Annotated in this window: 51 protein-coding genes (2 of these 51 cut by a window edge); 18 read left to right on the top strand and 33 right to left on the bottom strand. The window is 52.3% G+C overall.

The window, feature by feature from the left end; genetic code table 11:
• Window positions 1–2,744: the 3' portion of a T9SS type A sorting domain-containing protein gene (locus tag H6585_02495; GenBank protein MCB9447198.1), read on the top strand. Its footprint begins 19 nt before the window's first position; only the last 2,744 of its 2,763 coding nucleotides appear in the window; its start codon lies off the left edge, out of view; the stop codon is at window positions 2,742–2,744.
• Window positions 2,745–3,113: 369 nt separating this feature from the next.
• Here H6585_02495 and H6585_02490 read toward each other — a convergent pair whose 3' ends face one another.
• The 3 genes from H6585_02490 to H6585_02480 all read right to left on the bottom strand — a co-directional run bounded on the left by H6585_02490 (window position 3,114) and on the right by H6585_02480 (window position 6,946).
• Window positions 3,114–4,688, bottom strand: coding sequence for an FAD-binding protein (locus H6585_02490; protein ID MCB9447197.1), 1,575 nt, complete (start codon window positions 4,686–4,688; stop codon window positions 3,114–3,116).
• A gap of 25 nt (window positions 4,689–4,713) precedes the next feature.
• Complete coding sequence (locus H6585_02485; protein ID MCB9447196.1) at window positions 4,714–5,412, bottom strand: hypothetical protein; 699 nt, start codon at window positions 5,410–5,412, stop codon at window positions 4,714–4,716.
• 61 nt (window positions 5,413–5,473) lie between these two features.
• The gene (locus H6585_02480; GenBank protein MCB9447195.1) at window positions 5,474–6,946 is read right to left on the bottom strand and encodes a proline--tRNA ligase; all 1,473 of its coding nucleotides are present in this window, start codon (window positions 6,944–6,946) and stop codon (window positions 5,474–5,476) included.
• A 141-nt stretch (window positions 6,947–7,087) separates the two neighbouring features.
• On the opposite strand from H6585_02480, the gene H6585_02475 reads away from it, so the two are divergent.
• Together H6585_02475 and H6585_02470 are read left to right on the top strand one after the other, a co-directional pair.
• Window positions 7,088–8,614 (top strand): hypothetical protein, encoded by a 1,527-nt coding sequence (locus H6585_02475; GenBank protein ID MCB9447194.1) that lies wholly within the window; start codon window positions 7,088–7,090, stop codon window positions 8,612–8,614.
• A 127-nt stretch (window positions 8,615–8,741) separates the two neighbouring features.
• Window positions 8,742–10,199 carry a hypothetical protein gene (locus H6585_02470; GenBank protein MCB9447193.1) on the top strand — a complete coding sequence of 486 codons (1,458 nt, stop codon included), beginning with the start codon at window positions 8,742–8,744 and terminating at the stop codon, window positions 10,197–10,199.
• Window position 10,200: 1 nt separating this feature from the next.
• Here the strand turns inward: H6585_02470 and H6585_02465 are convergent, their stop codons facing one another.
• The 3 genes from H6585_02465 to H6585_02455 all read right to left on the bottom strand — a co-directional run bounded on the left by H6585_02465 (window position 10,201) and on the right by H6585_02455 (window position 13,567).
• Entirely contained in the window at window positions 10,201–11,682 is a 1,482-nt protein-coding gene (locus tag H6585_02465) for a tetratricopeptide repeat protein (protein ID MCB9447192.1), read from the bottom strand.
• Window positions 11,683–11,818: 136 nt separating this feature from the next.
• Window positions 11,819–12,769, bottom strand: a complete 951-nt coding sequence (locus tag H6585_02460) for a hypothetical protein (protein MCB9447191.1) — start codon at window positions 12,767–12,769, stop codon at window positions 11,819–11,821.
• Between the two features lie 3 nt (window positions 12,770–12,772).
• A complete protein-coding gene (locus H6585_02455; GenBank protein ID MCB9447190.1) occupies window positions 12,773–13,567 on the bottom strand; it encodes a Nif3-like dinuclear metal center hexameric protein in 795 nt (264 codons plus the stop codon).
• 73 nt (window positions 13,568–13,640) lie between these two features.
• On the opposite strand from H6585_02455, the gene lpxK reads away from it, so the two are divergent.
• From lpxK to H6585_02425, 6 genes are all read left to right on the top strand, one after another.
• Entirely contained in the window at window positions 13,641–14,708 is a 1,068-nt protein-coding gene (gene lpxK / locus H6585_02450; GenBank protein MCB9447189.1) for a tetraacyldisaccharide 4'-kinase, read from the top strand.
• Complete coding sequence (locus H6585_02445; GenBank protein MCB9447188.1) at window positions 14,680–15,495, top strand: purine-nucleoside phosphorylase; 816 nt, start codon at window positions 14,680–14,682, stop codon at window positions 15,493–15,495. Before lpxK ends, H6585_02445 begins: the two co-directional genes overlap by 29 nt.
• A gap of 34 nt (window positions 15,496–15,529) precedes the next feature.
• Window positions 15,530–16,906 carry a choice-of-anchor B family protein gene (locus tag H6585_02440; GenBank protein ID MCB9447187.1) on the top strand — a complete coding sequence of 459 codons (1,377 nt, stop codon included), beginning with the start codon at window positions 15,530–15,532 and terminating at the stop codon, window positions 16,904–16,906.
• Between the two features lie 103 nt (window positions 16,907–17,009).
• On the top strand, window positions 17,010–18,200 hold the full coding sequence (locus tag H6585_02435) for an AhpC/TSA family protein (protein MCB9447186.1): 1,191 nt from the start codon (window positions 17,010–17,012) through the stop codon (window positions 18,198–18,200).
• A 62-nt stretch (window positions 18,201–18,262) separates the two neighbouring features.
• Window positions 18,263–21,223 (top strand): M1 family metallopeptidase, encoded by a 2,961-nt coding sequence (locus H6585_02430; protein MCB9447185.1) that lies wholly within the window; start codon window positions 18,263–18,265, stop codon window positions 21,221–21,223.
• Window positions 21,223–21,966: a UDP-2,3-diacylglucosamine diphosphatase gene (locus tag H6585_02425; protein ID MCB9447184.1), complete on the top strand. Its 744-nt coding sequence runs from the start codon at window positions 21,223–21,225 to the stop codon at window positions 21,964–21,966. Before H6585_02430 ends, H6585_02425 begins: the two co-directional genes overlap by 1 nt.
• Here H6585_02425 and gap read toward each other — a convergent pair whose 3' ends face one another.
• From gap to H6585_02405, 4 genes are all read right to left on the bottom strand, one after another.
• Entirely contained in the window at window positions 21,967–22,971 is a 1,005-nt protein-coding gene (gap, locus tag H6585_02420) for a type I glyceraldehyde-3-phosphate dehydrogenase (protein MCB9447183.1), read from the bottom strand.
• A 95-nt stretch (window positions 22,972–23,066) separates the two neighbouring features.
• Entirely contained in the window at window positions 23,067–25,811 is a 2,745-nt protein-coding gene (locus H6585_02415; protein ID MCB9447182.1) for a T9SS type A sorting domain-containing protein, read from the bottom strand.
• 258 nt (window positions 25,812–26,069) lie between these two features.
• Window positions 26,070–26,978 (bottom strand): lipoyl synthase, encoded by a 909-nt coding sequence (gene lipA, locus H6585_02410; protein ID MCB9447181.1) that lies wholly within the window; start codon window positions 26,976–26,978, stop codon window positions 26,070–26,072.
• Window positions 26,962–27,708: a hypothetical protein gene (locus tag H6585_02405; protein MCB9447180.1), complete on the bottom strand. Its 747-nt coding sequence runs from the start codon at window positions 27,706–27,708 to the stop codon at window positions 26,962–26,964. The genes lipA and H6585_02405 overlap by 17 nt, the downstream gene beginning before the upstream one ends.
• A gap of 150 nt (window positions 27,709–27,858) precedes the next feature.
• On the opposite strand from H6585_02405, the gene H6585_02400 reads away from it, so the two are divergent.
• Window positions 27,859–28,269, top strand: a complete 411-nt coding sequence (locus tag H6585_02400; GenBank protein MCB9447179.1) for an OsmC family protein — start codon at window positions 27,859–27,861, stop codon at window positions 28,267–28,269.
• A gap of 39 nt (window positions 28,270–28,308) precedes the next feature.
• Here the strand turns inward: H6585_02400 and H6585_02395 are convergent, their stop codons facing one another.
• Window positions 28,309–28,560, bottom strand: coding sequence for a hypothetical protein (locus tag H6585_02395; protein ID MCB9447178.1), 252 nt, complete (start codon window positions 28,558–28,560; stop codon window positions 28,309–28,311).
• A gap of 59 nt (window positions 28,561–28,619) precedes the next feature.
• On the opposite strand from H6585_02395, the gene ung reads away from it, so the two are divergent.
• From ung to rlmB, 6 genes are all read left to right on the top strand, one after another.
• A complete protein-coding gene (ung, locus tag H6585_02390; GenBank protein MCB9447177.1) occupies window positions 28,620–29,333 on the top strand; it encodes a uracil-DNA glycosylase in 714 nt (237 codons plus the stop codon).
• 4 nt (window positions 29,334–29,337) lie between these two features.
• Window positions 29,338–31,065 carry a hypothetical protein gene (locus H6585_02385; GenBank protein MCB9447176.1) on the top strand — a complete coding sequence of 576 codons (1,728 nt, stop codon included), beginning with the start codon at window positions 29,338–29,340 and terminating at the stop codon, window positions 31,063–31,065.
• 2 nt (window positions 31,066–31,067) lie between these two features.
• Entirely contained in the window at window positions 31,068–31,691 is a 624-nt protein-coding gene (locus tag H6585_02380) for a L,D-transpeptidase (GenBank protein ID MCB9447175.1), read from the top strand.
• 68 nt (window positions 31,692–31,759) lie between these two features.
• Window positions 31,760–33,070: a DNA recombination protein RmuC gene (rmuC, locus tag H6585_02375; protein ID MCB9447174.1), complete on the top strand. Its 1,311-nt coding sequence runs from the start codon at window positions 31,760–31,762 to the stop codon at window positions 33,068–33,070.
• Window positions 33,067–34,332: a GWxTD domain-containing protein gene (locus H6585_02370; protein MCB9447173.1), complete on the top strand. Its 1,266-nt coding sequence runs from the start codon at window positions 33,067–33,069 to the stop codon at window positions 34,330–34,332. Before rmuC ends, H6585_02370 begins: the two co-directional genes overlap by 4 nt.
• 12 nt (window positions 34,333–34,344) lie before the next feature.
• A complete protein-coding gene (gene rlmB, locus H6585_02365) occupies window positions 34,345–35,124 on the top strand; it encodes a 23S rRNA (guanosine(2251)-2'-O)-methyltransferase RlmB (GenBank protein ID MCB9447172.1) in 780 nt (259 codons plus the stop codon).
• Here rlmB and H6585_02360 read toward each other — a convergent pair.
• Both H6585_02360 and H6585_02355 read right to left on the bottom strand, forming a co-directional pair.
• Window positions 35,121–35,459, bottom strand: coding sequence for a cupin domain-containing protein (locus tag H6585_02360; GenBank protein MCB9447171.1), 339 nt, complete (start codon window positions 35,457–35,459; stop codon window positions 35,121–35,123). The two genes, rlmB and H6585_02360, sit on opposite strands and share 4 nt — an antisense overlap.
• Before the next feature lie 12 nt (window positions 35,460–35,471).
• Window positions 35,472–36,065, bottom strand: coding sequence for a DUF4202 domain-containing protein (locus H6585_02355; protein MCB9447170.1), 594 nt, complete (start codon window positions 36,063–36,065; stop codon window positions 35,472–35,474).
• 53 nt (window positions 36,066–36,118) lie between these two features.
• Between H6585_02355 and H6585_02350 the strand changes: the two genes are divergently transcribed.
• Window positions 36,119–36,814: an alpha/beta hydrolase gene (locus tag H6585_02350; GenBank protein MCB9447169.1), complete on the top strand. Its 696-nt coding sequence runs from the start codon at window positions 36,119–36,121 to the stop codon at window positions 36,812–36,814.
• A gap of 11 nt (window positions 36,815–36,825) precedes the next feature.
• Here H6585_02350 and ggt read toward each other — a convergent pair whose 3' ends face one another.
• The gene (gene ggt, locus H6585_02345; GenBank protein MCB9447168.1) at window positions 36,826–38,409 is read right to left on the bottom strand and encodes a gamma-glutamyltransferase; all 1,584 of its coding nucleotides are present in this window, start codon (window positions 38,407–38,409) and stop codon (window positions 36,826–36,828) included.
• A gap of 187 nt (window positions 38,410–38,596) precedes the next feature.
• On the opposite strand from ggt, the gene H6585_02340 reads away from it, so the two are divergent.
• Window positions 38,597–40,498, top strand: a complete 1,902-nt coding sequence (locus tag H6585_02340; protein MCB9447167.1) for a CocE/NonD family hydrolase — start codon at window positions 38,597–38,599, stop codon at window positions 40,496–40,498.
• A 62-nt stretch (window positions 40,499–40,560) separates the two neighbouring features.
• Here H6585_02340 and H6585_02335 read toward each other — a convergent pair whose 3' ends face one another.
• The 19 genes from H6585_02335 to H6585_02245 all read right to left on the bottom strand — a co-directional run.
• Window positions 40,561–40,752 carry a cold shock domain-containing protein gene (locus H6585_02335; protein ID MCB9447166.1) on the bottom strand — a complete coding sequence of 64 codons (192 nt, stop codon included), beginning with the start codon at window positions 40,750–40,752 and terminating at the stop codon, window positions 40,561–40,563.
• A gap of 864 nt (window positions 40,753–41,616) precedes the next feature.
• Window positions 41,617–43,047, bottom strand: coding sequence for a glycosyltransferase family 39 protein (locus H6585_02330; protein ID MCB9447165.1), 1,431 nt, complete (start codon window positions 43,045–43,047; stop codon window positions 41,617–41,619).
• A gap of 1 nt (window position 43,048) precedes the next feature.
• A complete protein-coding gene (locus tag H6585_02325; GenBank protein ID MCB9447164.1) occupies window positions 43,049–43,336 on the bottom strand; it encodes a DUF1272 domain-containing protein in 288 nt (95 codons plus the stop codon).
• A 474-nt stretch (window positions 43,337–43,810) separates the two neighbouring features.
• Window positions 43,811–44,692, bottom strand: a complete 882-nt coding sequence (locus H6585_02320; GenBank protein MCB9447163.1) for a diacylglycerol kinase family lipid kinase — start codon at window positions 44,690–44,692, stop codon at window positions 43,811–43,813.
• A gap of 31 nt (window positions 44,693–44,723) precedes the next feature.
• Window positions 44,724–45,860, bottom strand: a complete 1,137-nt coding sequence (locus tag H6585_02315) for a glycosyltransferase (protein ID MCB9447162.1) — start codon at window positions 45,858–45,860, stop codon at window positions 44,724–44,726.
• Complete coding sequence (locus H6585_02310) at window positions 45,841–46,683, bottom strand: UDP-2,3-diacylglucosamine diphosphatase (GenBank protein MCB9447161.1); 843 nt, start codon at window positions 46,681–46,683, stop codon at window positions 45,841–45,843. The genes H6585_02315 and H6585_02310 overlap by 20 nt, the downstream gene beginning before the upstream one ends.
• Window positions 46,684–46,908: 225 nt before the next feature.
• Window positions 46,909–48,282, bottom strand: coding sequence for a hypothetical protein (locus H6585_02305; protein MCB9447160.1), 1,374 nt, complete (start codon window positions 48,280–48,282; stop codon window positions 46,909–46,911).
• 74 nt (window positions 48,283–48,356) lie between these two features.
• The gene (gene arsS / locus H6585_02300) at window positions 48,357–49,391 is read right to left on the bottom strand and encodes an arsenosugar biosynthesis radical SAM protein ArsS (GenBank protein ID MCB9447159.1); all 1,035 of its coding nucleotides are present in this window, start codon (window positions 49,389–49,391) and stop codon (window positions 48,357–48,359) included.
• 1 nt (window position 49,392) lies between these two features.
• Window positions 49,393–49,725, bottom strand: a complete 333-nt coding sequence (locus tag H6585_02295; GenBank protein ID MCB9447158.1) for a carboxymuconolactone decarboxylase family protein — start codon at window positions 49,723–49,725, stop codon at window positions 49,393–49,395.
• Between the two features lie 52 nt (window positions 49,726–49,777).
• Window positions 49,778–50,167 carry an STAS/SEC14 domain-containing protein gene (locus H6585_02290; protein ID MCB9447157.1) on the bottom strand — a complete coding sequence of 130 codons (390 nt, stop codon included), beginning with the start codon at window positions 50,165–50,167 and terminating at the stop codon, window positions 49,778–49,780.
• Window positions 50,168–50,205: 38 nt separating this feature from the next.
• Entirely contained in the window at window positions 50,206–50,616 is a 411-nt protein-coding gene (locus H6585_02285) for a DUF1801 domain-containing protein (GenBank protein MCB9447156.1), read from the bottom strand.
• Window positions 50,617–50,623: 7 nt separating this feature from the next.
• Window positions 50,624–52,090, bottom strand: a complete 1,467-nt coding sequence (locus H6585_02280; protein ID MCB9447155.1) for a peptidase S41 — start codon at window positions 52,088–52,090, stop codon at window positions 50,624–50,626.
• Entirely contained in the window at window positions 52,080–52,508 is a 429-nt protein-coding gene (locus H6585_02275; protein ID MCB9447154.1) for a hypothetical protein, read from the bottom strand. Before H6585_02275 ends, H6585_02280 begins: the two co-directional genes overlap by 11 nt.
• Window positions 52,509–52,644: 136 nt before the next feature.
• Window positions 52,645–53,091, bottom strand: a complete 447-nt coding sequence (locus H6585_02270; GenBank protein ID MCB9447153.1) for a VOC family protein — start codon at window positions 53,089–53,091, stop codon at window positions 52,645–52,647.
• A 131-nt stretch (window positions 53,092–53,222) separates the two neighbouring features.
• On the bottom strand, window positions 53,223–53,744 hold the full coding sequence (locus H6585_02265; GenBank protein ID MCB9447152.1) for a DUF1572 family protein: 522 nt from the start codon (window positions 53,742–53,744) through the stop codon (window positions 53,223–53,225).
• 463 nt (window positions 53,745–54,207) lie between these two features.
• The gene (locus H6585_02260; GenBank protein MCB9447151.1) at window positions 54,208–55,629 is read right to left on the bottom strand and encodes a B12-binding domain-containing radical SAM protein; all 1,422 of its coding nucleotides are present in this window, start codon (window positions 55,627–55,629) and stop codon (window positions 54,208–54,210) included.
• Window positions 55,630–55,898: 269 nt separating this feature from the next.
• Window positions 55,899–56,453, bottom strand: a complete 555-nt coding sequence (locus H6585_02255) for a hypothetical protein (protein ID MCB9447150.1) — start codon at window positions 56,451–56,453, stop codon at window positions 55,899–55,901.
• A gap of 176 nt (window positions 56,454–56,629) precedes the next feature.
• Entirely contained in the window at window positions 56,630–57,364 is a 735-nt protein-coding gene (locus H6585_02250) for an SDR family oxidoreductase (protein MCB9447149.1), read from the bottom strand.
• Between the two features lie 160 nt (window positions 57,365–57,524).
• A protein-coding gene (locus H6585_02245) for a hypothetical protein (GenBank protein ID MCB9447148.1) crosses the window boundary here: on the bottom strand, window positions 57,525–57,671 show its 3' portion. Its footprint extends 321 nt past the window's final position; the window shows 147 of its 468 coding nt (coding positions 322–468); the start codon falls outside the window, past its right edge — the gene reads right to left on this strand; it ends in the stop codon at window positions 57,525–57,527.

The raw sequence follows: 57,671 nt of genomic DNA, 5'->3' as shown, positions 1-57,671 counted from the left end.
CTGTTTACAGGATTTGCACATGGATCCTCACCGGACTCATCATCACCCCAGGCATCAGCCCCGCACAAAACTGGAAAGAACTTAATAAGATCGTTGCATCCGACCGCGCCGCTTCCGATTACTTCGGTGTCTCAGTGGCCATTTCCGGCAACCACGCCATCGTAGGCGCCTACCAGGAAGACCATGACACCACCGGCGCCAATTACCTGGGTGACGCCGGATCCGCCTACATCTACGAACGCGACAGCAGCAACGGCAACTGGGGACAAGCGCAAAAACTCGTTCCCGACGACAGAAGAGCAACCGATTACTTCGGCTATACCGTGGCCATCTCAGGAGATTATGCCATCGTAGGCGCCTATCAGAACGACTACGACACGGCCAACGCCAACTTCATCAGCAACGCCGGCGCCGCCTATATCTTTGAGCGCGACAGCAACGGCGTATGGCAGCAAGCCCAGAAACTCGTTTCATCTGACCGCGCATCCAGCGATCTCTTCGGACATGCAGTGGCCATCTCAGGCAACTACGCCGTCGTAGCCACCCATGCAGAAGACGAAGATGAAAACGGCGCAAACACCCTGAGCTTCGCCGGCTCCGCTTATGTGTTCGAACGCGACGGAAGCGGCGTGTGGAACGAGGTGCAGAAAATCGTGGCATCCGACCGCGCCGTCAACGATTTCTTTGGATGGTCGGTAGGCATCTCCGACGACCACATCATCGTAGGCGCCTACCAGGAAGATGAAGATGCGTCCGGCAGCAACACCCTCCTGAGCGCCGGTTCTGCCTATATCTTCGAACGCGACACAAGCAACACATGGAATGAGGTAAAAAAACTCGTGGCGTCCGATCGACATGCAAGCGACTCTTATGGATATGTTGTGTCCATCTCAGGAAACTATGCCGTGATCGGCGCCTACGCCCAGGCGTTTGATGCGAACGGTGCGGATTCCCTGGTGGCAGCCGGCTCGGCCTACATCGTGGAACGCGATGGCGGGGGCAACTGGAATGAAGTGCAGAAAATAGTAGCTTCCGACCGCGGACCCACCGACTTCTTCGGAATTGCCGTGGCCATCGACAGCAACTACATCGTGAGCAGCGCCTACCAGGAAGATGAAGATGCAAACGGTGCCAACACCCTCAACAATGCCGGATCCGCATATGTGTTCGAACGCGACGCAGGCGGCACATGGAATGAAGTCTCCAAGATCGTAGCTTCCGATCGCAACAGCTCAGATAACTTCGGCTCATGGGTGGGCATCTCCGGTGACTACATCATCTCCGGCGCCTATTATGAAGACGAAGATGAAAACGGCGCCAATTACGCCAGCGCCGCCGGATCCGCATACATCTTCAAACCGTGCATGGCCACGTCACTGGCTTATGCGGAAAGCGCTTGCGACAGCTTTACCGTTCCCAGCGGGAATGAGACCTATACTTCCAGTGGTGTGTATATGGATACCATTCCCAACATGGCAGGCTGCGACAGCATCCTCACCATCACACTCACCATCCTCAACACCACCACATACGCTTTCTCCGATACCGCGTGCGACAGCTACACCGTCCCCAGTGGTGACGAAATGTACACTTCCAGCGGCGTATACATGGATACCATCCCGAACATGGCAGGCTGCGACAGCGTCCTCACCATCACACTCACCATCCTTAACAGCACCACGTACGCTTTCTCTGATACCGCGTGCGACAGCTACGTGGTTCCCAGCGGCGATGAAATGTATACTTCCAGTGGGGTATACATGGATACCATCCCGAACATGGCAGGCTGCGACAGCATCCTTACCATCACACTCACCATCCTCAACAGCACCACATACGCTTTCCCGGATACCGCGTGCGACAGCTACGTGGTTCCCAGCGGCGATGAAATGTATACTTCCAGTGGGGTATACATGGACACCATTCCCAACATGGCAGGCTGCGACAGCATCCTCACCATCACACTCACAATTCTTAAAAGCACGGCTGCGGTGTTCAACGAAACTGCGTGCGACAGCTTTGCATGGCAGGGAGTCACGTATACAACCAGCGGCACCTACATGGATACCATCACCAACGTGGCAGGGTGCGACAGTGTGATGACGCTCAACCTGGTCATCAACAACACCACTTCCGCCACGGTCACGGACACGGCCTGCTATCGCTATATGTGGCTCGGACAAGTGCTCACCACCAGCGGCACCTATATAGATACCATTCCGAACGCAGCCAACTGCGACAGCATCATCACCCTGAACCTGACCATCAACACGGTGGATACATCCGTTACGGCGAACGACCCCACACTCACCAGCAACGACACCACCGCCACCGCATGGCAGTGGATCGATTGCAACAACGGCAACACACCGGTCGGCGGCGCCACATCGGCCTCGTTCACCCCGTCGGTCAATGGCTCATATGCCGTCATCGTTACCTCAAACGGCTGCACCGACACCTCGGGTTGTTACAACATCTACACCGTAGGAACACCCGGATGGTTTGGCTCGGATTTCCGACTGTTCCCGAACCCCACCACAGGGAATGTGACACTGACGCTGGGACAAAAGTATGGCCGGCTGACCCTGACGATCCGCAATGTGCTCGGCCAGGTTGTTGCATCAGAAACCCATGCAAAAACATCCGACATCGAATTCACCCTGGATGGAAAACCCGGACTGTACATCATCCAGGTGATGGATGACCAGGGCAACAAATCCTCCTTCAAGGTATTCAAGGAATAACAACCATTCATTCATAAAAAAAGCCACGGGAATTTCCTGTGGCTTTTTTTATTTACTGCTGATGAAAGATTTTTTTTGAAGCGATGCGTTGATCGTTCTTTCCAACTGCCGTCGCGCTTTCCGCTTTTACGCGCCTGGCTATGTCAACAAAAAGCGATGTTGTGTGTAGTTGCAGTCCTCGCCTGCCTGAGTCGCCCGCCGATGAACCCGGCGGGTAACCGCTTCAATCGCGGCTGGGTTGCAATGGTTCCGTCTTCGTCGCGGAAATGTACGACCCCTATGGGGTCGCACCTCACATGTCATGCACATTTATCTATAAACGTTCAATGCCTCCGGCATTGTTCCTGTCATCACCCCGCCTTCGCTTCGCTACTGACGGGCTGGCGAACCACAAACTTCAAACCCGATCCGTTCCGCACACCTCATCCCGTCCATCGCCGCCGACACGATGCCTCCCGCATAGCCCGCTCCCTCGCCGCAGGGGTACAGTCCTTCCATGGATACGTGCTGCAATGTTTCCGGATCGCGCGGTATGCGCACCGGCGATGAGGTACGTGATTCAGGCGCGTGCACGATCGCATCGGCCGTTACAAAACCCTTCATCATGTTCCCGAACTGGGCGAATCCTGCCTGCAGCGAACGATGCACCACCGGCGGCAACACGTCGCCCAACTCAACAGGCACAATGCCCGGTTGATAGGACGTCTTCGGTAAATCCGAGGAAGTCTTTCCCTTCAAAAAATCCGTCAGCCGCTGCGCCGGAACCGTTTGCCTTCGACCACCGACCACCCATGCGGTATGCTCCACGGATGCCTGGAAATTCATGGCTGCAAGCGGGCCTTCCTTTTCAAATTCCCGGAAGTCGGGCATCTGTAGTTCCACAACAATGCCGGAATTCGCGGTGGCATGATCTCGTTTGGAAGGCGACCATCCATTGGTGACCACCTCTTCCTGCTCCGTTGCACACGGTGCGATGATGCCACCCGGGCACATGCAAAACGAATACACGCCCCGGCCGCCGGCCTGCCTCACCAGGCTGTACGATGCGGGTGGCAAATACGGCCCCCGTAAATCACAATGGTATTGAATGTTGTCGATCAACTCCTGCGGGTGCTCCACACGCACACCCAACGCAAAGGGTTTGGCTTCGATCACAATGCCGGATGTATGCAGCAACCGGAAGATGTCCCGTGCCGAGTGGCCGGTTGCCAGGATCACGTGCTGTGCCTCCCAGCGGGTACCGTCGGCGGTAACCAGTCCGCCCATCTTTTTTCCCTTGAGGATGAAATCCGTTACCCGCATGTTGAAATGCACCTCACCGCCATGCGCCAGGATCGTTTCGCGGATGGCCCTGATCACGCCGGGCAGCTTGTTGGTGCCTATATGAGGATGTGCATCCACCAGGATATCCGGTGTGGCGCCGTGCTGCACGAGCACTTCAAGCACCTTCCGCACATTGCCCCGCTTGGTGGAACGGGTATACAGCTTGCCATCGGAATACGCCCCCGCTCCACCTTCTCCGAAACAATAATTGGAATCGGGGTTCACCAGGTGTTCCTTCATCAATGCCGCAATATCCCTTCGGCGCCCCCTCACATCTTTGCCGCGTTCAAGCACCACGGGTTTGAGTCCGGCTTCCAGCAGTGACAACGCAGCAAAGAGTCCGGCCGGCCCGGCCCCTACGATCAGAACGGGTGGGGCATTGTGCACATCCTTGTACACTGGTGCAGACACCAGCAAAGGGTTGTTGGGTTCGCCTATGAACAGCAGTACTTTCAGGTTGAAAACAACGGGGTAGCGGCGGGCATCAATGGAGCGGCGAATGATTACGGAAGCGGTGACATCCTCAAACGGAACACCCGCAGTACGGGCGGCCCGGGTTCTCACTGCCATTTCGTTGGCCGCCTGTTCGGGCGGAAGCACGATGTTGACCTCTTTCTGCATGTGATGAGGTCAGGGGCGGATGGGTTTATACGAAGTCATCCCCATCGGCCTGGAATTTAAATCCCAATCGTTTGCCGGTGCGCATGTTGAGGTTGTTGATCGCCTCCTGCATCTCCTGCAAGGTTAACACCTTCACATCATCGTACGGCGGAGTAAGCAGGTCGAAGTCGAGCGCATACAGGATGGCCGACTGGATGATGTTGCGCATGTGTTCTTTGTCGAGCACGGCATTGACAAAATCGTTGTACAGGAATGCCAGCTGGCGTTTGCCTTCCACGAAGTAATGGCTTTCCCTGTTAACGAACAGTCGGCCGATGAGGTAGCCCATGTCACCCATTCGCTGGTATTTGAAAGAATCTTTCAGAAAGTTGTAGATGTTGATCATGCCGCAGTACATGCGGGATTCATCTTCCTTCACATAGGAGGTTTTCCAGATCGAGTGGTCGGCATCAAAGGCAAATACGTTGGAATGCATGTTAAAGATGAGCACATCCCCTCCGAAGCGCAGGTCGGCTTCGTACGGACCTTTGTCGCGGAATTCCACCTTCACCTCCTCATCAATTCCCTGCATCTGGGAAGAGAGGTCCTTCGCCACCTCTTCCAGCACACCTTTCAGCTGATCGAACAACTCAAGGGTGTTTTTGTAGACCTTGAGTTTGAGGGACGACTTCGCCTGGAGGGTTTCCAGGATCAGGTCGCGGGGTGATTGTTGTTTAGATGACATAGATCCTTTTTGAAGGGATGGAAATGAATTGTACGCTCCTGCACCTAACGGGTTTCATCCTTTAATATGCTTTGGCAAACACCACCCGGTGCGGGGAAGGTTTACCCGATTTGATGCATGTTCCGTTCTCCTTTTCCGGTTGAAGCGGAATGCAACGGATGGTCGCTTTCGTTTCCTGTTTGATTTGTTCGGCGGTCTCTTCGGATCCGTCCCAATGGGCATATACAAAACCTCCCTTGTCCACCTTTTCGGTAAACTCTTCCCATGTATCAGCGCGGTGGCTGTTCGCCTCCCGGAAATCAAGGGCTTTCTGGTACAGGTTCTGTTGGATAGCATCCAGCAGGTGTTGCACCTTGTGAACGATATCGGCCTGCTGCAATACTTCTTTCTCAAGGGTATCACGGCGCGCCACTTCGATGGTGCCATTTTCCAGATCGCGGGGGCCCATGGCCAGACGCACCGGTACGCCTTTGAACTCGTATTCGCTGAACTTCCAGCCCGGTTTCTGGGTGTCACGGTCGTCGTATTTTACGCTGATGCCGGCTTTCTTCAGATCGACCATGATGGCATGTACCTTCTCGGATATCAGTGCCAGTTCTTCATCTTTCTTATATATAGGTACGATCACCACCTGGAAGGGTGCAAGCTTGGGGGGAAGTACCAAGCCGTTGTCATCGCTGTGTGCCATGATCAGGGCGCCCATCAGGCGGGTGGATACCCCCCATGAAGTGGCCCATACATACTCTTCTTTCCCGGTTTTGTCCGCGAACTTCACATCGAACGCCTTGGCGAAATTCTGGCCGAGGAAGTGGGAGGTTCCGGCCTGAAGCGCTTTACCGTCCTGCATCAATGCCTCGATGCAATAGGTTTCAACGGCACCTGCAAAACGTTCACCGGGGGTTTTGATGCCCTGCAGCACCGGTACGGCCATGTGGTTTTCCACAAAGTCGGCATAAACACCCAGCATGCGCTCGGCTTCTTCAATGGCTTCTTCGGAGGTGGCATGGGCGGTGTGACCTTCCTGCCACAGGAACTCAGCGGTACGTAGGAACAAACGGGTGCGCATTTCCCAGCGCACTACGTTGGCCCACTGATTGATGAGCAGCGGCAGGTCACGATAGGAGCGGATCCAGTTCTTGTATGAATTCCAGATGATGGTTTCGGAAGTTGGCCTTACAATGAGTTCTTCCTCCAGCTTTGCCTCATCATCCACCACAATGCTTTTGCCGTCGGCCCCGTTCTTCAGGCGATAATGGGTAACAACGGCGCACTCTTTGGCAAAACCCTCCACGTGGGCGGCTTCCTTGCTAAGGAAAGACTTAGGGATAAATAGGGGAAAATAGGCATTGACGTGACCGGTATCCTTGAACATCTGGTCCAGTGCGGCCTGCATTTTCTCCCATATGGCAAAACCATAGGGTTTAATAACCATGCAACCTCTTACCGCAGAATGCTCCGCCAGGTCGGCACGCACCACCAGGTCGTTATACCATTGGGAATAATTTTCTTCTCTGCTAACAAAATCCTTGGCCATGAATTTGTGGTATAGAATTTGTAATTTTAAAAACAACGGGGCAATGATGCCATGAAGACCGGCAAAAATAAGAATAAATACCTGCCTTCATTAAACCGGATCAAAGGATTTACCGTCTTAGTAACATAACAGCAAAGAACCATGCAAACGTTGATCAGAAAAACCACAGGGCCGCATCTTGTTGTTTGGATCACCGTCGCCTCCATCGGTGCACTCCTCTTCAGTGGATGTTCATCCACCCGCTACACGAGGATTCAGAACGATGACGATGATGTGTATTACGCCACCACCGATGTTCCCGTGCAACAACCCGCACCGGAAAGGACGTACCAGGAGGGGAATCAACCTTCCCCCACCGAAAACCAGGCGGAAAAACAAAACGACGCATACTACGATTCGGAATACAAATCCGAACCTGCCCAGGCAGCCGAAACGGAAACCCAAACCGATGCCAAAGGGAACACGTACGTAACCAACAATTACTACGGGAACAATTACGACGAAGACGATTATTACGACTACGCGTATACTGCCCGCATACGTCGTTTCTACAATCACAGCGGATGGAGCTATTATGACCCGTATTATACCAACCTTTATTGGTACGATCGGTACCCCTCAAGCTGGGGTGTGAGTATCTACTGCGGATACAGGTGGTGGAGACCTTACAGCCATACAACGGTATACATCAGCTACGGCGACCCCTGGTACTATGGTCCGGGATATTATGATCCCTGGTATTCCCCCTATTACAGTTGGGGCTCTTACCGCCACGGTTACCGCAATGGCTACTGGAACGGTTACTGGAATGGCTACTATGACGGATATTACAACGGCCACGGTTATTATGGCAACAACAATCCGAACTACTACAACAGCCGCGACTACACCTCGCACCACTACGGACCGAGGGGAGGCATCACCGGAAGCAACGGACGCGAGATCCCAAAAACACTGGGCGAAAGGTATGAGACCTTCAAGGGACCGGACCGGACACCCACACCTACCCTTCGCGATGGCAGGCCTGATGTGAAAGTCGGAGAAAAGAAAACCCAATTCACCGATCCGAACGGCAACCCGGCACAACCACGTCCTACCAACGTGAATACGATCGGCGAGAAACCGGGCAGAGATACGGGGCTGGATGGCGGAACCGGTGTGAAACCCAATCCGGTGAACCCGAGGGACAATCAGCCTGAGTCGCCCATCAAAAAGACCAGGGATGTTAATCCGGGCAACGACAATACGCCCACACGATCCAACCCGCCGGTCATCGAACGGCAACCGGATGTGCGACCGCAAACGGATACTCCTTCTCCCGGCAACGACAAACCCACCCGGGATCAGGTGCCACAAAACAACAAAACCAAAGTAATTCGCGAGCAACCCGAAACAACACCCAACCGTGAACGTTCCCCGAATTACCAGATGGACAAACCCGCTCCGCAGAAGTCGCAAAGCACGCCTTCGCGGATAAACACACCCAGGCAGGATCGCCCGTCAAGACAGCAAAGTCCTGCACCGCAACGGAGCCCACAAAGGCAATCGGGAAACAACAACCAACCGAGTTATTCGACCCCGGCCCCATCTCCACCTTCCAGTCCGCGACCTTCAGGAGGCGGCTCCAGAAACGGAGGCGAAAGGCCAACCCGTACCTCACCACGATGAACCTGGAAACGCCCACCGGCAAATGTGACCTTACACAGGGTACCGTTTGCCGGTGCACTGGCGGTTCCGATGCAAACCAAGTTTCATTGAAGGATACCTTTAGAGGCAATCCCCATTCAATCATACCATGAATAAATGCACACTTTTCTCCCTGTTGATGGCCTGCGCCACACTTCCGGCAACGGCGCAAAATGAAGTGGACGCCCTTCGATACTCCCAAAGCACATTCGGCGGTACCGCCAGAACGCTAGGAATGGGTGGCGCTTTCGGAGCGCTGGGAGGTGACATCTCATCCATGTACATCAACCCGGCAGGGATTGCCGTTTTCAGGAAGTCGGAATTCACCTTCACTCCGGCATTCCACCAGTACCAGTCCACTTCCGTATTCAACGGAACGCCTGCCTTTGATGGCAAAAGCAATTTCAACTTCTCCAATGCTGGCATTGTATTCACCAACCGGGATGAGAACAAAAACTATGGATGGATCAGCACCCATTTCGGGTTGGCCTACCACCGGGTGGACAACTACCACAGGGCTGTAGACGCCGCTGGTGTAAATGCAAAGAACTCTTTGCTGGATACCTTCCTTGAAAATGCAAATGCCAACGGAGGCATGACACCGGAAGAACTGGCCGACAATTATCCCGGATCCGCCTACCTGGCCTATTACACCTACCTCATCGACACGCTTCCCGGAGATCCTTATCATTACTACAGCCAGATTCCTTACGCAGGCGTGATGCAGCGAAGAACGGTAGAGTCCAAAGGCTCAAACAGTGAAACCCTGCTCAGCTTCGGCGCCAACTATGAGAACCGGTTGTACGTGGGTGCATCCATTGGCTTTGCACACGTCCGTTACAGGGAAATCTTCAGCTATTCCGAATCGGACTACAAGGATACCATTCCGGCCTTCACGCGGTTTGAGATTGGTCAGGACCTACAAACCGACGGGCAGGGCATCAATGCCAAGGTGGGCGTCATCGCCAGGCCTCATGATGCGATACGGGTCGGACTCTCCTACCAATCACCCACCTGGTTCGGCATGAATGACGAATACTTCTATAGCTTATCAGCGGTATATGACAATGGATTCTCCCCGGACACATCGTTGGGAGGATTGTTCAACTACAACCTGAAGACCCCGAGCCGCACCACAGCCAGCATGGCCTTTATCATAGGAAAGGCGGGACTGGTAAGTGCCGACTACGAAATGGTGAATTACGGGCGTGCCAAGCTGTCATCGGACCCTTATCCTTTCGATGATGAAAATGGACACATCGCTTCCAAACATACCCAGGCCGCAAACCTCCGGGTCGGAACGGAATGGCGCCTAAACCCATTCCGCTTCCGCGCGGGGTATGCGCACTATGGCAACCCCTTTTCGAATCAGGTGAACAACGACGGCAGCAGGGAAAGCATGACCCTCGGCGCCGGCTACCGGGGTGATGGATATTATGTGGATGTAGCGTATGTGTACACCCAGAGCAGTCCGAATATCTTTTTCTATGATCCGACCCTGGTTGACCCTGCTTCGCAACACCTGCGATCGCACATCATCGCGGTTACGGTAGGATTTCGCTACTGAGTCACTTCTCCCCGACGCGATTGAGTCCGGCCTTGGCCTTTTGGCTCAGGCTTTGTGCATATTCATGGTCTTTCAGGGAGATGCATTTGCGGTAGTACTTGCGGGCTTCTTCCAAGTCACCTTCCTTCTCATACATCATCCCCAGTTGCAATGCTGCATTGGCGGCATAGTATAACGGAAGTGTTTCCCCGTCACGAATGGTCATATCGAAATAAGTCTTGGCCTTGTCAGCATGTTGCAGTTCCTGGTGAATGCGTGCCAGCCTGTAGACAAATTCCACCCTTTCCTCCCGGGTATCAAAGCCCCGGGCATTCCCGTCTGCCACCAATACCTGCAGCGACTTGTTGAAATAACCACCATCGAAGAGCAGGCGCGCCTTCAACAACTTGACATTGGGCACCACACCCGACTCCGCAGCCTGCATGGCCTGTTTATCGGCGCCAAGGGTGGTATTTCCGGATGTTTTCACCTGTTCCATGATTTCCCGGTACCTGGCTTCATTGCCAGCCAGCAACTGGATCCATGCGAGGCGCTGCCGGGCGGCTTTCAAATAACTTTTTCCCTTGAAGTGCTTCAGGTAAGATTCAAAATAGACAGCGGCGCCAGCATCAAGTTTACCCTGCAGTGCCGTTCCCAGCAGGTATTCAAGGTAAGGGAAGGGTTCGTACGCCGTATCTGTCGGACGGCGTTGCAGAATGGATATTGCCTTTTCATTGTCGCCCTGATCCATGGCAATACGGGCCGAAGAGTATACATACAAGGGATTGTTCGCATATTCATCCTCTGTAAACAGCTGGCCAATCAGCGCCTTGAATCCGGGCGTAACGGAGATGCCTTCCAGTTCCAGGTTAAGCTGGGCAAAGGTCACCAGGAAGAATGTTTCGGTTTTGAGGAAAGCCAGATCTTCCTGGCGACCGGCGGCTTCCAGCACAGACATCATTTCGTTCACACCCTGAGACACAGATCCCTCCACACCAATCAGGTTCTTCGCCCATGCATACTCATCCGGAATGGTGCCGATCAATGCATGCAAGAGTCCCAGGCTTTTCCTGTTAGGAATAAAATCAGGGTATAGTTTCGCATTGCGTGTTAGCAGACGATAGGCTTTATTGATCTCCATCGCAGCCGGCATGTACTCACCGAATCGAAGCCTGGCAAAGGCCCACTGCAGGTTTACTTCCGCATGTGTCAACAGGTACCAGGGGGAATTTTTGGGAGCTTCATCCAGCAATTTCAGGCGGGCATCCTTGTTGGGTAACAGTTGCTGGAACTCGGCCTTGTTCTCATGCAGGAAGACAGTCAGGAAATCAATATAATTTTCTATAAATGGAAGGATGTCGTTATCGGGATGAAGCTGCTTTTCCGCTTCCAGCTGCCTGCGCCCATCCTGAAAACGGAGGGTGATGATGCTGTGATAGGCCTGCCGTGCGCCTTCGGTCCATTCGAATGAAGCCCTGACCGGCCCGGCGATGAACAACATCATGGCAAGAAACGAAACGATTGATCGTGCAGAACGGATGTTTGTATTCAACCTCACCGGATAAAATCGGTTATGTAGCAAAAAGGGCATCCGGTTTGAACCTGAATGCCCTGTAAAGTCAATGTGTTTGCTGTTTCGATCAGGAGATTTCCGCTGCCAGATCAGAATCCACCAGGATGCGACCGCAGTGCTCGCAAACGATGATCTTCTTACGGGTACGAATATCCAACTGCCTTTGCGGCGGAATCTGGTTGAAGCATCCTCCGCAGGCTTCACGTTCAATGGACACGACAGCCAGGCCGTTGCGCGCATTTTCACGGATGCGTTTGTATGCGGTCAGCAATCTTTCTTCAATCACCGCCTCTGCCTTCTTAGACTTCCGTCCCAGCTCTTCTTCTTCCTTCTGGGTTTCTTTGATAATGTCGTCTAGTTCTTTCTTCTTGTGGTCAAAATCACTTCGACGCTCGTTCAGTCTGCCATCCGCCTCATCAATCATTTGCTTTTTCTGCTCAATCAGCACTTCGAATTCCTTGATGCGCTTTTCGGAAAGCTGGATTTCCAGGTTCTGGAATTCTACTTCCTTGTTCAGGGATTCGAACTCGCGGTTGTTGCGAACGTTCTTTTGTTGCTCGGAATATTTCTTGATCAGTTCCTTGGAATCCTTAATCGCCTGTTTCTTTTCAGAGATCTGGGTTTCCAGTTCCTTGAGTTCGTCGGTATAGTTGTTCACACGGGTCTCAAGTCCCTCAATATCATCTTCCAGGTCACGTACCTCCAGGGGAAGCTCACCGCGCACGGTACGGATCTTGTCGATGCTTGAATCGATTACCTGCAGGCTGTAGAGAGCCCTTAGTTTTTCTTCAACCGCGTGGCTTACCTTGGCAGCCGCTTTGCTGGATGCCGGAGCAGGTGCAGCAGGTTTGGCTGCTTCCACCTTTTCCGCTTTTGCAGGAGCTTTCTTTTCAGATTTTACAGGGGCGGATTTAGCTGGCTTCGGAGTCTTTTCGGCTTTGCTGGCGGTCTTGGCAGCAGGTTTCTTCGCTTTCGTTTCCGTGGCTTTCTTGTTGGAAGCTGATTTTGCGGTGGCCATAGGTTATACCAAATATTTTATGGGGTTTGTTATGATCTCCGTTAAGAGAACCGCAAAATTAGGAAATTTTTCTTTAACATACGCCACTATGAGTTCCTGTGTGAATTGCTCGGCTTCATAGTGCCCGATGTCCACCAGCAGGATCCTGCCATCTGCGTCAAAAAAGGTGTGGTACCTGATGTCAGACGTAATGAAAACATCCACGCCGGCACGTAGGGCGTCCGGAATCAGGAAACTCCCCGACCCTCCACACAAGGCCACCCGTTGTACGGGCCTTGCAAGCAGCCGGGTATGCCGCAGACACGACACCCCCATCCTTTCTTTCACCTGTTTCAGAAATGCTTTTTCTTCCATGGGCTTGGAGAGCCGGGCCACCATACCGGAACCCTCGGGTTGTCCGGCTTGCCTGGGCCGCAGCACCCCTTCCGGCTCCAGATCGAGCTTTCTGCAGATCATGGCGTTCACTCCGTCCGGCACGGCATCCAGGTTGGTATGGATCGCATACAGCGCCACGCCATTTCTGATTGCTGCAATCAAGGCACGCTCCACATAACTTCCCCCGCTGAATTTCTTCAATCCCTGAAAAACAATGGGATGATGCGACACCACCATGTTACAGTTACGTGACACGGCGTCCATCACCACCTCTTCCGTGCAATCCAGGGATACCATCACCCCCGTGACTTCGCCGGCGGGATCTCCGGTAATCAGACCTGCATTGTCATACGACTCCTGCAGCTGCGGCGGCGCCCATACCTCCAGGCAGGCTGCAACATCGCCAATGGTAACTTGTGACATGGCTCAAAAGTACGGATTTTGACAGGCGACACAAACGGCTCAGATCCGATGCGGTTTTGTACTTTTGGGCGGCATGCAAACCTGGCGATACCTCTTGCTTCCTTTCTCCATCCTATACGGTGCCGGCGTCCGCTTCCGGAATGTGCTGTTCACCATGGGCTGGTTCAGGGAACAAACTTTTCCGGTACCGGTTATTACCGTGGGCAACCTGAAATCAGGAGGCACCGGTAAATCGCCCATGGTGGATTTCATCACCGGTCATCTGTCGGCCGACCACAAAATAGCCGTGCTGAGTCGTGGATACGGTCGCAAGTCGAAGGGCTTCCTATACGCCACACCCGACGCCGGTGCCGTTTCCGTGGGAGACGAGGCCATGCAACGCGTGAACCGCCATCCGGCATGGATTGTTGCAGTGGATGAAAACCGGAGACATGGTATACAGAGAATACTGACCGATTACCCCGATATAGAAGCAGTGATACTTGACGATGCGTTCCAGCACCGTTATGTGAAAGCGAACTGCAATGTACTCTTGATAGAATACGCCCATTTCTTCCGTTCCAATTTCCTTCTGCCCGCCGGCCTGGAGCGCGAACCCTGGTCGGGTAGAAAGCGGGCCCACATCATCATTGTAACCAAAACTCCGGAAGATGCCCGGAAAGCGGAGATGAAACCAATCCTGGATCGCATCCGCCCAACACCGAATCAACATATATTTTTTGCATCCATCCGATACGAAGCAATACAACCCGTCTGGCCCGATGGTCATCCTTCCGTTTCATCCGTTTCAGGCAAAAACATCTTGCTTTGCACCGGTATCGCCAACCCGGAACCATTGATCAAATACCTGGAACAGGCTGGCAACCTCGTAACACCGATGACCTATCCCGATCACCACAACTTCACCGACCGTGACGTGAAGCATATGATCACGACCTTTCAGCAACTTCCGGTTGACAACAGGCTGTTTCTGACCACCGAGAAAGATGCGGCACGACTGAGAACACCATCCTTCAAAGCCCTGCTAGAAAATGCCCGACCTTATTACCTGCCGATTTCGGTCGTAATTAACAACAACGACAAACAACGTTTTTATCAAATCATCGAATCCCATGTCAAAAGAGATCCAATCCGCAGTTGATTACATCCTTTCACAAACCGATTTCAAACCACGCACCGGCATTGTGCTGGGCACCGGACTGGGTGCACTCAGCAAAGAAATTACCATTCAGGCCCGCCTCCCTTACAAAGACATTCCCCACTTTCCGTTATCCACCGTGGAAAGCCATTCGGGCAACCTGCTGTTCGGAGAAATCAACCATCACCCGGTTGTGGCCATGGAAGGCCGTTTCCACTATTATGAGGGATATTCGATGCAGGAGGTGGTTTTCCCCATTCGCGTAATGAAACACCTCGGCATAGAAAGGTTAATCGTGTCCAATGCCAGCGGCGGTCTCAACCCTTCTTATGAAAAAGGAGACCTGATGATCATTTCCGATCACATCAGCCAATTCCTACCCGATCCACCGCTACGCGGCAAGCACAATCCGGAATGGGGTCCTAGGTTCCCCGACCTCCTCCACGCCTACGACCCGAAAATGCGTGGCCTGGCACTTGAACTTGCAGCCACATTAAAAATACGGGCGCATGAAGGTGTATATGTAGCCGTACCCGGCCCTCACCTGGAAAGTCCGGCCGAATACAAAATGCTGCGGATGCTGGGCGCGGATGCCGTGGGGATGTCAACCGTACCCGAGGTGATTGCTGCACGCCAAATGGGACTACCGTGTTTCGCCATTTCCATTATCACCGACCTGGGCGTGGAAGGCCGGATCGAAGAAGTGAGCATTGAAAAGGTGATTGCTGTGGCCAGCCAGGCCGAGCCGAAAATGACCGCCGTGATGAAGGCCTTGATCTCTTCATTTTGATTCCGTACATTGGGCATTAGGAAATCCTTTGCCCATGCGACTTTCACACATCCTGCTTACCTGCAGCCTGATTGTGGCGTGTCTTGTGCCCGCCATGGCCCAGATCGACAGCAACGTTACTTTGCTGTACCATTGGAACGATACCACCATTGCGGGATCCGCCTCCTACAACAACCGGTACAACGAGATCTGGGGATTCACCCGCAACAACCGCGAATATGCGGTGATAGGCTCCACCCAGGGCACACACATCTTTGATGTGACGGATGCAGTCAACAGCGTTCCGGTGGCCTTCGTAAAAGGTGCGGTCTCAACCAACCAGATCGTTCACCGCGATTTTCATGATTACGGCAACTACCTTTACATGGTCAGCGATGAAGGCGAAAGTACGCTGCAGATCGCAGACATCTCCTACCTACCCGACAGTGTACACGTAGTCTATGATTCGCGCAACCTGTTCAAACGCTCCCACAACATCTTCATCGATTCGGCCACCGTCCGGCTTTACGTTTGCTCGGTTACATCCACGGCCAGGGGATACAAAGGACTTGAAGTCTATAGCCTGCAGAACCCCGAGTTACCACAATTGCTGAAGGTGTACAACGACATGGGCACCGTTCACGACATCTATGTGCGCAACGACACCGGCTTCTGCCACAATGGGTACAATGGAATGGTGGTGATGGACTTCACCGACACCTCAAACTTTCACGCCCTCGGAAGCATCGACACCTACCCGGATAAAGGTTATAACCATTCGGGATGGCTCTCGGAAGACGGCAAACATTATGTAATGGCCGATGAAAACCACGGATATCGTCTGAAAATGCTGGATGTATCTGACCTATCCGATATCAAGGTCGTGGCCACATTCGGCTCCGGCGTGGATTCAATGTCCATGGCCCACAACCCGCTCATCAAAGGCGATTACCTGTATGTTGCTTATTACCACGACGGATTTGAACTGTATGATATATCGGATCCGGCGAACCCCATCAAGCGCGGCTATTACCGCACCTACTCCGCCGGTGACCACGACTCCTATCGAGGCGCATGGGGCTGTTATCCTTTCCTTCCATCCGGCCATGTGCTGGTATCCGACATGCAGTACGGCCTGTTCGTGCTGGATGTCAGCCAGGTGATATCATCAACGGGTGATCATCCGAAACCACGCTCCTGCCGCGTGTATCCGAACCCGACCACAGGTCGGTTACACGTCCGCTTCCCCGAGGAAATGACAGGACAGGTTGTTCGGTACGAAGTGTACAGCATGGACGGTCGGCGCGTCTTGTCGGGAACTACCGCGGATGAGAACCTTTCGCTGGAAGGACTACCGGAATCCATTTATATGCTGTCACTCATTTCCGGCGATGTCCGTTTTCATACACGGATTTCCAAAATCAATCCGTAAACCCCTGAAAAAACCAGCAAATCCAATCTTCTGAGGGGAGGTTTCGGTTTTATGGCAAAGACCTTATCTTTGTCGGCAACCAACGTAAACCTAATCCCCTGCCATGAAACGATTTAGCAAGATTGCGATTGCCTGTGTGACAACTTTCCTGGTGGCATCCTGCGGAAAGAAGGCACCCAGCATTGAAGGTGACATGACCAATTCACCGGGAGGGTGGGTTTATCTGGAAGAATTGCTCCCGAACACAACCATCCTTCTGGACTCCACAGCCATGGATGCCAATGGTCACTTTGAGTTGAATACCCGCGTCAGCGAAATGGGATTCTACCTGTTGCGTTTCGGCAAGGATGCACATACGTCCGGGCGCGTGCTTACCCTGCTGACCGACAGCATGGAGAACATCGAACTGACGGGTGACCTCAACGATCTGCAACGCACATACAAAGTGGAAGGCTCAACCGGATCAGGCGAGATCAGTGAACTCACGGATTTCGCCACCCAACAGATGCACGCACTGGATTCTTTGTCTCAAATCTTCCAGTCTGCACAGAACACGCCCGACTTCCCCAGCATCAAGGCCGGACTCGAAGCCGAGTACCAACGCATGAAGGAAGACCTGCGCCAACACTCCATCTCCTTTATACAAACGCACGACGGATCGCTTTCCACCATCATCGCCCTTTACCAGCGCATCGGACGAGACATGGTATTCGACGCATCATCGGAAGGCGACCTGAAATATTTCGAACAGGTAGCAACCTCCCTGGACAAGACATACCCCAATTCCAAACACGTGCAAACCCTCAAGTTGCGGATCGACAATATCAAAGCCGAAATCGCCGAAGCAAAAGCACGCCATGAGATGGAAGCCAAACTGGCACCCGGACTGGATGCTCCGGAGATCACATTGAATGACCCCAGCGGGAAACCCATATCCCTGTCTAGCCTGCGCGGCAAAGTGGTATTGATTGATTTCTGGGCCTCCTGGTGCAGACCCTGTCGTGCCGAGAACCCCAACGTGGTACGCGTATACAAAGAATACCACAAACGGGGTTTTGAGATTTACGCCGTAAGTCTTGATCGAAGCCAAGATGCCTGGGTAAAAGCCATCGAAGACGACAACCTCACCTGGATACACGTGAGTGACCTGGCATTCTGGTCTTCCCCCATCCTCCAGGTGTACGGCATCACGTCCATTCCCTCCACTGTTCTCATAGGCAAAGACGGAAAGATCATCGCAAGAAATCTGAGAGGTGAATCCCTGGAACAGAAATTAAAAGAGGTGCTGGGTTGATGTAACTTTACAGGATGAATGAGCGTCCGATACGCGCTATGAAAAAATCCGCATCTTTCTTTTTGAGCCTTTTCGCACTGATCACCGCAGGCCGGTCTGTTGCACAGGAAAAGACCTACTTCCAACAATCAGTGGATTACACCATTCACGTAAGCCTCGACGATGTAAACCACATGTTGAGCGCGAACGAAACGGTGGTGTATACCAACCATTCCCCCGACACCCTCAGGGAACTCTATTTTCACATCTGGCCGAATGCCTACAAAAACAATGAAACTGCCTTGGGCAAACAGTTGGTGGACCAAGGGAACCGGTCATTGTTCGATGCCGATGAATCATCAAAGGGATGGATCGACAGCCTGCACTTCCAGGCAAACGGCAAAGACATCAAATGGTCTTATGACCCCCAACATATAGATATCGCCCTACTTACGCTGAACGAACCACTGCTACCGGAAGCAAATGTCACCATCACCACACCGTTCAAGGTGAAGGTTCCGTCGGGCAAGATCTCCCGCCTGGGGCACATGGGACAACAATACCAGATCACCCAATGGTACCCGAAGCCTGCCGTATACGACCGCGATGGGTGGCATGCCATGCCATACCTGCACCAGGGGGAATTCTATTCTGAATTCGGAAGCTATGATGTGAGCATTGAACTGCCGGCCAACTATGTGGTGGGTGCCACCGGCGACCTTCAAAAAAACCCCGAGGAAGAACGGCGCCTCATCGAGAACGCCATGGAAACGGCAAAGATCACCGACTTTGACACAACCATGGCCTTCCCTGCCAGTGATACCAAACGCAAGACCCTGCGTTTCGTCCAACACAACGTACACGACTTCGCATGGTTTGCAGATAAACGTTACCACGTGCTCCACGGCGAAGTCAAATTGCCGCACTCCGGCCGCAAGGTGCAAACATGGGTGATGTTCACCAACGACAAAGCAAAGCTGTGGAAAGACGCGATCCAATACGTCAACGATGCCGTGTACTACTATTCCCTCTGGAACGGCGACTACCCATACAACCATGCAACCGCCGTAGACGGCACCATCAGTGCGGGCGGAGGAATGGAATATCCCAACATCACCGTCATCGGTCGCACCAACAGCGCAACCAGGCTGGATGAAGTGATCGCACATGAAGTGGGACACAACTGGTTTTACGGCATCCTGGGATCCAATGAACGCATCCACCCCTGGATGGATGAGGGCATCAACTCGTTCAACGAGCTCCGGTACATGACCACCAAATACCCGGGACGAAAATTACTGGAAGGAGATGTAGCAACGCGCATCGCCGAAAGGTTTGACCTGGCTTACCTGCCGGCAAGGGCCGAAAAGGACCTGTCCTACCTGATCAATGCCAGGTCTCGCAGCGATCAGCCATGCGAAGGAAAGGCCATTTACTATACCGAATTGAACTACGGCGGCATGGTCTATGCAAAAACCGCCATTGCTTTCGACTACCTGCTGGCATGGCTGGGACCGGACGTAGTCGACAGCTGCATGCATGCCTATTTCAATGCATGGAAGTTCAAACATCCGCAACCTGAAGACTTCCGGCGCATCTGGGAAGAAAAATCAGGGAAAGACCTGGCCTGGTTTTTTGATGATGTTATTGACGGTACGGCATGGCTCGACTACAAACTGGCCGACGTGAGCAAAGACGGCAGCCACATCCGGGTGAGAAATGCCGGTGAGGTTCCCGGTCCTTTTTATGTAAATGCGTATGCCGGCGATTCAATCGTGGCCACAAAGTGGTACGATGGATTCAAGGGTAGCAAACAGCTGGAATTTCCTGCAGGCGCATATGATCGCCTGGTGATTAACGCCACGGGCCGCATGCCTGAAACCAGGCGAACCAACAACACCCTCCGTACGCACGGCATCCTGCGTGGCATCGAACCGCTTCGCATCCAATGGCTGGGCAGCACGGAGAACCCCAACCGCACGCAGGTATTCTACAACTACCTGCTGGGCTGGAACCGATACAACGGTTTCATGCTGGGTCTGGCCCTCAACAACAGCCTCATCCCCCAAAAGAAATTCGAATGGCTCCTTGCCCCGATGTACGGTTTTGCAAGCAATTCACTTGCAGGTGGCGCACGAATGACCTATCACACATATCCATTGCGCAGCATGTTAGAATCAGTGGATTACGGACTGCGGGCCTCCTCCTTCGCCTTGTCGAACAGTCCGCTGACGCTGAACTATTACCGCATCATGCCGGAAGTACGTTTGAAAATCCGGCGCCAGCATCCGACCGATCACCTGAAACAACAGATCAGACTGCGCGCGGTGTATGCCATCGAAAACCAAAGCAAATGGCAGCAACCGGATCCATATGTTCAAGGTTATTATGCATATGCCGAAGACAACCGGTATTATGTGAATGAGATTGCCTACAAGCTGGAGAACGACCGCATGATCGATCCTTATGGCATGGAGGCCTCCTACCAATACGGCTCATCCGAAACCATGGGTGACTTCGGAAAGGCACAAGTTGAACTGAAGTACAAACTCTCCTTCCATCAGAAGAGAAAAGGAATTGAATTGCGTGCGTTCGGCGGTGCCATGTTGTTTGCCAGCATACCTGACAGCACACGGTTCGGGTTCGGCATGAGCGGAAACACAGACTACATGTACGACCAGCTGTACTTTGCCAGGAATACATCCACCGGTTTCTTCGGACAACAGGTTGCTGTCAACGACGGCGGCTTCAAGAACCTGACCGGTTTGCCCACGTTGAGTTGGATCAATTCCTTCAACGCCATGATATCATTGCCCGGCAAACTTCCGCTCTGGCTGTACGGCGACATCGGAACGGGCGGTGACATGAAGAAATGGGCTTATGACGCCGGTTTGGCCATTCGAATCGTACCCGATATCCTTGAGGTATACCTGCCGTTTGCCCAGTCAGAAGATCTTAACCAACTCTCGTTCGGGCAGCGCATACGGTTCACATTCAACATCACCCGGATGGATCCGTTCGAAATGCTGCGAAACACCCTTTGATGCCTGAAACCGGAAACATATTCTTCATCTCCGATCTGCACCTGGGTGTACCCGACCATGCCGGAAGCCTTGAGCGGGAAAAGAAAGTGGTGGCCTGGCTGGATGCGATCAAGTCCAACTGTAAAACATTGTACCTTCTCGGAGACGTGTTCGATTTTTGGTTCGAATACAAAACGGCGGTACCCAGGGGTTTTGTGAGATTGCTGGGCAAGCTGGCCGAGCTTCGTGATGCAGGAACACAAATCCACTTCTTCACCGGCAACCATGACATGTGGGCATTCGACTACCTGGAGAAAGAAATCGGCGTGATCATTCATCGGCATCCGGTTCAGGTGGAAATGGGCGGAAAGAAATTTTACCTGGCCCATGGCGACGGTATTGGCCCCGGAGATCACAAGTACAAAATGCTGAAGAAAATCTTCGCCAGCAAACTTTGTCAATGGTTGTTTGCACGCCTGCACCCGAACCTGGGCATCGGCATCGCCCAATATTTTTCACGCCGGAGCCGGCTGTCGACTGAAGACGAGGTGTTTTATGGCGACAAAGAATGGCAGGTCATTCATTCCAGGGAGGTGCTCAAAAAGGAACACATCGATTACTTCATATACGGGCACAGGCACCTGGCAAACGATATCGAACTGGAAAATGGCGCCAGGTTCATCAACCTGGGCGACTGGATCTCGCTTTACACCTATGCCGAGTTTAACGGCAGCGAGTTGGTGTTGAAGAAATTCAATCCCTGATCACACCGCCACGCGCGCGATCAGGTCAGCCAGGCGATTGGAATAGCCCATCTCATTGTCATACCATCCCACCACTTTCACCATGCTGCCCATCACGGATGTGAGTCCGGGATCGAAAATGCATGAATAAGGATTACCCACGATATCAATAGAAACGATGGGGTCGGGATTGAAGGCCAGGATCCCTGCCAACGTACCTTCCGACGCCGACAGAAATGCGTCATTCACTTCCTCGATGCTTTCAGGCGCCCGTGACAGAATACACGTGAGATCGGTGAGCGAGCCATCAGGAACCGGCACCCGAATGCCACACCCACCCATTTTACCTTCAAGGTGGGTGAAGATGCGCGTGATGGCTTTTGCTGCACCCGTTGTGGTAGGCACAATGGAATATGCTGCTGCGCGTGCCCGACGCAAATCGGCGTGGGGCGCATCATGCAGGCGCTGATCGGTGGTATACGAGTGCACGGTTGTGATGTAACCGGATTCGATGCCCCATTTCTCGTCCAGTACTTTCACCATGGGTGCGGCGCAGTTGGTGGTACAGGAAGCATTGGAGATCACCGGCTCATTGGCGTCAAGGATGTGATCATTCACCCCCAACACCACTGTTTTCACATCGGCACTTTGGGGAGGTGCGGAAATGATCACACGTGAAGCCCCGGCGGTCAGGTGCCCGGAAGCGGCTTCAAGGGTGCGGAAATGACCGGTGGATTCGATCACCACATCCACCCCTGCTGATTTCCATGGGATGTCTTTCGGATCTTTGACCGCCGACATAGATACCTGAACACCGTTGATCACCAGCTGATCGCCGGAGGTTTCAACGGTACCGGGGAACGCCCGGTGAACCGAATCATACTTCAGCAGATGAGCGAGCGTAGCCGCATCCGCCAGGTCGTTGATTGCCACGATCTCCATATCGGGCCTGTTGTTCACGACCCGCGCCAGGGTACGTCCTATCCTTCCGAAACCATTGATACCAATTCGAATCATGCTAGCCATTTTTTCAAAGTTAGTGCAAATATGACATGCAGAATGCAGGAAACAAAAAAGCCCGCATCAAAATTGCGGGCTTTTCAATCCGGTGAAGAACCGGCTTATTTTGTAACCAGGAGTTTGCTGGAGTGCTGCTGGCCATTCACCTGGAGGTTCACCAGGTAAGCACCAGCCGACAGTTCCTGGCCCTGGAATGTGATCTGATGTTCGCCTGCGCGTACATGTGCGGCATCACGTTTCCATACAACATGTCCGGCCAGGTCATACACCGCCACCTGAACCAATGCAGGCTCATCCAGTGTAAAGCGGATGTTGCCTACGCCTTCCCGCATGGGGTTGGGGAACAGTTGGAGATCGCTCACATTCACCTGTTCCAGCTTGGGAACGGAAGTGAGTGTAGACGAACGCCAGGCACCACGACCGTGTGTGGCAATGTACACACGGGAAGAGAATGCACCGCTCTGATCGCGATCCTGCATGCGTACCATGAATACAGGTACACGACCCAGGTCATTGTTTTGTTCGGTCCAGCTGGCACCACCGTCATCGGTAGAGTATACACCGTAATCGGTACCGATGATGATGCGGTTGCTGTTGAAGCGATCGATGGCTGCATCGTACACCGGCATCTTGGGCAGGTTACCCTGAATGGAAGTGAAGGATGCCGTTGTCAATGCATTGGTGGACTCATAAATGTAAGGGTTGGTTGACCCGTAGCCACCCAGTGTCACCACCACGTGGTTGCCATCTCCGTGGTTGATACCGATACCTGTTACGGGCTGGGAGAAGGTTTTAACCACCTTGGATACCACCTTGAGAGAATCTCCGGACACATCACCACGGTCGAAAGTACGGGCTTGCCCGATGCTATCAATGCGATACAACGAACCGAAGGAAGTACCTACGAAGAGGTGATCGCCATCATCGGTGAACTCCATGCTCAGCACATCTCCCCCATCAATGGTGGCGATGTTGTACCAACTAGGTGTGGTTGAGAAGTTAAGTGCATCGCGTGTGATCCAGATACCGCCTCCGGTACCTTTCGTAGCATCCCGGATGCCGAGGGCCACGGCGAAGCAATCATCATACTTATTACCAGGAACAGTGGGATCACCCCAGAATCCTTCCCAAATGCGGAAAATAGAAACAAACGGGCCATAGCCATTGGTACCTGGTGTTCCCAAGGCGGTCATTCGTGTTTCGTAGAAGCTGGCGAATGCACCCCCTTTGGTGGCGGCTGCGGAACGAGTCACATTTCCGTATTGAGAACCGGCAAACATGGCATTCGGCAAGCTGGCTGCAAAATCTGTATACACACCATCACCACCGTACAAATCCGCACCGGACTTCAGGCTGTTCAGTCCGGGGATCAGGGTTTGGGTATTTATCAGCGTGGTACCGTTATCCTGCGCACCACCGGCTACGTGCTCTCCGGAGAGTTGGTATGCAACCGAATAGTATTGGGTAACGGAATATCCCTTGTTCATCGCCTTGAAAGTGGAGGCTCCGTCGGTGGATTTGAAGATACCGCCATCGCAACCGATGTACAGGGTGCTGCCGTTGTTGGGATCAAAACGGAATTCGTGCTTATCTGCGTGTACGTAATACGGGTTGTAAGGGCTTTTGAATTCGCTGCCTATCTGCACCCATCCGGTGCCTTCTTCCCATGTCCATAACTCAACCCCGCCAAGGATCACCTTGTTCTTATCATTGGGGAATACGGCCAGGGCGTTGTCGTAACCTGCCTGTCCGTTATAAGGCTCGAAGAAATCATTGCTACCTACGCTGCCGTTGTTGTCGATCACGATGGAATTGAAGGTATTTCCTTTATCGGTGGAGCGATAGACATTGTACAACACACCGGAAGAGGTCCCTGCAGCAGCATATACATAATTGGGATCTGATGGGGCCACTGCCAGCTCGATGCGTCCGATACCGGTGGGCAAACCCGAACCGCTTGTCATCAGGTTGGTAAATGTGTTGTCGTTTCCGCTGGTAGATTTGTGAACAATACCTCCTACCACGGCGAACACGGTTCCATCGGAAGTCACTTCCACATCGGATGAGGATTTGGTATCGGCGGTGGTGGAACTACCGATATAGATGGGGTTGAACCAGTTGGTACCACCATCGTCGGTTACGCGAAGACCGCGGTTGGTAGCGGCATAGATGCGGTTGGAATTGCTGGGGTCAGCAGCAAGACGGTTCACAGATGCCCAATCAACGCTGTTGCTGTTGGGAGCCGGAACGGTGGAACTGATCAATGTAAAGGATGAGCCGCCGTCGGTGGATTTATAAACACCACCGCCGACAATACCGCCGGTTCCTTGTCCGGAATTATAATACATGCCTTCTCCGGTACCCACATATATGTCGCCATTGGCAGCCTGTATAATGGAAGCCACAGCCAGGTTGGTGGCCACATCTGGGTGTTGTTGCCATGAACCGCCACCGGAAGTGGAATACCACAAACCGCCGCTCACGGAACCCGCATAAACTTTGCTGCTGTTGTTCTTATCAACCAGGATGGCACGCGTACGTCCACCGACGTTGTCAGGCCCAAGTTCTTCCCATTGCAAGTCAAGTGAATTGGTTTTCTGCAACGAAGAGAAAGCCTGCACTTCCTGCCTGGCCCTGAGCATGGCCTGGTTATCAAACTGTCCGGTTGCTGGGTTACCGCGAAGGATGCGATAGTGTTCGAGGGCACCGTGGATGTCGCTCCGAAGATGTTGCTCACTTCTTGGGATATACTGACGTGCTCCGTCATGCGATTGCACGTTAACCCAAGCCAGGCCTCCACCTATCATGGCCAGCGCTGCAAAGCTGAATAATGCTTTTGACTTCATAGCGGAATTACTTGATTCAGAAAAATGATAAAACTCTTGTTTGAAATGATGACCGATGCGGGAGGTAAAAGTAAAAATTAATTTCCAATTACAAAGCATTCCAGCGCTGGAATGCGGTGCATTTCAACCTGATTCGGGAATCATGACCGATCCGGCTTCCGGGTTTACCGACAGAGAGGAGGGGAACAGAAGGGTCTTGCGATGGACCCTTTCAAAACCAAAATCAACCCTGTAGCACATGCTACAGGGTTGGCTATGTTAAAAGATATGCTTTTCAGCATGGTAGGATGAACGAACGAGAGGGCCGCTTTCCACAAACCGGAACCCACGCTTCAATCCTTCCTCTTCATATTGCTTGAATACTTCCGGCTTCACAAACTCCACAATGGGGAGATGTTTTTTGGTCGGTTGCAGGTACTGACCAACAGTCAACACATCACAACCCACGGCCCGGAGATCATCCATTGTTTCCAGGACTTCATCAAAAGATTCTCCCAGGCCAACCATCACACCCGACTTGGTTTTCATGCCGGCATCCTTCAACCGCTTCAATACTTCAAGGCTTCGGTCGTACCGTGCCTGGATGCGCACCTGGCGTGTGAGCCGCCTGACGGTTTCAAGGTTGTGTGAAACGATTTCCGGGGCCACATCAATGATGCGCTGTAGATTGTCCCACTTGCCCTGGAAGTCGGGGATCAATGTTTCCATGGTGGTACCCGGAGATACCTCCCGCACTTTCTTGATGGTCTCCGCCCAGATGATGGAACCGCCGTCGGGCAAATCATCCCGGTCGACAGAGGTGATCACACAATGCTTTACTCGCATGCGCAGCACACTGTCGGCGATTTTTGAAGGCTCATTTTCATCCACACGACCCGGACGACCGGTGGCAACCGCACAAAACCCGCAGGACCGTGTGCATACATTTCCCAGGATCATAAAGGTAGCCGTGCCGGCTCCCCAGCACTCGCCCATGTTCGGACAGTTACCGCTTTCACAAATGGTATGCAGCTTGTGTTCATCCACCAACCTGCGCACCTTCGCATATTCAGGCCCTGTGGGAAGTTTCACCCGAAGCCAGGAAGGCTTGCGGGGCATTTGATTCTCGTTTCTCGGGGTGTTTTCCTGGAGCACTTCGGTCTCCGGGGTCTTACCATTTTCCACCATACAGCAAACTCACGTAAAAAGTAAAAAAGTAATTTCTGGCCGGCTGGAAGGCCATGATGGCCACATCCTTCATGTAGGCATCCAATGCCACACCCACTTCGATCACCTTCACATCTTCCTGTAAGGTTCCGTATTCAAAGGCGAGACCGGTTTTGGCATAAAGCCCGGGATGCAGGGCCAGTTCGGACAACCCTTTGGTGAAGGGCGCTCTTCCGTAAATGTTATTGAGAAAATGTTGGGTGGGATCGTAACGCATCGGAACCACGCGCAATGGCTCGTTGATCAGATCCGGCTGTTGAATGATTTCCAAGTAAATGGGTTTGGCGAAACACAGGCTTGCCCCACCGTAGGTCAACCAGCGAAGCTCTATCCCATCAAGGCCGTCTTTGCTGGTGATCTCTCGTTGATATCCGGCTCCCAACCGGAGGATCGACACTGAATTCAACTTGCCGTAGAAATAAGATTTGGCGTTTTCGTTGTAGGTGTTGATGGTCTTCTTTTCCTTGGGGTGCTTCATGCCCACATACTCTGCTTCCAGCAACCGCTTCTTGGTAGCGGTGATATGCCATCCACGCTTGTAGGTGAGGCCCCATCCCTGCGAATGAAACAGAACGCCTCCCATCATCTCGTTGCGGTACAATGCAGTAGCCGCATCCGTTCCGACTTCTTGTCCGAACACGGAACCGACCACAAACACCATGGCGAGCGTTATGAGGCTGACTTTAGGCATAGACGCAATAAAAGTGTACGAAGAGGAACCAAACAAAGATACGAATTCAGAGGTAAAACTATGTTTTCCCGCCGGTGATTCCAATTCCCTTTCACCGGGAACGCAAAGATACGGGGATTTATGCAGCGGTTTCTTTTGTACTTTTGGCGCATGGCAACCATCGAAACCAGCTATCTGGGCGAATTGCGCACGGAAGCTACCCATCTGAAATCAGGAATCCGGATCATCACGGATGCTCCTACAGACAATGAAGGAAAAGGCGAGGCCTTCTCTCCCACCGATTTGCTTGCTGCTTCACTGGGAAGTTGCATGATGACCCTGATGGGAATACGTTCAAGAAAAAAAGGGATTCATTTCAGCGAATGCCGGATGGACATCACCAAGATCATGGCCGCCAATCCCCGAAGGGTATCTGAAATACACATTGTGATCGACCTGTCAGGCCAACATTTCACCGACGAAGAAAAATCGGAACTGGAAGATGCCGCATTGAACTGCCCGGTGGCATTGAGCATCCACCCGAACATACGGCAACAGGTGGAGTTTAAGTATGCAAACTGAATCCGAATGATACCTGCATCCGGTATCTTCCCGGAATACTTACGCTTGTTTTTCTACCTGAACCTTCTCTGCCTTGCCGTAAGCCGGACACTTTTCGTGGGCTTTGCAAGCGCTTAAAACGGTTCCTACAAACAACACGGCTGCTACAATGGTGATGACTTTTCTCATTGCTGTCTTATCTTGTTTTTTACCTGGATGATCACAAACTTCAACTTGTACGCGTTCATCCCCAAATGGTTCGTGATTACCTCCCAACCTCGACAAAAATAAACTTTTATGGTCTTTATCCAAATATAGTGCCGCATATTTAAAATGTGTACTTTCAAACTCCAACCGAGTTCGATTCAGCCATGCAAACCTCACTTTTCAATCCCACCGAAGCACAACCGGGTCCCGCCCCTCAGCTTGAACCCGGCTGGCTTCAGTATCTGAACCAGGAGTTCCGGAAGGACTACTTCCTCCAACTGAAAAACTTCCTCCTGGAAGAAAAGCAGAAACACACCGTGTACCCGCCCGGTGCCGAGATTTTTAATGCTTTCAACCTGACACCATTTGATCAGGTGAAGGCTGTGATCATCGGTCAGGATCCCTACCATGGGCAAGGACAGGCGAACGGCTTATGCTTTTCAGTGGCGCCCGGCATTCGGGTTCCGCCATCACTCGTAAACATCTTCAAGGAAATCCGTGATGACATAGGCTGCCCCATTCCATCCAACGGCGATCTGCGCCCATGGGCCGAACAGGGCGTGCTGCTGCTCAATGCCACCCTGACCGTGCGTGCATCGTCTGCGGGTTCCCACCAGAACCGGGGATGGGAAACTTTCACCGACGAGGTGATCCGAACACTTTCAGCGTGCAAAAACAATTTGGTATTTCTGCTTTGGGGACGTTTCGCCCAGGCCAAAAGTACACTGATTGATACAGGCAAGCACCACATCCTGAAAGCAGCACACCCTTCTCCTTTTGCAGCTGCCAATGGCTTTTTCGGATGTAAACATTTTTCCAAGACCAACGAAATCCTTCGCGCTTCAGGTCAAAAAGAGATCGATTGGTGCCTACCCTGACCCCATGCGTTCGCACCGGATCCTGATATCATGTTGGGTGGCCTGGCTCCTGGTGATCCTCCAGGTACCTTCCGTGCATGCACAGAAAGCCCCTTCCGGTATCCTGTGGATCGGTGACCCGCCCACGGAGTTTTCGATACCGGATTCATGGAATCCGCAGGATACAAATCTTTTTGCCACCCGTGTGCTTTCTTGGCTTCATAACCAGGGTTACCTGCTCGCCGAACAACACCCCCTGCCAAAAGACGCAAAAGCTTCCGTTGCCATAAACGCCGGCCCCCTGTTCACCTGGACCTACCTGAAACCAGGCAATACCTCCCCCGTCGCCCTACGCAATGCAGGTTTCCGGGAACACCGCTACCGTGATCATCCGCTGCATTACCAGGAAGTGGTAAAGTTGCGGGAACGTATCGTCCAATGGTATGAAGGGAACGGCTATCCCTTTGCCTCGGTAAGGCTGGACAGTTTGGAGGTTACCGGCCAAACAGTGCATGCCTCGCTGTATACAGACCCGGGGCAGGTATGCCGGTGGGACAGCCTCATCATCAAAAGCAATGATCGCATTTCACCCAGGTTGTTGCAAAATCAGATCGGGTTTGGCAAAAATGACTTGTACAGTGAATCGATGTTTGCGCAGGTCGACAAAAAACTGAAGGCACTTCCTTACCTGAATATCACCAGGCAGGCTGAAGTGGTATTTATCGATGGAAAGGCACGGTTGTATGTATATCCACAGGAAAAACAAGCAAGCCGTTTCGACGGTATCGTCGGACTGCTGCAGGATGACAAGACGGGAAAGGTCTACCTCACGGGTGACATCAAGCTGCAATTGCAAAACACCCTGCATCATGGTGAATCACTCAAACTGTCGTGGCAACAGGTGAGGGCCGGTACCCAGCGACTGCGCACCGAAGCCAGTTACCCGTTCCTTTTCCAAACACCTTTCGGTATTCAGGGGGCACTGGACCTCTACAAGAAAGACTCTACCTTTCTCGATGTAAAACAACGATTGGGTTTTGCATATGCGATCAACTCCACCAGCAGGCTTCACGGATTCATTGAACGTAAGAACACATCCACCCTGCAAAACAAGGGCAGCACAGCAACACAATTTGCAAACATACACTCACTTCTGAACGGGCTGGGGTTTGTTTCCACCAACGTTCCCATGCAAACCGCTCCTTTGCACGGCTATTTCATTGAAGCGGAGGCGGGACTTGGAAACCGCCGGGCAACCATTCCCTCCGGCGCTGAAACATCCGCTTACCCGGATATCAAAGGTTCATCGTTGCAGGCCGAATTCAGGTTGATTGCCGGTGTGTATGTGCCGGTGGCGAAAAGGCATGTGCTCTATGGTGCGCTGCAAAGCGGATCCAAAACCGGATCGGAAGCATTGTTCAGGAATGAACTGTTGCGCATAGGAGGGTTCAGGTCGCTGCGCGGCTTCGACGAAGAATCGGTTTGGGTAAGCACCTATGTCATCCTCACCGGTGAATACCGGCTGATGCTGGAAGAAAATTCTTACCTGTATGTATTCCTGGACCGCTCGTTCTATGAAGCACGCATGACCGACCGGTATCTGAAAGACGACCCGTACGGATTCGGTGCCGGCATGTCGTTTGATACGAAAGCAGGTATCTTTACCATTGGTTACGCATTGGGCAAGCAATTGCAAAACCCCATCCTGTTTCGCAACGGACGTATCCATTTCGGTCTGGTTAATATCTTTTAAGTATGTACACTTTGCTCTTCTCCGCACACTTGCTCTTGCAGTTGCTCTTGCTTCCCACAACAGCAACCCTGCCGCAAGACAGCAATCCAGGCCTGATCCACGCCGCAGATTCAGCCTTCAATAAACGATACGGCCACACACCCGAATCGTACGTCATTGTTTCAATCCGCACCCAACAACTCTATGTGATCAGGAACCACGCAATCCACGTTCAATATCCCATCTCTTCCTCGAAGTTCGGAACCGGAAGCAAAAAAAACAGCAACCAAACACCACTTGGATTTCATGTGGTAAAAGAAAAGTTCGGCGAGGATATACCTCTTTACGGAATTCTTAAATCCCGGATGTACACCGGCAGGCAGGCAGAGATCATTCACGAAGCCAGGTCGGTGAATACCGATGATGTCACCACACGCATCCTTTGGCTGTCCGGAGAAGACAAAGGCGTAAACCTGGGAGGAGAAGTGGATTCGCATGAACGGTTCATCTATATTCATGGCACCCCGGAGGAAGGGCTGATCGGACAACCCGCATCACACGGCTGCATCCGTATGCTGAATAAAGACGTGATCCGTGTATATGACGACATACCGGTGGGAACAAAGGTCTGGATCACCAACCAATAACCCATCAACCATTAACCATCAACCATTAACCACTCCCCCGGTTCCATAAAATTTGGTAATTTTCAACCATGGAATTCCTCTATCTTCTGGCAGGACTCGTTCTCGGCGCTGTGATCGCCCGGCTGTACTTACGAAACACACGGCAGGAAAGCAGTGCAGATCAGGCTCAGCTGGAAGAAAGGGCACGACTGTCGCGCCAGGAAGCAGATCAAACGAGGCAGGAACTGAACACCGCCAGGGAACGAATCGAACATCTCACAGCAGAACGTGCCAAATGGGAAGCTCACCATGAAGCCACCGAACAGAAGCTGAAGGAACACAAGGAAGAAATGGAGAAGCTCCGGGAAAAAATGACCCAGGAGTTTGAACTGGTGGCGGGGCGCATCCTGAAACAAAACACCGAGAATTTCCAGGAATCCAGCCAGAAGAAGATGACCGACATCCTGGACCCGCTGAAGGAAAAACTGAAAGACTTCGAACAAAAGGTGGACACGGTGCACAAGGAAAGCATCCGGCAGAACTCCACGTTGGCGGAACAGATCAACGGCCTGAAAAACCTCAACGAGCAAATGGGAAAGGAAGCCATGAACCTTGCCAATGCTTTGAAGGGTGATTCCAAAACCCAGGGCGACTGGGGGGAAGTGCAATTGGAAATGATCCTGGAAAAGGCCGGACTGGTGAAAGACACGCACTATACCACGCAAAGCACCTACCGCGACGAAGAAGGCAAACTGAAAAAGCCGGATTTCATCATCAACCTGCCTGAGAACAAACACATGGTGATCGATGCCAAAGTCTCGCTGGTTGCCTATGAGAGATACCATAACGACGAGGGTGACGACAGGGAAACCCATCTGAAGAACCACATCCTCTCCATCCGGAACCACATCAAGGAACTGGGAGAAAAAAACTACCAGAGCTTGTATCACATCAACACACCCGACTACGTATTGATGTACATCCCCATTGAACCTGCACTTACCCTGGCACTGAGGCACGACAACAAGCTGTATGACGATGCACTGAGCCGGAGGATCGTGCTCGTGACCAGTTCCACACTGCTTGCCACCATGCGCACCGTGCACTTCATCTGGAAACAGGAAAACCTGACCCGCAATGTATTGGAGATCGCACGACAGGGAGGTGCGATGTACGATAAGTTCGTGACCTTTCTGCTGGACCTGGAAAAGATTGAAAAAGCCCTGGTTACCTCGCAGAAGGCTTACCACGATGCCGTTGCAAAAATCAACGGACACGGCGGACTGATGTCACGTATCGAGCACCTTCGTAAGTTGGGTGCCAAAACAACGAAAGACAAATCCATTCCCACCGCCTTCAAACCACAGGTCATCAACGACCCAAACCTGCCGGAAGCATGAAAAAACACCTGACTTTCGCATGCGCTGTTTTGTCGCTGATACTGATCAGCGGATGCAAACTACCCACCCGCATCAGCAGCCAGAACCTGTCTTACATATACAAAACGGAAGATCAATCCATCCACCCCATCTTCACCGTTTTTCATGTCAACGACTCCCTGACCCGGATCCACTACAAACTGAATTCCGCCGAACTCCTTTACAGCAAAAAGAACCACGATCAATACATTGCGAATGTGACGATGCATGCCACGCTGGTGGATGCATATGAATATGAAACGATCAGAGACAGCCTCACCCATCGGATCGAACACCTGGGTAACAATGCCGTTCAACAACTGATCACCGGAACATTCAACGTGCATGCCGTGTCCGGTAAAAACTACCTGCTGGCCATTAAAACCACCGACGTCAACCGGGGCGAATCCGCCTTGTCTTACATTGAGGTCAACAAAGAAAAACAGGCAGGAGCACAATATTACCGTGTGCTGGAATCCCGAAAAAATCTTGACATTCTGAGAAGATACACCGGCAACGACGAGGAGATCACCATTCAGAGCGGCATTCCCAATACCGATAGTTTGTTCGTGCGTTTCTATGATCGCGACTTTCCCCTTCCCGCCCCACCCTTCTCAATCGTGAACCCGAAAGCGTTCAGCTACCGCGCCGACAGCGTTTTCTACCTTCCGCTGAACACTGAGCACAAGCTCACAACCACGCTGCACAAAACAGGTTTTTATCATTTTCAAGCCGACAGCTCCACACAAAACGGCATCACCCTATACTCCTTCGGAGATAACTACCCAAAAGTGGCCAATTCCGAAGGGCTCATCGGTCCGCTCCGGTACCTGACCACCCAACAGGAATACGACCACATGATGGGCGAAGCCAATCCCCGCATGGCAGCGGAAGATTTCTGGAGAGGCAGCGGAGGCAGCGACGAACGCAGTCGCGACCTGATGCACAAATACTATTCACGGGTAGAAAATGCAAACCGCTATTTCACCTCTTACATCGAAGGTTGGAAAACCGACCGGGGTCTGATCTACATCATCTTCGGCCCACCCAATGTGCTGTACAAAACTTCATCCGGCGAGAACTGGATCTATGGGGAAGAACACAACGCCCTGTCGCTGCAATTCACGTTTACCAAAGTTGACAACCCATTTTCAGAAAACGATTTCACCCTGAACCGTTCCCCGATGTACAAGAACAGCTGGTACCGCGCAGTGGACACCTGGCGACAGGGCAGAATTTACTAGCACACACCTTACATGAAATACCCCCAACACAAGCCACAGCAGCGTTTTGAAGGAGAAGAAAAAGACCTGGTATTCGGCATACGCCCGGTGATGGAAGCCCTGCTTGCCGGAAAAGAGATCGACAAACTGTATGTGCAGAAAGGATTAACCGGCGATGGCAGCAAAGAGCTCCTTGCGAAGGCCAACGAGATGGGCATCCATGCGCACCTGGTTCCGAAAGACCGGCTCGACCGGATCACACGCAAGAACCACCAGGGAACGGTGGCATTCGTTTCTCCCATTCGCTTTCAATCGCTGGAGTCGCTGATTCCCATGATTTATGAAAAGGGCGAAACGCCGCTGATTATCTTACTGGATCGCATCACCGACGTACGCAACATGGGCGCGGTGATTCGTACCGCCGCATGCGCCGGTGCCCACGCAGTGGTGTTTCCGGAGAGAGGTGCGGCGAGGATCAGCAATGAAACCGTTCGTACATCAGCAGGCGCTGCTTTTTCCATACCCTTGTGCAGGGTCGGCAGTCTGACCGGCACCGTGCGTTTTCTCAGCGACAGCGGCCTGAAAGTGGTTGCCTGCACCGAAAAGGCAAACGACAGCTTGTTCAAGGTAGATATGAAAGGTCCGGTGGCCATTGTATTGGGCTCCGAAGAAGACGGCATTTCACCTGAAGTCATGAAAGGTACAGAGGCCCAGGGAAAGATTCCCATGACGGGTCCCATATCATCGCTGAATGTTTCTGTTTCCGCCGGCATTGCCCTTTTTGAAGCGGTCCGGCAACGCCTGGCTATCTAACTTTTGAAGCGCCCGGCATAGTCTTCACGCACCGGGTAAAACACGTCCATGATGCGGCAATCGGTCAATGCTTTTCCGAAATGCCTGGCGCCTGATGGGATGACGGCGACATCCCCCACCGTCATGATGCGCGACTCGCCTTCGATCACCAGTTCGAATTTTCCGCGGATAATGGTTGATACCTGTTCGTTGACATGACTGTGTTCCGGAAACGGTGAGCCGGCCTTCACATCGTAGTAGGCAATGGTCATGTTCCGGGTGTGCACAAACTTCACCTTATACCCGGGAATGGTTTCCCACTCTTTCAGCTCGCTGAGGTTCAAAAACGATGTCATGGTATGCAGGGATTATGCTTCCAGTGCGCGGCGGATCAGGCTGGCGAGATGATCATCCAGCTCAAGGCCGAGGGCCATCTCACGCCCCCTTTTGCTTAGCTTGTTCCAGGATTTACGCAAAATATCCATCATCTTTTCATCGGCATATCCTGCAGCGAATCTTGCCGCTTCGAATTCCAGGAAAACAAGGCACAATGCATCCTCCATGGTTTGCACATCCGGGTTGGTGGCCCTGTTTGTTTTCAAGTTGATGGTACGCACCTGACGAATGATATCGTCATCATAACCAACCTCCTTCAAAATTGATTCGGAGCAATCGGCATGATGACGTGCCAGGGTGCTCCTCCATTGCAGGTATCCCTTCCTGTTCATCGGAAAATCGGCACGCGGGATATCCCATCTGCGGATGTGCTGACAATGCGATGCCAGCAGAAGGGCTTCGGAAGCATGCGGATTGAGCTTCCGGATCCATTGCTGCAAACGCTTGGCATGCAGTTGCACATCGCCGTATTCGGCACCATTGAAACTGACCCGGTTGGGATCGGTCGCATTCACGGCATCCATTTGTGCCACTGCGCGATCAAATGCATTCTGGGTTGCGGTCATGGAAATTTGCTTAATTCGCGCTTAAAATTCAGCAACAAGTTGCAATATTCAAAATGAACAGATTGATCTTGCTACACGGTGCGTTGGGAACCGGAAACCAACTGACAGCACTCGCCGGGGCATTGTCGCCCACGCATGAGACCAGCATTCTGACGTTCCACGGGCATGGCAATCAAGCCTCCGATCCAAGCCCTTACAGCATGAAAACCTTCGCCGGTGAGATCGCCGGGCATATACGGGAACTGAACTGGGAACAACCAGCTGTGTTCGGGTACAGCATGGGAGGATATGCCGCATTGTACCTGGCAGCTACCCAACCCGGACTAACCGGGCACATCTTCACTTATGGCACACAGTTTCACTGGACACCGGAGTCGGCCGAGCGGGAATGCGGGATGCTGAATGCAGACAAGATGGAAGCAAAGATCCCCGCTTTCGCTGCACACCTGAAAGAAGAACACGGCGACAATCACTGGAAGGATGTGTTGATGCGTACAGCAGACATGATGCGTGAATTGGGACAAAATCCTCCTTTACAGCAACAGGTATTGAAACAGGTAACCATTCCGGTGGATATCATGCGCGGAAACCAGGACCGGATGGTGGAAGCTGCGCCCTCCGAACAAGTGGCCACCTGGCTATCAAAAGGTTGTTTCAGGGAATGGGATGGATGGGGACATCCGTTGAACACGATTGATCCAAAGGAAATGGCAACCTACATCAACCGCCGAACGGCAGAAATGCAATAAACTCCCGAATGTCAGAACCCTTCGGCCTTATCATCTCCCCTGGGGTCTGCCGCCCCCTCCAGTTTTCCATCCGCACGTACCATAATGCCATCCACCCTTCCGATGGGTTCGCGCACATAAATGTTGTGCCCGCGGGCTTCGAGGGCATGCAACACGTCCCATGAAAAACGACCTTGTTCCACCTGGATCTCATCGGGAATCCATTGGTGATGGAATCGTGGAGTATCTATGGCCTCCTGGAGTGACATACCGAACTCTTCCACATTCAGGAAGGTTTGCATCACCGATGTAATGATGGTGGATCCGCCCGGGGAACCGAGTACCATATGAAGTTTACCTTCTTTAAGAATGATGGTGGGCGTCATGGAACTGAGCATCCGTTTCCCCCCCTTGATGGCATTGGCACGTCCGCCGGTCAACCCGTAAAGGTTGGGCACACCCGGCTTCGAACTGAAGTCATCCATTTCATTGTTGAGCAGGAAACCGCATCCTTTCACAAATATTTTCGAACCGTAAGACGCGTTGAGGGTGGTGGTGACAGCCACCGCATTGCCTTCCTTATCCACAATCGACAGGTGTGTGGTTTGCTCACTTTCCTTGATAAAAACCCCGGCATTGATAGAATCTGAACTTGTAGCAACCGGCTTGATGCTTTTCACCCGCTCTTTCAAGTATATAGGGTCAAGCAATTGCTTCTGGGGTACATCCCAGTAATCCGGATCGCCGAGGTGCACAGCCCTGTCCGCATAAGCCAGTCTTTCCACTTCGGCCAGCATGTGCATGTAGTCAGGACTTTGGAAGCCCATGGAAGTCAGCGGTTGATCTTCAAGCATCGTTAGCATCTGCAGCAATACGATTCCGCCGCTGGACGGGGGTGGCATGGAAATGATCTGACGTCCTTTGTACGCACCGATAACGGGCTGACGCCATACAGACTGGTAGGTATTCAGGTCCACATCCGTCATGATGCCACCGGTTGCATGTATGGTTTGGATGATTTGCTTGGCCGTTTCTCCGGTGTAAAAACCATCACGTCCCTGGTCACGGATGCGTTCCAGGCATTGGGCCAGGTCTTCCTGTTTGAGCAGATCGTCCTTCACCCAGGGCTGATCATGCTTGAAATAGTTGCTTTGGGGATTGCGTACACGGAACAAACTGTCGAGGCTGTTCATCTCATGTGCCTGCATGGCCGTGATGTGGAAACCGTTCCGGGCAATGTCTATGGCAGGTTGGATCACTTCCTGCCAGGAAAGCTTACCATATTTTCTGTGCGACTCTGCCCATCCATCCACCGATCCGGGCACGCCGGATGAAAGTCCGGACCCGAGGCTCAGTTCGGGAATGACATATCCTTGTCCGTCCAGGAACATATCCTCATGCGCTTTCTGGGGTGCCTTCTCACGAAAATCCAATGACTCGGTACGGCCATCGTTCCACCGCAGCACCATGAATCCACCGCCCCCCAGGTTTCCGGCATTCGGGTAGCATACGGCCAATGCTGCCTGAACCGCCACCGCCGCATCCACCGCATTGCCACCTTTCTGCAGGATCTCCCTGCCGATGCGTGCAGCCACAGGATGGGCACATACCACCATGGCATTGTCGGCAACAACACCGTTCAGGTGCAGGTCATATGGACTGATATTTTTTTTATCGGTCTCACCGGAACTACAGGCAACAGCGAAACCGATCAATAAAATCAAGTACTTGCGCATGGTATGGTTTTTGGCCAAATTTTCGCCAAATTACCCGTTTCAGATGAATTTAAAAAGCGCATCAGACATGAAATACGCCCGAAAAGCACTGCGGATGGCTTTTTTGTTGTCGCTATTCACGGCAAGTGGATGGTCCCAGGTTCTGTCACCTGAGGTAGATTCGATCCCGATGAGGGACGGCAAAAAAATCGCCGCGGATGTGTACCTGCCAACGAGCGGGGCCGCGTATCCCGTGATCCTTATCCAAACACCTTACAACCGCCTCTACTACCGGTTGGGTTTGCCGCTGGGCATCAAGAAAGACCTTGCGGGTTCTCCATATGCCTTCGTGATCATTGACTGGAGATGCTTTTACGGCTCGCAGTCGGCCTGCGTGGCACAGCCGAACCGGGGACAAGACGGGTATGATGTGGTCGAATGGATTGCTACCCAAAGCTGGTGCAACGGAAAGATCGGTACGTGGGGTCCTTCGGCGTTGGGCAAAATCCAGTTTCAGACCGCGAAAGAAAATCCCCCTTCCCTGACCTGTGCCGTACCCCTGGTTGCGGGTTCCCAATTCAACTACGATGAGTATTACCCGGGGGGATGTTATCGCACCGAATACGTGGAACAACTGGATGCGCTCGGGTTCGGACTGTCGCCCCTGCTCAAAGCGAACCCGGTAAAGAACCTCACCTGGAGCGTGGCTGAGGCAGCGAACCTCTACCCCGCCTCGATTCATGTTCCCATGCTGATGATCGGAGGATGGTACGACCACAACGTGGAGGTGATGATGGCCCTGTTCGACACGCTGAAAAGCGGAGGTGATGCAGCGATTCATGACCGGCACCGGCTGGTGATGGGACCATGGGCACATGGGGGGTCGGGAACGGCGCAGGTAGGCACCGCTCAGCAGGGAGACCTGGTGTACCAGGCTGCAGCGGGATGGAGCGACTCCCTTGCACTCGCATTTCTGGATTACCACCTGAGGGGGGTCGCCAATGGTTGGGACGCCACCCCGGAGATCCGGTATTTCCAAATGGGAACAGACACATGGCTGGCAGAAAGCCACTGGCCTCCGGCCGGTCAAACACGCACACTGTACCTCCATGACGACGATACGCTGCGCGCCTCAACGCCGGCAAACGGCAATGGCAAATCGTTCCAATACGACCCGCACGACCCATCTCCAACGGTGGGTGGCCCCACACTGAAGCAAGGTCTGCAACAAGGACCGTACGATCAGGCCCCGGTTGTGGAAAACCGTGGAGACAGTTGGGTCTTAAGCACGCCGGTTCTGAATGAAGACCTGGTGATCCACGGACGTGTGATTGCCAACCTGTTCGTATCAAGTGATCGAACGGATACCGACATCTGCCTGCGCCTAACCGATGTATACCCTGACGAAAGATCGATGCTGGTTGCAGACCAGGTATTGCGCATGCGTTTCAGGAACGGGTATACAGTAGCAGATACCATGCTGATGACACCCGGCCAGGTGTATCCTGTGGAGATCGCCTTCCCTAACACCGCCATTACCATTTTGAAAGGGCACCGCCTGCGGTTCATCATTACCTCTGCCAACTACCCCCGGTTCGACCTCAACCTGAACAATGGCGGGCCGATGTATACGGCCGGTGATACCCTGACCGCAACCAACCATATTTATGCGGGAGGCACGTACCCTTCCCATCTTGTGATTCCGTCAGACCCGACCACCGGTATAGGAGTTAAGCCCGTCCGACCCTTGTCACCCCTGCAAATCCACCCCAACCCTTCATCAGAACGGGTTGAGATTTCATGGCCCGCATCCCTGTTGCATGGCAGCGTGGGAAGCATCAGGGTGTACGACCTGGCCGGAAAACTGTGTAAGGAATCTTCATGCACGGGATCGGGCTATATACTGGAGGGAGGATTGACCACAGGTGTATATTGGATCCGGGTGGAAGGTGAAGGAGGAATCATTTACGGAAAACTCATCCGGTACTGATCCAAAAAAAAAGCCCTTTTGCGCGCGCAAAAGGGCTTTAAAGATGGTAAAGAATGCAAAGATCAGATGACTTTCACTTTAACGGCGTTGGGGCCTTTTTTGCCTTCCACCAGTTCAAACTCTACGGCATCTCCTTCCCGGATCTTGTCGATCAGACCGGTGACATGCACAAAGTATTCTTTCTTTGATTCCTCTTCGTTGATGAATCCAAATCCTTTCGATTCATTGAAGAATTTTACTGTTCCTTTTTTCATTTTTTGGTATTGTATTATACCCCAAAGATAAACTTATTTCAATACCAAAGCCTACAAATGTAAAATTGTGCATGAATTAAGTTCATTTGCGACGACTGAAACACCACCGGCCCTGATGAGGATATGCATTTCCAAAGGAATCCGGCCGTATGCCATGAGCGATTCTATCCGTGATCTTATCCGATTGTTATGTACACGAGAAAAAGAGACAGAAAATCATAGCAAATTTCTAATGTAGCCTTCAGGTTGATTTTTCCATGCCCGCATAGATTTGTTGCGGTACATTACACGGAAGGGCATGTTTACAAACCAAGATTCGTACGCATCCGGTCAGGGATGCTGTGGGCATACTGCATACAGTTGGTGCAGAACCACACGCATTGCATTCCCCTTCCCTTCAAGCTTTACCCCCGAGAAGCGGCCTTGGGGTTACGCTCTGAAACCATTGCCGGACCAGGTTACACATCCGGGTGTTCACCCACCGGGATGCCCCATTATGTCGGGCACATGGAGGTCAACTACTTTTGCAACATGCTCCAACAATGATGTGTCAAACCTTCCAAAGGGTGTCTACGTCATCACCACCCGCGACGCAGGGGAGCCCATTTAACTGACCATTCAGAGGCGTGCCTGTTCAGGCAGCGGAGAAACAGCCGGCACTTCACCGGCTGTTTTCTTTTTTATGGTGGATTGCAAAATGGTGCGCCCCATTTGGGGTCGTACATCATCCCATCCATACGCTCTATAAACATTCAATGCCGATGGCATTGGGCGCACGCCTAGGACAATGACAGCTTCCCCGAAAACACCATACAAAAGAAAGAAGAAGGTACAACCTTCGCCTAACGCATCGTCACGATCCCATCAGAGACGTGCCTCTTCCCACAATTCAAACTGATCCGACAACCATACCCGCTCATATCCATCCGGGGCCATCTCGCCGCTTCGGGTAAGCATATATGGCAGTGATTCGCCGGACATATTCAAACTGATATAATGCCTGCGCTGGAAATAAGACATCAGGCTCCATTCCTCGTGAAGGGATTTGGCCAAAATCACTGTTGCCCGAGGTTTCACCACCTCCGCGATGGCATCCACATCACGGATCATCGACTCCGAGCGGGCAAATGTACCTGCCTGAATGATGCACAGCGTCAGCGACGTAGCCAGTAGGGCCAGTGAAAAACCGGTCCATATTTTCGTCGCCCTGGCAGACATGCCATCCAAAAGGACCTTCACCACCGGTGCGGCCAGGAAAGCAAAAGCCATGGCGAAGAAGGGAACAGACGGTACCATGTAAAAGCTGAGTTGTTTCGGACTCACCATGATGGGCAGCGATGCCGACGCTGCCACCAGCAGCCAAAACCTCGCCGTGCGATCCGTTGGTTTTTTTTCCGGCCGGGTGCGCCATCTTCTTCCCACCACCCACCGGAGCACGGCCGTGATCAGCATCATCCCCAGCAGTTCCTGGGCCAGTACGGTAAGGATGTACCATCGTTCCACCACCACTTTCTCACCGGCCAGGCTGCCCACGACCTGTTGAACCAGGTAGCCGGATATGTTGTCGCGTGCCGCAGGCACCAAGCCGAAAAGCAACACAGCCGGCAAAAGGGTGTACACCAACAACAGCATTGAATGACCCATCATCCGACCCAGCGGAAACTTCTGCCTGAACACGATGCCATAACACACATACAGGGCCAGCGGAAACAGCGCCGGGAATCCTTTCGACAGGAAACCCAGCAACATCATCACCCCTGCCAGGAGCATATACAGATGCCGGCGCAGGCCCGACGCATCCAGGGAATTCCATATCATCAGCACCGATGCAAGGGCAAAGGCACCCATGGTATTCTCAAGCATGTTGTTCTGGAAAGACCAGAAGCATTTCGGAACGATGATCCAAAACAAAACGGGAAGCGCGTATAGCTCCCGGAGTTCCAGCGGGGCTGCCTTTCTCCAGAGCTTCACGATCAGCCAGGCGGTAACCAGGGCGCATAGCAGGGAATAGATGCGTTCGATGTAGAACCCGTCGCCCATCAACCTGAACAGAAGAGAATGCAGTCCGAACACCAGTGGCGGATGTTCGTGGAACGATGTCATGAAGCTGGTGGAAAAAGAAGGATTCCAGAAGGTGCCGATGCCGTTGGCCAGGTTGTGCGCAATGGTGCCGTACATCAATCCGTCCATAAAAAGGCCCTGTTGGAATAACATGGGCAGCAACAGGATGCAAAAGACGGCTGCCGTGAACCACCGCAAAGATGCACCCGGATGTTGTTTCAGAAGGTTAGGCATGTTACCGGTTTCTTGGATCTATGTCGCGGTACCGGTTCAGCATCACCCGGAATTTTTCCAGATCCACGGGTTTGAACACGGGGGTTTCGCGCATCGGGTGTTTGGGGAGTCCTTCTTTGGGCCGGGTGGGGCGTTTTTCAAAACCACCGCCGCAGTTGGGGCATACGTTCATCAGCACCTGTTCCACACAATCCTTGCAGAAGGTGCAGTCGTACGTGCATATCATTGCTTCGTTGCTATCATTGGGAAGCTGCTTGTTGCAGTTTTCGCAGGTAGGTCTCAGTTCCATCCTTATATAATTTAGACCTTGTGAAGATATCAAGATCTGCGCATTCACGCGGACAACCCATCGATCTTCTTTTGAAAGAACTATCTCCAAAGTAAAAAAACAGCAACCGGGTGGGTTGCTTTACAAGCGTAGCGGATGCTACATGATATACAGACGAAGGTACAACCTTCGCCTAACTACACCGCTGCCGAAAGTGACAACCTACCAAGCTAGCGCCAATCTTTCCACAATGTGGCTGGCGCGGATTTCAGCGCAAGCCAGCGCTCGGTTAATCCGTGCCTATATCATGACCAATCTTTCAAATGCAAGATCCATCAAAACAGCATCCTTGCAATTCATACTGAACAGAGAAAAGTGTTTGGTACGTTAAGCCCGGTTTGTCCAGCCGATGCTACATGGTTTTTCAGCCGAAGGTACAACCTTCGCCTAACTGTCCAGTATCAGTTCTAAAGTACAAAAACACAAACCGATAATTCAGGGCACGATCACATTCACCGAGGCAGGCTCAATGGCAATGCGGAGGGACCGGCCCATCTCCATCGGCTCACCGTCGTAATGCACCGGACCCGGTTCGCTTCTTTCCACGATGATCTCCGTGCCGCGGGTGGTGTCTACGTAGGCCGACTTGTCCAGTGTTTTATTGAACATGCGGCGACCGATTCCCGGCATGTTCCAGGTTTTGAATGGCTTGATGATGCTTACATCCAGCTTGCCGTCGGTGATGTCGGCTTTGGGTGCGATGTAGGCGTTGTTCCCGTATTGGGCTGCATTGGCGAAGGTCACCAGGAACGCCTTGGTATCGATCTCCTTTCCGTCGACCGAAAGCTTGTAGTCCTGCGGTTTGTAATTCATGAAGCTCGACAGGGTCAGTTTCACGTAGGTGTACAATCCCCTGGCGTGGCTTTCCGCGAAACGTTTCCCGATGAGGGCATCGAAGCCTACCCCGCAGGTACAGAAGAAATCGGTTCCGTTGATGGTGCCGCTATCGATCGTGCTGAGGTTCCAACGACCGATCACCTCCAATGCTTTTTCGGGATGCAGGGGGATGCCGAGGTGGCGTGCAAGCCCGTTCCCGGATCCGAGAGGAATGATGCCGAGGGCCACTTTGCTGCCTTTCACGGCGCTGCCCACCCTGTTGATGGTACCGTCTCCTCCCACGGCGATGGCTGCATCGTAACCGCCTTCCCTGATCTTTTGTATGATCTCCTTCTCCTGTTCGGGCTTTTCCCAATGCATGAATTCATACTGCATGTCGGAGGGAAACCGGGTATTGATCAGGTCGATGACGGGTTTTTTATCTTTTCCGCCCGAAATCGGGTTCACGATGAATGCAACCTTCTTTTTTGCTTTCTCCATAGTAATTGCTTGAAAGTATGTGAGGGAAAGATCAGGCCATTGCCGGTTCCATGACCGCGGCCGCTCTGGCAGCCAGAATCGCGTTCAGTTCTCCCAGTATAATGGATGGCCCGTCCTGCACCCAGTGCCTGAAAGTAGTACTTTGTTTGTATCGCGGCAAATAATCCAGCAGGCGCCCGATCCGGAAGGCATCGTCATAAATGCCGGCGCCCGCTTTGAATGCATCCCGGGCGTTGCAGTATTGTTCGAAATGTCCCTGAACAGGTATCATGAGTGCGGGTTTGCCTAGGTACATGGCTTCGCATACCGACTCAAAGCCGGCGGTACTGACGAGCCCCCTCGCTCCCGCCATCTTCTCCAGGAACTTTTTATCGTCGAGGGAATGGAAGCATAGGGTATTGTCGTATTTCAGCTCACCTTTCACTTGTTTGTCGTCCGTGAAACAATGCAGTTCCACCGACGGGTTTTTCTTGTGCCATTCGATCACATCTTCCGCATAGCCTTTATTCACAAGGTAAACCAGCAGGTAATCGCCATCGCTTGGGGTATAATCGAACAGGGTCTTACGAAGCAGCGGTGGTGTACCCACGATGGATCTTCGATAGTTCGTATTGATGGGATAGAACGACAGCGCGAACTTTTTTACCGCCCCGATGGATGTGAGGTAGGTATACACCTTCAGTGCGGTGATGTTGGCGAAGTTGCGGCTGGGAAATTCGAAGCCGGGATGGTGGTAAATATATTGATGGGCGATACAGGCCATCGGCACTTTCTGGTTGTGGAACAGGTTGAACAAACCCGCCAGCGGGTCATAGAAATTGATGATCATGTCCGGTTCGTGTTCTTTCACCTTCGCATGGATCATTTTCATGCTTTTCGTGTACACCGGCAATCGCATCAGGTTGCGGGTCACGGAAGGAAGGATGCGGATGGATTTACCCTTTTTATCGGTAATAAAGTTCGGGCTTTCAAATGCACTCACAGGTGCCTTTGCCTGTTTGTAAAGGAACTCCGGGATGGTTCGGCTGCTGCTTTGTCCCACCAGGATTTCGCACACTTCGGCGCCCTGATCGATGAGCATGTTCTGCAGGGATATGGCCTGTGTCATGTGGCCTCTTCCTTCGCCCTGCACGATAAACAGAAACTTACTACCTCTGATGTGTGGCATGTTGCGTGGCGGGTTGGTTTTGTGAGGCCTGGATGGTCCTTTGTTTGAAGGCCTTCAGCAAGGCTTTCTGTTGTTTGTGCTCCTGCAGCCAGTCTTCATACAGGATGATCTTCCACTCACCTTTGTCGGTTTCCACCAATGCGGTCAGCGATTCCACCCAATCGCCCGAGTTCAGGTAATGGATGTTACCGATGTGTTTATTGGCCGGATGATGGATATGTCCACAAATGATTCCTTCGCATTTCTTGGCCTTGGCAACTTCCGCCAGTTGTGTTTCAAAATCGGTGATGAATGAAACGGCCGATTTCACCGCCAGTTTGATGCGCTGGGAGAGGGAATAATAGGGCAACCCTTTACGAACGCGGTAGTTGTTGTATTTGCGGTTGAGCCAGAGCAGGAAAGTATATCCGACATCGCCGAGTTTGGCCACCCATTTCAACCGGGTGGTAACGGTATCGAAAATATCTCCGTGCACCACGTAATACCTTTTCCCGAAAGATTCGTGAACGTGGTCTTTGGTGATGGTGAATGAACCGAACCGGAAGGGGATCACCTCATCCAGGAAATCGTCGTGGTTCCCGCGCAGGTAGATGATCTCCGTATCACAGTCGGAAGCTATTTTCATCACCAGCTTGAAAAACCGGGTGTGTTTTTGCTTCCATGCGCCGGACTTGCGCAACTGCCATCCATCGATGATATCACCGTTGAGGATCAGCTTGTCGCACGCATGGTTTTTGAGAAACTTAACGACTTCCTTCGCTTTGGAGCTTCGGATTCCCAGATGCAGGTCTGAGATAACAATGGTTTTGTAGTATGCCTTCAATCTTCAGAGAGGTTTCACAAAGGAACCCTTCTCATGTGATGATTGCGTATCGCCAGTTTTATGAAATCTTCGCTTCCGTATTAAGAATCATAACACATCCGTATCACAACGTGAAAAAGCCTGTGGTCCGGGGCACCGGCGTTTACCTACGGGAATACGGGCATAAATGTAATATGGACGGGATGTGATCCAGGAATGTACCCTGCCCGAACAGGGCATGACCTGTCAGGCAAAAATCCAACCGTCGCACAAGTAGGCATTGAAAAGGTAACAGGTCCACACCAGGTTAACGGCAATCACCGCAGTGCGTGCGATGCGATACACCCTGGTAGCGGCATGGTCCTGAAACAGCCAAAGGAACAACGCGGCAAGGAGGATAAACAACCCGAGATCGGAAAAATCCCAATAGGTTGAGTAAGGAACAACAGCCAGGGAAAAGATGGCGGCGAGTCCAACGCATGCCAGGATAATCAGCCTGAATTGTTCGGGCACCTGCCGGACATACCCGAAGCCTCCGATCAGCAGCACATAGGCAAACGGTGTACACAACGTGAACCGGAACAAACAATGCAGGCTACCGGCCCGGAACAAAATCACGAACAATGTCGCTCCGATCAGATAGATCATGGACAACACCACCAGATAGTGTCTGACATCCACTTCCTGACCGGCTTGTCCATCCCACATGCGCCTGACTTGCTTCAAACTCGTTGTAATCACCAACAACAGCAGGGGTATGAAGATCATGTATACCACACCCAGGTTGATGGAGAAACCTTCATGCGACCAGTCGCGCAGATCATGCGGTACCGCCAGGATATTCTCCCAGTACTTCTGCACATGCACGAATTTCAACGGATCGCCGCTTCCATATAACAAATGCACGAATGATACGATGGCCGTTCCCAGCAACAACGGCAGGAGGCGAAACACCATGTTCCTGATCATCTTCAACCACGACTTGTGGGTGGGCATGAAATATAATTCCGCACATACGATGGACAAGGCCAGGAAGGTATAAGACGGCCGGGTGAGGGATGCCAGGAGAAAACCGATGAAGAATATGTTGTTTCTTTTGTTCTTCCAACCCCACAATCCGACCACCGTGGTGAACATCGACAAAGCCTCGGTATAGGGGATGAAAAAAATGACCACGCTGGGCAGCGTAAAGGATAGCAAGAGTCTGTTTTTATACGTCTCTTCTTGCGGAAAAATAGTCAGCAACAAATACAGCGAAGCGACATACAACAAATAGTTTACGAACAACATGGCGGATGAGGGCAAATGAAGCACCTTCCATAACAAAGGATAAAGCGGGAAGAAAGCAAAGGAATACTCTCCGGTTGATTCCTCCTGATTGTATCCGTAATGCGCAATGTTCCTGTAAAACAACCCGTCCCATCTCACATAGTTGTCGTTGGTAATGTGCGTAAAGGGCATGCTCTCCATTTTCCTTTCCCCATCCACATTCACATAATTCTGCGAGATTTTACCCATGGTATTGCGGTACATCGCCGGTTGGGTAAAAGAATAAAACAGGGCGAAGAATACCAACAGGAAAAGGATGGATATACCCAGGTGGGTTTTCAGGTTTTTCATGGTAAGATCAAAAACAAATTAACGGAGGCGCATGCAATCAAATTTGATATAAGCGTAAATGTATCAAATACATTTTACGTGGCTGTTTGTCCTCCGCAGCTCGATCCCAATCCTGCGGTACAACCGAAGCAATGCCGGTCCACCGCAATCTCACGTGCGGCCAGTTCACCTGCATTGAATTGTGAAATGTGATCTGCACCGCACTGCACCTTTATGTCCAGCATCTGGTTGAAGTCGCAGTCGTACAGGAAACCGTCCCAACCCACCGACAGGGTATTGCGGCACATCACATTGGCAGCGGCACCGGGGTTGAAGGCATCCACCAGTTTCTGCATGTATGTATCGTAATTTCCGCTGGTGATGAGGTAGTCGAGGAAGCGGCTGACGGGCATATTGGTGATCACGAAGAGGCGGTTGAAAACGATGCCATGCCGTTCGTGCAGTTCGCGCTTGTAATCGGCCTCCAATGATTCCTGCGGACCGGCGAGCAGGGCGCCGGTGGGGTTGTACACCAGGTTCAGTTCAAGTCCGCTACCGGGTTGACCGTAGCCCGCTTCATTCAGCATTTGCAATGCCTTCACCGACTTTTCAAACACGCCTTCACCCCGTTGACGGTCGGTACGTACGGGAGTATAATGCGGCAAGGAAGACACCACTTCCACCCGGTGGCGGGCAAAGAAGGTGGGCAGATCGGCAAACCTGGGGTGAGCAAGCAGGATGGTGAGGTTGCAGCGGTTGATGATATGCTTGCCCATCTTGGAAACCTCTTCCACGAACCACCTGAAATGCGGATTCATCTCGGGTGCACCACCGGTGATATCCACCGTACCGATGTTATGCCGGCTGAGCACGTCGAGGCATTGCTCCATGGTATCGCGGGTCATCACTTCTTTGCGATCGGGTCCGGCATCCACGTGACAATGCCTGCAGGTTTGGTTGCACATCTTGCCCACGTTCACCTGAAGGATGTCAATGCCAGAAGGACGCAAAGGCATCTGTCCGCATTGCCGCAACTTTTCATCAAACCGCACCTTGTCGTCGGCGTGCAGCCACTCCAATTGGGCAGCTGCATCGGACAACGGGTGACCTTGTGCTTTCAGCGACTTCATGCTACATCATGATCTTCTTCGTGTGGTTCATCATCTGCACACCATGCACCAGGGAGGCACCACCCCTGATGGCGGCTGCCACATGAACGGCTTCCATCATCTGTTCTTCGGTACATCCTTTTTCGAGCGTATCGGTGGTATAGGCGTCAATGCAGTAAGGACATTGAACCGCGTGGGATACGGCCAATGCGATCAGGGATTTTTCCCGCGCGGTGAGGGCGCCTTCCTTGAACACATCGTTGTAATAGTCGAAGAATTTATCGGCAAGGGGTTTATGAAACTCGCCGATCTTTCCGAACTTCTTCAGGTCTTCCGGTTTGTAGTAGGTCTCCATCTCTTTTTCAGATTGATTCGATTTTCGTTTTCATCCGGGTATCCGGTATGATTTATAAAAAGGTCCGCAGCCATTCCCTTGCCTTTTCTTCATCCGAAAATGAACGCATGGGGATAGAAGGAGGGTTGATACTGAAAATCATGTTCATGATCAGTTTGCCCAGAGCACCTCCGGACACCATGGCCATGGCCTTGTACACGTCGGGCAACTTCCGCGCAACAAACTGCCGCGTAGCCTTATCAGGCACCGGTGAATTGCAAATGTACACCAGCATAGGCACCTTGGTTTGGTTGGTGATGCGGGCCACCAGTTCGAAGTTCTCGTTGGTGTTGGTCAATGTTCTTTTGGGTGGTTTCGACAACGAGATCAGCAAACCATCGGGCTCAAACCAATAGGTCGACAATTCGGTTTCATAGGTGGGGCGATCGTCAGGAACGACAATACCCGGTTTGTCTGAAGGCATAAGCGAAGATACACAAATCAGCCACGCCGGATCTTTCGCATGGCCTCATCCACCCGCACTGCTTCAAAGAGGTATGCTTTCACCAGGTCGGCATTGATATCGGATGGTTTCATAAAAGTTTTGATGTACACCTGCTTCCGGTTGCCTTTCTCCAGAAAACCTGTTTCATCCTCCATCATGAAGCCATAGCAAAACCCCAGTTGTACGCCTTGCTGACGCACTTTGCCCCAGGGAACGGAACCGGGCCTGATGAAACAAATCCGCCGGAAACCGGAATAGAAAGGCACCTGGTAGGCCAGCTTTTCCCGGCAGCGTGGCACACTGTCGAACACCAGGTGGCGTAAGACTTCAACCATGTTTCTTTCATCCCGCGGCAGGTAGTCGAGCAGTTCCTCCACCGAATTGAAATGAACATCCTGCATTTTCATATCCGTGTCACTTGGTTCTCTCCAGTATCCCTTGCACATAGGATATCCACTGGTAAGAGGGAACAGACTTGTCAATAAAATAGTCAGGCAAGATGCCCTTGTCATCAATGGCCATGTCAGGAATGCGCAGGCTTCTCGACAGGGCATATCCCAACTGGATGTTGCCACAGGGAGAGGTAACGGTATACATGTTGGATATATCCAGTACGCCAGCGGTGGTGGTGCCGAACAATTTCACCTTTCTGCTTTGCCGTGCCGCCAACAGGAACTGTTCGGTGGTGCTTCCGTTGTTTTCATGAACGAGGATGGCCACATTTTCGGGGAAGGCGTACACGGTATCATATCTTTCAATGATAACACCGGAGGTATCCAGGTTGACAAATTCACCGGGATGTTGTTTCAGTTTCCCGAGCGACTCACGTGCCCACTTTTTTTCCTCTTCCGACCAATCGGGGTCTGCCATGAAATCTTCCATGCGTTTGTTGTTCAGCGGGGTCGACAACAGTTCCACACCAATGCTGCGTATGGGGTTGGTGTACAGGTAGGGGATGATGTGTTCGTAGCTGGCATCGCTTCCTCCCCCGTTGTTACGCAGATCGATGATCAGGTTTTGTGTGTGAATGATGAGATCATGGTTGGCGGTCAGTACACTGTCGATCGCCTTCTTCCAGGCATGTTGGAAGGAAGGAATGCGCAACAGCAACGTTTGTTCGGATAACCGCTCCAGGAAAGGTCCGGAGGCATCCATCAGGCGATAGTAATTGAGGATATCAGGGTTGGACTTATACTCAGGCTCTTTTCGTTGAAGGATAATGAAACCCGCCTGCAGCAAGTTGTTCCCGATCAGTTTTACGTCGTTGAATGTTTGTGCCGAATGATCACGCATGTAGTAGGTCATATTAAATGCGCCATCCGGTGCCGTCATGATCTTCATTTTCACCTGGCCCGGCATCCAGTATACGCTGTCGGCGTCCAACACAACACCCACGTATTCCTCACCCCTTTTCTCAACTGCCATGGTGTAGGGGCCGGTAGACCATATCCCTTCAAAGCCAGGCACCGTCATTTTCTTCATGCGTATCCCGAATGCCTTCATGTCAATCGGGTATGTCTCCCATCCTGCAAACCGTTTCCTCACTTCCGCGGGATTTTCCTCTTTAGGCTGAGCAGCATCCCGCTTCGCGCCGACCCACATGTGTCCGGATCGAAAAAACTTCAGCCAATCGGACATGGCCTGCACACATGTATCCAGATCGGTGATGGTCTGCACCTTCCGTTCCATCTGTTCGGTATGGCTGGCGTATGCCTCCGCTCCTTTCCTGGAAACAGCATAAGAGAATCCGGCATCGTTTTCCTCGAAGGTCTTCTTCAACCATCGGAACTGTGCTTCACATGAGCAATCCTGCGCATCCGCACGAATCGCTATCAGCATCAGTGCAACAAACAACCATGGTATCCTGATCTTACAATTCATTGGTTTGACGTGTATATATTAATTTTCTTTTGCGGGACTCCAGCATCCTGCCAACCACAACCAGCACCAACCCCACGGCACCCATCACGTAGTGCAAAAAATAAAGCATGCGAATCAGGGCAACCTGGATCACCAGCCATCCGAGCAACAGGCTTCCCTGTAAGAACACCAGTCTGGCTGCATACTTGTACTTCTGGATCAGCGTTCCGAAAACCACCAGGCTGAACACCCCATTGACAAGCAAGAGAATGATGCCCGGCACAAGGAAAGTATCAAAGGGCGAATGTGCCAACAGCTGTGTCGACAACCCCATGCCGCTTCCGTCGGGGAATGCGATCAGGCTGCAACCACCGTACACGGCACCTGCTGCATTGAACAACAGCACAACGGACGCGATGATTTTCAGGAGACGCTTCAAAATAGAGTTTCTGGTTTGTGGTTTTTGGTTTGTAGTTAAGCCCGGTAGTAATCGCATTGAACACCCCTGTCGGATCCAACTTGAGACTCATGACTTGCCTGCCCGTCCGTAGCCTTGGCGAAGGCGGGAGACTTAGTTACTCTCCCGTATTCATCTTCGGATTGTGGCTCACCATCCAGTTGATACCGAACTTGTCAATGAACATGCCGAAGTAATCGCCCCAGAAAGTCTGGTTCATGGGCATGGTAACCGTACCGCCCGCTGAGAGTCCGCTGAACAGGCGGTCGGCTTCTTCCTTTTTCCGGGCATGGATGGAAAGGGTGATGTTGTTGCCCAAGTTGAAATTGGGCGCCCAGTCGCCCCCAACATCGCTTCCCATGAGCATGGTTTCTTTGCTGATGGGAAGACAGACATGCATGATGCGGTTGGCTTCTTCCGCCGGAATGGGCTTGCTGCTTTCTCCCTGTGGCATTTCGCTGAAGCGTCCCAGGTACGAAAATTCACCGCCGAAGACGGATTGGTAAAATAGGAAGGCTTCTTCGCAATTCCCGTTGAAGTTGAGATAAGCGTTAACGGTGGTCATGTGTAAAGTTTGTGGTTTCTGGTTTCTGGTTTTTGGTTTGTAGTTGGGCTTTGTAGAGACTCAGCTGCTTACATCAGCAGGGTGTAACTTGAGACTTGCCTGCCCGCCATAGCTTTAGCGAAGGAGGGAGACTATTTACCAAACTTCTCTTTATTAAAGGCCGCCGTACCGCCTTTGGGGATCGACAACGATTGCCAGTCGCCATCTGCAATCATTTTACCTACGTACACGATCTGGCCCACGTGGTATGAATAGTGGGCCAGTTGCCTGAAGATGGCTTCGGGTACGGTATGCGGCTGGTTGCGGATCTTCACTTGCTTCTGCAGATCTTCTTCCGATAGCGAATGCAGGGCACCCAGCAGGCAACCCCATCCTTCCTTCCACTTTTTAAGCAATTCCTCCCTTGTGGTGATGTCGTTCTCGAATTCGGCTTCCCGCTCACGCCATTCCTTTTCGCCGTCGGTGGTGAGGAAATCCGTCCATCGCGACAGCATATTTCCCCACATGTGTTTCACCACAGTGGCGATGCTGTTGCTGTCGGCATTGTACTGCCAGAACAGTTTTTCGTCCGGAAGTTGCGCGAATGTTTTTTCACCGAGCGCCTTGTAGGCCTCGAATTGTTGGATGATACCGTTGAGTTCCTGCGGCGTCATGATGGAAGTATTGGGTGTTTATTTCAAAGATAGAGATTTTGGGTTTGGGTGATTTGAAAAGAATGATGGACGACAGATGTTAGACTTGAGACGATAGACTTTTATCGTGCAGAACTAAAGACTTGCGACTAAAGACTCACGACTATTGTGGCGTACCTATGGCACGCTTGATTCACGCATACGATTCATTCTACCAATGTGCTGCTCCGATGGAGCAGAAATCGTCGGTCAGGATTTAAAAACGCTGACCAATGCCATGTTCCGTTAGGAACATCCCATTGGTGGCAATGAGGCAAGATGGATGAATCGCGTTCCATAGGAACGCCACAATGTGGGATGGATATGAAACGATAGACTTCAGACAATAGATGTCATGAAGCTTAGATGAGCCGCGTACAACTTGCTTGCCCGCCCGTAGCCTTGGCGGAGGCAGGAAACTCGCCACTTGAGACTCGCGACTCCATCACGACAACCGTTGCTTCGGTCGCAACGTTTCCACAATGCGTTGCTCGATGGGGAAAGCAAACTGCCCCTTCTCGCAGCGCCAGCGGCTCATTTTCCTCAAGGGAAGCAGGAATGCACCGCCGGCGTTTCCGTACCCCCATTTGAGGTAGAACTTGAAAGCCTCGAAATATCTTTCCTTTTCCCGGCTCACCCACGGACCCGATGAACCTATACAATCGAAGGCGCCCCATTCCCGGGTGGATGCGGGCAGCACGTACCCCGCCTCCACCACCTGTTGTGTGATGGCCGACCCCGGGTAAGGCTTGAAGTAGAAGATGGGGGTTTCGAAGCGTGGGCTTTTACGTCGCAGTTGGCGGATCACCTGGATGGTCTCTTCCACGCTGCGGTCGCTTTCTCCGGGGAAGCCGACGATAAACGGAAAGATCACGGCGATACCGAGGTCGCGGCATTTGTCGGCGCAATGAAAAACCTGGGTGAGCTTGATGTCTTTCTTCATCCAGTCCATCATCTCCTGCGATCCCGACTCCACCCCGATCAGCAAACGCCGGAGTCCGGATGCCTTACAAAGTTGCCATAGGTCATCGGTCATGCGCTCACCCTGATCGGCGCGCATGGTGGCGGCCCAGGAAATGTGCAGGTTTCGGTTGACCAGCGCATGCGCAAAATCTTCGATGCGTTTCGGGTATGTAAAGAATGTTTCATCCTGGAAATTCACATCGGTGAAGTTGTACTTCGCATGGTAGTGTGCCAGGTCTTCAGCGATGCGTACACCGGGGATGGCGGTGAAGCGGCGTTCGTACACAAACGGGTCGGCGCAGAAGGCACAGCGGAAATAGCAACCGGTGGATGAGATGTAGTCGAACTGGCGGCGACCCTTCTTGTTGAAGTAGCGCTCCACATCAACCAGGTCGTAGTTCACCCGACCGAAGCCTTCCATAGAGGCCATCGGGCGTGGCGGATTCTTCACCACCCGGCCGTCTTTACGAAAAGTGATTCCTTTGATCACATCAAGGTTTCCTCCCTCCTCCAACACGGCGACCAGTTCGCGGAATGTGTCCTCTCCCTGGCCCTGTACGGTGATGTCAATGCAGGTATGTTCTTCCAGTGGTGTGGACGGAAAGAGCGACGTGTGCCATCCACCCCTGATCACGGGAAGGTTCGGTGCCTTTGACTTCACAAACTCCGACATCTCCAGCGCATCGCGGATGGGTGCGCCTGTGATCACGGTGGTACCGAAGCACAAGGCATCGGGCAGATGTGCCGCCACCTTTGCACGCGGGTCTTTTTCGATCCGCCCGTCGATGATGATCACTTCGTAGCGATCCGGGTCTACCACAGAACCAATGGCGAGCAATGCCAGGGGCATGTCGAAGAACACGGCACTCGGGTTGTAGAGGATGATCTTTTTGCGAATGGACATACGGAATCGGAAAGGACGAAGGTAAGGGTTTGTTGGAAGGAGACATGAGATATTAGATGTTAGACAATAGATGCCGGGTACAACTAACGACTAAAGACTTACGACTAAAGACTCTTGCTACCAATGTTCTGCTCCGATGGAGCAGGTTTGACATGGCGTAGTATAGGACCAGCCGTCCGGTTGTGAACTTAAACCTTTACGCAATCTCTCATTCCTAACTATCCCAATGACCTACGCACAACTAACGACTTACGACTAATGACTTACGACTAATCCTTGCACCAACACTGGCACTTCGCCGTCACATCCGCCGTGTACCAGAAGAGGCGGTTTTTGATGTCCACGGTTTGCACGGCCACGTCGGGTTCGCATTTTTCGCAGTTGGTGTTGCCGCCCGCGCATTTCAGTCCGGCCTTGGCGCATTGTGCATCCAGTTCGGCATATGCTTTTTTCAGGGCCGATTTGGGTCCGATGGCCGACGGATCCACGTGCAGGTCTTTGATTCCTGCGGCGATGTTGCAGGCACCCGATCCACCTTTTTGTGGCGGCAATTTTGTGCGGTTGTCTATGATGGCGGCCACAAGCAGATAAGCCAGTGCTACGTATACGCCTCCTCTCACCACACCTTTTCCAATGGCACGGGCGCGGGCGATACGGCGGCGGATCTGGTTGATCTTGCGCTCCACGTCACGCGCTTTGCGCAGGAAGTCCTGCTCCATTTCTTTGGCGATACCCGACTTATCCGACGGCGTGAGTTCACCCCATTCGCGGGCGGTTTGAAGGAGATCTTCGAGTTGCTTAATGAGTTCTGCTAAGTTTTCCATGATGCTGTTGGGTTTGGGTTAACAATGATTCATCCCTGCGACAAACAACGGGCGTTGCTTGTATGCCAACAAGATCGTGTGGTTCACCTCCGTATAGGTTTGACACAACAAAGGCAAGGTATGAAGACACCTTGCCTTTTACAAATAGAATCCGGTTTTCAAACGGGGTTTACGGACTATGCAGGCACCCCCATGTTCATCCGTTCGAAGGCTTTTTTGAGATCCTCCGGTCCGGCTTTGGACACGGCTGCACTCATGCCATAGGTGAGTTGTTCCTGTCCCTGCTGCAACTGGTCGAAAATAGCTTCAACGAAATCGCCTACGGGAGGAGCGGCATCGTGCAGTCCCACACCACCCAGGTCGGTGTTGAGTGCCGGAGGCACCATTTCGATCACCTCGATGTTTTTGTCACGCACCATTTCCCGGAGGGAAAGGGTGAAGGAATGGAGGAAGGCCTTGGTGGCGGAATACACCGGTACCTTTACGAGCGGCACAAATGAGAGTCCGGATGTCACATTCACAATGGTATCCAGGGATGGCAGTTTCGAGAAGAGGTGTGCCAGGTGCAACGGAGCTTCTACATTGATGGCGAGTTCTTCCTTGGCGCGGCGGTAAAAATCATCGTCGGGCAGCTGCATCCATTGCTGGATACCGGCGTTGTTGATGAGTACGTTCAGTTCGGGATGTGCCTCGGATATCCATTGAAAAAGCGCTTCTCTTTCGGAGGCAACGGCCAGGTCGCAGGTGCGTGTGATCACGGAAGGAAAGCGATCGGCAACTTCCTTCAGCCGGTCTTCACGTCTTCCGCAGATGATCACGGTGTTGTGTTCCTGGATGAAGCGTTCGGTGAGGCCGAGGCCGATACCTGTGGCACCGCCGGTAATGAGAATGGTATTGTTGGATAGTTTCATGGGAATGTGGTTTTGTGTATCGCTCCGGCCGGGTTCAGGCGCGGAGTGTGGATCAAGGGTTAATATCAACCCCTGATAAATATACCCAAATCACATGTACGATGCACCACTTTTTCCTGAACAAATTGTTAACCGGTTTGCATCGGTATTTCAACGGATGCTACGGGAGGGAACCCGTTTGTTTCATTTCACCAATGGCCACCGCCCGTTGCTGCACATAGGTTCGGGCCAGGGAAAGTATATAGGGAAGATTCAAAATCAGGGCATAGATAAAGACAGGCCAGGCGGAATCGTTTTTCATTTGAAT

This window comes from Flavobacteriales bacterium (genome assembly GCA_020635855.1).
In the GTDB taxonomy this organism is placed as follows: Bacteria; Bacteroidota; Bacteroidia; order JACJYZ01; family JACJYZ01; genus JACJYZ01.
This window is presented reverse-complemented; position numbering and strand designations above follow the sequence as displayed.

Excerpts from the sequence above, each read along its gene's own strand:
- H6585_02330 (MCB9447165.1), bottom strand. The coding sequence starts at position 43,047 with ATGCCTAACCTTCTGAAACAACATCCGGGTGCATCTTTGCGGTGGTTC.
- H6585_02255 (MCB9447150.1), bottom strand. The coding sequence starts at position 56,453 with ATGGAAAACTTAGCAGAACTCATTAAGCAACTCGAAGATCTCCTTCAA.
- H6585_02445 (MCB9447188.1), top strand. The coding sequence starts at position 14,680 with ATGTCAAAAGAGATCCAATCCGCAGTTGATTACATCCTTTCACAAACC.
- H6585_02265 (MCB9447152.1), bottom strand. The coding sequence starts at position 53,744 with ATGACGCCGCAGGAACTCAACGGTATCATCCAACAATTCGAGGCCTAC.
- lpxK (MCB9447189.1), top strand. The coding sequence starts at position 13,641 with ATGCAAACCTGGCGATACCTCTTGCTTCCTTTCTCCATCCTATACGGT.
- H6585_02270 (MCB9447153.1), bottom strand. The coding sequence starts at position 53,091 with ATGACCACCGTTAACGCTTATCTCAACTTCAACGGGAATTGCGAAGAA.
- ung (MCB9447177.1), top strand. The coding sequence starts at position 28,620 with ATGCAAACCTCACTTTTCAATCCCACCGAAGCACAACCGGGTCCCGCC.
- H6585_02425 (MCB9447184.1), top strand. The coding sequence starts at position 21,223 with ATGCCTGAAACCGGAAACATATTCTTCATCTCCGATCTGCACCTGGGT.
- arsS (MCB9447159.1), bottom strand. The coding sequence starts at position 49,391 with ATGAAGTCGCTGAAAGCACAAGGTCACCCGTTGTCCGATGCAGCTGCC.
- gap (MCB9447183.1), bottom strand. The coding sequence starts at position 22,971 with ATGGCTAGCATGATTCGAATTGGTATCAATGGTTTCGGAAGGATAGGA.
- H6585_02250 (MCB9447149.1), bottom strand. The coding sequence starts at position 57,364 with ATGAAACTATCCAACAATACCATTCTCATTACCGGCGGTGCCACAGGT.
- H6585_02480 (MCB9447195.1), bottom strand. The coding sequence starts at position 6,946 with ATGGCCAAGGATTTTGTTAGCAGAGAAGAAAATTATTCCCAATGGTAT.
- H6585_02465 (MCB9447192.1), bottom strand. The coding sequence starts at position 11,682 with ATGATGTTGTTCATCGCCGGGCCGGTCAGGGCTTCATTCGAATGGACC.
- H6585_02305 (MCB9447160.1), bottom strand. The coding sequence starts at position 48,282 with ATGAAAAACCTGAAAACCCACCTGGGTATATCCATCCTTTTCCTGTTG.
- H6585_02320 (MCB9447163.1), bottom strand. The coding sequence starts at position 44,692 with ATGGAGAAAGCAAAAAAGAAGGTTGCATTCATCGTGAACCCGATTTCG.
- H6585_02340 (MCB9447167.1), top strand. The coding sequence starts at position 38,597 with ATGAAATACGCCCGAAAAGCACTGCGGATGGCTTTTTTGTTGTCGCTA.
- H6585_02460 (MCB9447191.1), bottom strand. The coding sequence starts at position 12,769 with ATGGCCACCGCAAAATCAGCTTCCAACAAGAAAGCCACGGAAACGAAA.
- H6585_02490 (MCB9447197.1), bottom strand. The coding sequence starts at position 4,688 with ATGCAGAAAGAGGTCAACATCGTGCTTCCGCCCGAACAGGCGGCCAAC.
- H6585_02400 (MCB9447179.1), top strand. The coding sequence starts at position 27,859 with ATGGCAACCATCGAAACCAGCTATCTGGGCGAATTGCGCACGGAAGCT.
- H6585_02350 (MCB9447169.1), top strand. The coding sequence starts at position 36,119 with ATGAACAGATTGATCTTGCTACACGGTGCGTTGGGAACCGGAAACCAA.
- H6585_02370 (MCB9447173.1), top strand. The coding sequence starts at position 33,067 with ATGAAAAAACACCTGACTTTCGCATGCGCTGTTTTGTCGCTGATACTG.
- H6585_02405 (MCB9447180.1), bottom strand. The coding sequence starts at position 27,708 with ATGCCTAAAGTCAGCCTCATAACGCTCGCCATGGTGTTTGTGGTCGGT.
- H6585_02440 (MCB9447187.1), top strand. The coding sequence starts at position 15,530 with ATGCGACTTTCACACATCCTGCTTACCTGCAGCCTGATTGTGGCGTGT.
- H6585_02475 (MCB9447194.1), top strand. The coding sequence starts at position 7,088 with ATGCAAACGTTGATCAGAAAAACCACAGGGCCGCATCTTGTTGTTTGG.
- H6585_02260 (MCB9447151.1), bottom strand. The coding sequence starts at position 55,629 with ATGTCCATTCGCAAAAAGATCATCCTCTACAACCCGAGTGCCGTGTTC.
- H6585_02435 (MCB9447186.1), top strand. The coding sequence starts at position 17,010 with ATGAAACGATTTAGCAAGATTGCGATTGCCTGTGTGACAACTTTCCTG.
- rlmB (MCB9447172.1), top strand. The coding sequence starts at position 34,345 with ATGAAATACCCCCAACACAAGCCACAGCAGCGTTTTGAAGGAGAAGAA.
- H6585_02385 (MCB9447176.1), top strand. The coding sequence starts at position 29,338 with ATGCGTTCGCACCGGATCCTGATATCATGTTGGGTGGCCTGGCTCCTG.
- H6585_02360 (MCB9447171.1), bottom strand. The coding sequence starts at position 35,459 with ATGACATCGTTTTTGAACCTCAGCGAGCTGAAAGAGTGGGAAACCATT.
- lipA (MCB9447181.1), bottom strand. The coding sequence starts at position 26,978 with ATGGTGGAAAATGGTAAGACCCCGGAGACCGAAGTGCTCCAGGAAAAC.
- H6585_02315 (MCB9447162.1), bottom strand. The coding sequence starts at position 45,860 with ATGCCACACATCAGAGGTAGTAAGTTTCTGTTTATCGTGCAGGGCGAA.
- H6585_02355 (MCB9447170.1), bottom strand. The coding sequence starts at position 36,065 with ATGACCGCAACCCAGAATGCATTTGATCGCGCAGTGGCACAAATGGAT.
- H6585_02295 (MCB9447158.1), bottom strand. The coding sequence starts at position 49,725 with ATGGAGACCTACTACAAACCGGAAGACCTGAAGAAGTTCGGAAAGATC.
- H6585_02335 (MCB9447166.1), bottom strand. The coding sequence starts at position 40,752 with ATGAAAAAAGGAACAGTAAAATTCTTCAATGAATCGAAAGGATTTGGA.
- H6585_02325 (MCB9447164.1), bottom strand. The coding sequence starts at position 43,336 with ATGGAACTGAGACCTACCTGCGAAAACTGCAACAAGCAGCTTCCCAAT.
- H6585_02470 (MCB9447193.1), top strand. The coding sequence starts at position 8,742 with ATGAATAAATGCACACTTTTCTCCCTGTTGATGGCCTGCGCCACACTT.
- H6585_02485 (MCB9447196.1), bottom strand. The coding sequence starts at position 5,412 with ATGTCATCTAAACAACAATCACCCCGCGACCTGATCCTGGAAACCCTC.
- H6585_02415 (MCB9447182.1), bottom strand. The coding sequence starts at position 25,811 with ATGAAGTCAAAAGCATTATTCAGCTTTGCAGCGCTGGCCATGATAGGT.
- H6585_02285 (MCB9447156.1), bottom strand. The coding sequence starts at position 50,616 with ATGAAAATGCAGGATGTTCATTTCAATTCGGTGGAGGAACTGCTCGAC.
- ggt (MCB9447168.1), bottom strand. The coding sequence starts at position 38,409 with ATGGTGGTATGTGCCCATCCTGTGGCTGCACGCATCGGCAGGGAGATC.
- rmuC (MCB9447174.1), top strand. The coding sequence starts at position 31,760 with ATGGAATTCCTCTATCTTCTGGCAGGACTCGTTCTCGGCGCTGTGATC.
- H6585_02455 (MCB9447190.1), bottom strand. The coding sequence starts at position 13,567 with ATGTCACAAGTTACCATTGGCGATGTTGCAGCCTGCCTGGAGGTATGG.
- H6585_02380 (MCB9447175.1), top strand. The coding sequence starts at position 31,068 with ATGTACACTTTGCTCTTCTCCGCACACTTGCTCTTGCAGTTGCTCTTG.
- H6585_02280 (MCB9447155.1), bottom strand. The coding sequence starts at position 52,090 with ATGAATTGTAAGATCAGGATACCATGGTTGTTTGTTGCACTGATGCTG.